63 protein-coding genes, 1 tRNA gene and 2 pseudogenes (1 of these 66 only partly in view) are annotated in these 56,160 nt (G+C 46.2%); 25 read left to right on the plus strand and 41 right to left on the minus strand.

Annotated features, from left to right (window positions below; translation table 11 throughout):
• Positions 1–182: 182 nt before the first annotated feature.
• The 4 genes from Q0537_RS03475 to Q0537_RS03490 all read right to left on the minus strand — a co-directional run bounded on the left by Q0537_RS03475 (position 183) and on the right by Q0537_RS03490 (position 1,653).
• Positions 183–425: a hypothetical protein gene (locus Q0537_RS03475; protein WP_299225131.1), complete on the minus strand. Its 243-nt coding sequence runs from the start codon at positions 423–425 to the stop codon at positions 183–185.
• A gap of 109 nt (positions 426–534) precedes the next feature.
• Complete coding sequence (locus tag Q0537_RS03480) at positions 535–729, minus strand: hypothetical protein (protein WP_008799735.1); 195 nt, start codon at positions 727–729, stop codon at positions 535–537.
• 197 nt (positions 730–926) lie between these two features.
• Entirely contained in the window at positions 927–1,379 is a 453-nt protein-coding gene (locus Q0537_RS03485; RefSeq protein WP_098998588.1) for a hypothetical protein, read from the minus strand.
• 31 nt (positions 1,380–1,410) lie between these two features.
• Positions 1,411–1,653, minus strand: coding sequence for a hypothetical protein (locus tag Q0537_RS03490; protein ID WP_060496280.1), 243 nt, complete (start codon positions 1,651–1,653; stop codon positions 1,411–1,413).
• A 689-nt stretch (positions 1,654–2,342) separates the two neighbouring features.
• Here Q0537_RS03490 and Q0537_RS03495 point away from each other — a divergent pair.
• The 4 genes from Q0537_RS03495 to Q0537_RS03510 all read left to right on the plus strand — a co-directional run bounded on the left by Q0537_RS03495 (position 2,343) and on the right by Q0537_RS03510 (position 6,760).
• Positions 2,343–2,927, plus strand: a complete 585-nt coding sequence (locus tag Q0537_RS03495) for an ABC transporter substrate-binding protein (RefSeq protein ID WP_299225142.1) — start codon at positions 2,343–2,345, stop codon at positions 2,925–2,927.
• Positions 2,928–2,950: 23 nt separating this feature from the next.
• Positions 2,951–5,713 (plus strand): MMPL family transporter, encoded by a 2,763-nt coding sequence (locus tag Q0537_RS03500; RefSeq protein WP_299225144.1) that lies wholly within the window; start codon positions 2,951–2,953, stop codon positions 5,711–5,713.
• 28 nt (positions 5,714–5,741) lie between these two features.
• A tRNA-Sec gene (locus tag Q0537_RS03505) sits at positions 5,742–5,839 on the plus strand.
• Between the two features lie 141 nt (positions 5,840–5,980).
• Positions 5,981–6,760: a hypothetical protein gene (locus Q0537_RS03510; RefSeq protein WP_299225146.1), complete on the plus strand. Its 780-nt coding sequence runs from the start codon at positions 5,981–5,983 to the stop codon at positions 6,758–6,760.
• A gap of 220 nt (positions 6,761–6,980) precedes the next feature.
• Here the strand turns inward: Q0537_RS03510 and trxB are convergent, their stop codons facing one another.
• From trxB to mqnP, 19 genes and pseudogenes are all read right to left on the minus strand, one after another.
• Complete coding sequence (gene trxB / locus Q0537_RS03515; protein ID WP_299225148.1) at positions 6,981–7,925, minus strand: thioredoxin-disulfide reductase; 945 nt, start codon at positions 7,923–7,925, stop codon at positions 6,981–6,983.
• Between the two features lie 110 nt (positions 7,926–8,035).
• A complete protein-coding gene (gene trxA, locus Q0537_RS03520) occupies positions 8,036–8,350 on the minus strand; it encodes a thioredoxin (RefSeq protein ID WP_297881795.1) in 315 nt (104 codons plus the stop codon).
• A 70-nt stretch (positions 8,351–8,420) separates the two neighbouring features.
• Entirely contained in the window at positions 8,421–8,759 is a 339-nt protein-coding gene (locus Q0537_RS03525) for a YraN family protein (protein ID WP_299225150.1), read from the minus strand.
• A gap of 1 nt (position 8,760) precedes the next feature.
• A complete protein-coding gene (locus Q0537_RS03530; RefSeq protein WP_299225152.1) occupies positions 8,761–10,029 on the minus strand; it encodes a homoserine dehydrogenase in 1,269 nt (422 codons plus the stop codon).
• Positions 10,029–11,234, minus strand: coding sequence for an LL-diaminopimelate aminotransferase (locus Q0537_RS03535; protein ID WP_299225155.1), 1,206 nt, complete (start codon positions 11,232–11,234; stop codon positions 10,029–10,031). Before Q0537_RS03535 ends, Q0537_RS03530 begins: the two co-directional genes overlap by 1 nt.
• Before the next feature lie 239 nt (positions 11,235–11,473).
• The gene (locus tag Q0537_RS03540; protein WP_297998116.1) at positions 11,474–11,626 is read right to left on the minus strand and encodes a hypothetical protein; all 153 of its coding nucleotides are present in this window, start codon (positions 11,624–11,626) and stop codon (positions 11,474–11,476) included.
• A gap of 136 nt (positions 11,627–11,762) precedes the next feature.
• Positions 11,763–12,782: a hypothetical protein gene (locus Q0537_RS03545; protein ID WP_299225157.1), complete on the minus strand. Its 1,020-nt coding sequence runs from the start codon at positions 12,780–12,782 to the stop codon at positions 11,763–11,765.
• On the minus strand, positions 12,754–13,455 hold the full coding sequence (gene rlmB, locus Q0537_RS03550; protein WP_299225159.1) for a 23S rRNA (guanosine(2251)-2'-O)-methyltransferase RlmB: 702 nt from the start codon (positions 13,453–13,455) through the stop codon (positions 12,754–12,756). Before rlmB ends, Q0537_RS03545 begins: the two co-directional genes overlap by 29 nt.
• Before the next feature lie 35 nt (positions 13,456–13,490).
• Positions 13,491–14,306: a 16S rRNA (cytidine(1402)-2'-O)-methyltransferase gene (rsmI, locus tag Q0537_RS03555; RefSeq protein ID WP_299225161.1), complete on the minus strand. Its 816-nt coding sequence runs from the start codon at positions 14,304–14,306 to the stop codon at positions 13,491–13,493.
• A complete protein-coding gene (gene rpmE, locus Q0537_RS03560; protein ID WP_177387662.1) occupies positions 14,307–14,507 on the minus strand; it encodes a 50S ribosomal protein L31 in 201 nt (66 codons plus the stop codon).
• A gap of 331 nt (positions 14,508–14,838) precedes the next feature.
• Entirely contained in the window at positions 14,839–15,495 is a 657-nt protein-coding gene (locus Q0537_RS03565; RefSeq protein ID WP_299225243.1) for a 16S rRNA (uracil(1498)-N(3))-methyltransferase, read from the minus strand.
• Complete coding sequence (locus tag Q0537_RS03570) at positions 15,495–15,977, minus strand: hypothetical protein (protein ID WP_299225163.1); 483 nt, start codon at positions 15,975–15,977, stop codon at positions 15,495–15,497. Before Q0537_RS03570 ends, Q0537_RS03565 begins: the two co-directional genes overlap by 1 nt.
• 377 nt (positions 15,978–16,354) lie before the next feature.
• Entirely contained in the window at positions 16,355–16,576 is a 222-nt protein-coding gene (locus tag Q0537_RS03575; RefSeq protein ID WP_298783105.1) for a hypothetical protein, read from the minus strand.
• On the minus strand, positions 16,576–17,157 hold the full coding sequence (locus Q0537_RS03580) for a 6-carboxytetrahydropterin synthase (RefSeq protein WP_299225166.1): 582 nt from the start codon (positions 17,155–17,157) through the stop codon (positions 16,576–16,578). The genes Q0537_RS03575 and Q0537_RS03580 overlap by 1 nt, the downstream gene beginning before the upstream one ends.
• Positions 17,154–17,843, minus strand: coding sequence for a 4Fe-4S cluster-binding domain-containing protein (locus tag Q0537_RS03585; RefSeq protein WP_299225245.1), 690 nt, complete (start codon positions 17,841–17,843; stop codon positions 17,154–17,156). Before Q0537_RS03585 ends, Q0537_RS03580 begins: the two co-directional genes overlap by 4 nt.
• Before the next feature lie 33 nt (positions 17,844–17,876).
• Positions 17,877–18,119, minus strand: a pseudogene (locus Q0537_RS03590) (7-carboxy-7-deazaguanine synthase QueE); the annotation flags it as partial.
• On the minus strand, positions 18,116–19,081 hold the full coding sequence (moaA, locus tag Q0537_RS03595; RefSeq protein ID WP_299225168.1) for a GTP 3',8-cyclase MoaA: 966 nt from the start codon (positions 19,079–19,081) through the stop codon (positions 18,116–18,118). The pseudogene Q0537_RS03590 and the gene moaA, both read right to left, overlap by 4 nt.
• Positions 19,082–19,161: 80 nt before the next feature.
• Positions 19,162–19,521 (minus strand): hypothetical protein, encoded by a 360-nt coding sequence (locus tag Q0537_RS03600; protein ID WP_005869739.1) that lies wholly within the window; start codon positions 19,519–19,521, stop codon positions 19,162–19,164.
• Positions 19,522–19,530: 9 nt separating this feature from the next.
• Positions 19,531–20,400 (minus strand): menaquinone biosynthesis prenyltransferase MqnP, encoded by an 870-nt coding sequence (gene mqnP / locus Q0537_RS03605; protein ID WP_299225170.1) that lies wholly within the window; start codon positions 20,398–20,400, stop codon positions 19,531–19,533.
• A gap of 96 nt (positions 20,401–20,496) precedes the next feature.
• On the opposite strand from mqnP, the gene miaA reads away from it, so the two are divergent.
• Complete coding sequence (miaA, locus tag Q0537_RS03610) at positions 20,497–21,402, plus strand: tRNA (adenosine(37)-N6)-dimethylallyltransferase MiaA (protein ID WP_299225172.1); 906 nt, start codon at positions 20,497–20,499, stop codon at positions 21,400–21,402.
• Positions 21,403–21,606: 204 nt separating this feature from the next.
• Here the strand turns inward: miaA and Q0537_RS03615 are convergent, their stop codons facing one another.
• From Q0537_RS03615 to Q0537_RS03690, 16 genes and pseudogenes are all read right to left on the minus strand, one after another.
• Entirely contained in the window at positions 21,607–21,939 is a 333-nt protein-coding gene (locus Q0537_RS03615) for a hypothetical protein (protein ID WP_299225174.1), read from the minus strand.
• A complete protein-coding gene (locus Q0537_RS03620; RefSeq protein WP_299225176.1) occupies positions 21,900–22,151 on the minus strand; it encodes a hypothetical protein in 252 nt (83 codons plus the stop codon). Before Q0537_RS03620 ends, Q0537_RS03615 begins: the two co-directional genes overlap by 40 nt.
• Before the next feature lie 54 nt (positions 22,152–22,205).
• Entirely contained in the window at positions 22,206–23,981 is a 1,776-nt protein-coding gene (locus tag Q0537_RS03625; RefSeq protein WP_299225178.1) for an NADH-quinone oxidoreductase subunit N, read from the minus strand.
• A complete protein-coding gene (locus tag Q0537_RS03630) occupies positions 23,971–25,500 on the minus strand; it encodes an NADH-quinone oxidoreductase subunit M (protein ID WP_299225179.1) in 1,530 nt (509 codons plus the stop codon). Before Q0537_RS03630 ends, Q0537_RS03625 begins: the two co-directional genes overlap by 11 nt.
• 7 nt (positions 25,501–25,507) lie before the next feature.
• Entirely contained in the window at positions 25,508–27,355 is a 1,848-nt protein-coding gene (gene nuoL, locus Q0537_RS03635; protein ID WP_299225180.1) for an NADH-quinone oxidoreductase subunit L, read from the minus strand.
• Positions 27,348–27,671 (minus strand): NADH-quinone oxidoreductase subunit NuoK, encoded by a 324-nt coding sequence (gene nuoK, locus Q0537_RS03640; RefSeq protein ID WP_299225181.1) that lies wholly within the window; start codon positions 27,669–27,671, stop codon positions 27,348–27,350. Before nuoK ends, nuoL begins: the two co-directional genes overlap by 8 nt.
• Position 27,672: 1 nt before the next feature.
• Positions 27,673–28,200, minus strand: a complete 528-nt coding sequence (locus tag Q0537_RS03645) for an NADH-quinone oxidoreductase subunit J (protein WP_299225182.1) — start codon at positions 28,198–28,200, stop codon at positions 27,673–27,675.
• Positions 28,201–28,856: 656 nt separating this feature from the next.
• Positions 28,857–29,441: pseudogene (gene nuoI, locus Q0537_RS03650) on the minus strand (NADH-quinone oxidoreductase subunit NuoI); the annotation flags it as partial.
• Between the two features lie 10 nt (positions 29,442–29,451).
• Positions 29,452–30,447 (minus strand): NADH-quinone oxidoreductase subunit NuoH, encoded by a 996-nt coding sequence (gene nuoH / locus Q0537_RS03655; protein WP_299225183.1) that lies wholly within the window; start codon positions 30,445–30,447, stop codon positions 29,452–29,454.
• A complete protein-coding gene (locus Q0537_RS03660; protein ID WP_299225184.1) occupies positions 30,444–33,152 on the minus strand; it encodes an NADH-quinone oxidoreductase subunit G in 2,709 nt (902 codons plus the stop codon). Before Q0537_RS03660 ends, nuoH begins: the two co-directional genes overlap by 4 nt.
• 1 nt (position 33,153) lies before the next feature.
• A complete protein-coding gene (locus Q0537_RS03665) occupies positions 33,154–33,861 on the minus strand; it encodes a hypothetical protein (RefSeq protein WP_299225185.1) in 708 nt (235 codons plus the stop codon).
• Positions 33,858–34,088: an NADH-ubiquinone oxidoreductase subunit E family protein gene (locus Q0537_RS03670; RefSeq protein WP_297989307.1), complete on the minus strand. Its 231-nt coding sequence runs from the start codon at positions 34,086–34,088 to the stop codon at positions 33,858–33,860. The genes Q0537_RS03665 and Q0537_RS03670 overlap by 4 nt, the downstream gene beginning before the upstream one ends.
• The gene (gene nuoD, locus Q0537_RS03675; protein WP_299225186.1) at positions 34,085–35,311 is read right to left on the minus strand and encodes an NADH dehydrogenase (quinone) subunit D; all 1,227 of its coding nucleotides are present in this window, start codon (positions 35,309–35,311) and stop codon (positions 34,085–34,087) included. The genes Q0537_RS03670 and nuoD overlap by 4 nt, the downstream gene beginning before the upstream one ends.
• The gene (locus Q0537_RS03680) at positions 35,311–36,099 is read right to left on the minus strand and encodes an NADH-quinone oxidoreductase subunit C (protein WP_299225188.1); all 789 of its coding nucleotides are present in this window, start codon (positions 36,097–36,099) and stop codon (positions 35,311–35,313) included. The genes nuoD and Q0537_RS03680 overlap by 1 nt, the downstream gene beginning before the upstream one ends.
• Positions 36,099–36,608, minus strand: a complete 510-nt coding sequence (locus Q0537_RS03685) for an NADH-quinone oxidoreductase subunit B family protein (RefSeq protein ID WP_297893620.1) — start codon at positions 36,606–36,608, stop codon at positions 36,099–36,101. The genes Q0537_RS03680 and Q0537_RS03685 overlap by 1 nt, the downstream gene beginning before the upstream one ends.
• Positions 36,590–36,979 carry an NAD(P)H-quinone oxidoreductase subunit 3 gene (locus Q0537_RS03690; protein ID WP_005869774.1) on the minus strand — a complete coding sequence of 130 codons (390 nt, stop codon included), beginning with the start codon at positions 36,977–36,979 and terminating at the stop codon, positions 36,590–36,592. The genes Q0537_RS03685 and Q0537_RS03690 overlap by 19 nt, the downstream gene beginning before the upstream one ends.
• A 174-nt stretch (positions 36,980–37,153) precedes the next feature.
• Between Q0537_RS03690 and Q0537_RS03695 the strand changes: the two genes are divergently transcribed.
• The 20 genes from Q0537_RS03695 (at position 37,154) to Q0537_RS03790 (ending at position 53,758) form a co-directional block, all read left to right on the plus strand.
• Positions 37,154–38,716 carry an inorganic phosphate transporter gene (locus Q0537_RS03695; protein WP_005869776.1) on the plus strand — a complete coding sequence of 521 codons (1,563 nt, stop codon included), beginning with the start codon at positions 37,154–37,156 and terminating at the stop codon, positions 38,714–38,716.
• A 223-nt stretch (positions 38,717–38,939) separates the two neighbouring features.
• Entirely contained in the window at positions 38,940–39,698 is a 759-nt protein-coding gene (locus Q0537_RS03700; RefSeq protein ID WP_299225190.1) for an AzlC family ABC transporter permease, read from the plus strand.
• Complete coding sequence (locus Q0537_RS03705; RefSeq protein WP_299225192.1) at positions 39,698–40,045, plus strand: AzlD domain-containing protein; 348 nt, start codon at positions 39,698–39,700, stop codon at positions 40,043–40,045. The genes Q0537_RS03700 and Q0537_RS03705 overlap by 1 nt, the downstream gene beginning before the upstream one ends.
• A gap of 69 nt (positions 40,046–40,114) precedes the next feature.
• A complete protein-coding gene (locus Q0537_RS03710; protein ID WP_299225194.1) occupies positions 40,115–41,467 on the plus strand; it encodes a coproporphyrinogen III oxidase family protein in 1,353 nt (450 codons plus the stop codon).
• 117 nt (positions 41,468–41,584) lie between these two features.
• Positions 41,585–41,938: a hypothetical protein gene (locus tag Q0537_RS03715; protein ID WP_299225195.1), complete on the plus strand. Its 354-nt coding sequence runs from the start codon at positions 41,585–41,587 to the stop codon at positions 41,936–41,938.
• A 91-nt stretch (positions 41,939–42,029) separates the two neighbouring features.
• Positions 42,030–42,305 (plus strand): Imm53 family immunity protein, encoded by a 276-nt coding sequence (locus Q0537_RS03720; RefSeq protein WP_299225197.1) that lies wholly within the window; start codon positions 42,030–42,032, stop codon positions 42,303–42,305.
• Between the two features lie 29 nt (positions 42,306–42,334).
• Entirely contained in the window at positions 42,335–42,946 is a 612-nt protein-coding gene (locus Q0537_RS03725) for a hypothetical protein (RefSeq protein ID WP_299225199.1), read from the plus strand.
• On the plus strand, positions 42,936–43,568 hold the full coding sequence (locus tag Q0537_RS03730; RefSeq protein ID WP_299225201.1) for a hypothetical protein: 633 nt from the start codon (positions 42,936–42,938) through the stop codon (positions 43,566–43,568). Before Q0537_RS03725 ends, Q0537_RS03730 begins: the two co-directional genes overlap by 11 nt.
• A 68-nt stretch (positions 43,569–43,636) precedes the next feature.
• The gene (gene imm45, locus Q0537_RS03735; RefSeq protein WP_299225202.1) at positions 43,637–44,422 is read left to right on the plus strand and encodes an Imm45 family immunity protein; all 786 of its coding nucleotides are present in this window, start codon (positions 43,637–43,639) and stop codon (positions 44,420–44,422) included.
• A 48-nt stretch (positions 44,423–44,470) separates the two neighbouring features.
• Positions 44,471–44,947 carry a hypothetical protein gene (locus Q0537_RS03740; protein ID WP_299225204.1) on the plus strand — a complete coding sequence of 159 codons (477 nt, stop codon included), beginning with the start codon at positions 44,471–44,473 and terminating at the stop codon, positions 44,945–44,947.
• Between the two features lie 34 nt (positions 44,948–44,981).
• A complete protein-coding gene (locus Q0537_RS03745) occupies positions 44,982–45,161 on the plus strand; it encodes a hypothetical protein (RefSeq protein WP_297894741.1) in 180 nt (59 codons plus the stop codon).
• Positions 45,162–45,170: 9 nt separating this feature from the next.
• The gene (locus tag Q0537_RS03750) at positions 45,171–45,458 is read left to right on the plus strand and encodes a hypothetical protein (protein ID WP_299225206.1); all 288 of its coding nucleotides are present in this window, start codon (positions 45,171–45,173) and stop codon (positions 45,456–45,458) included.
• Between the two features lie 377 nt (positions 45,459–45,835).
• Complete coding sequence (locus Q0537_RS03755) at positions 45,836–46,132, plus strand: hypothetical protein (protein WP_299225208.1); 297 nt, start codon at positions 45,836–45,838, stop codon at positions 46,130–46,132.
• Between the two features lie 19 nt (positions 46,133–46,151).
• Positions 46,152–46,373, plus strand: a complete 222-nt coding sequence (locus tag Q0537_RS03760; protein WP_299225210.1) for a hypothetical protein — start codon at positions 46,152–46,154, stop codon at positions 46,371–46,373.
• Positions 46,374–46,472: 99 nt separating this feature from the next.
• The gene (locus tag Q0537_RS03765; protein ID WP_297915602.1) at positions 46,473–47,387 is read left to right on the plus strand and encodes a DUF3137 domain-containing protein; all 915 of its coding nucleotides are present in this window, start codon (positions 46,473–46,475) and stop codon (positions 47,385–47,387) included.
• A 91-nt stretch (positions 47,388–47,478) separates the two neighbouring features.
• Complete coding sequence (locus Q0537_RS03770; RefSeq protein WP_299225212.1) at positions 47,479–48,177, plus strand: response regulator; 699 nt, start codon at positions 47,479–47,481, stop codon at positions 48,175–48,177.
• Positions 48,168–49,340: a PAS domain-containing sensor histidine kinase gene (locus Q0537_RS03775; RefSeq protein WP_299225214.1), complete on the plus strand. Its 1,173-nt coding sequence runs from the start codon at positions 48,168–48,170 to the stop codon at positions 49,338–49,340. Before Q0537_RS03770 ends, Q0537_RS03775 begins: the two co-directional genes overlap by 10 nt.
• 105 nt (positions 49,341–49,445) lie before the next feature.
• On the plus strand, positions 49,446–50,837 hold the full coding sequence (locus tag Q0537_RS03780; protein WP_299225216.1) for a hypothetical protein: 1,392 nt from the start codon (positions 49,446–49,448) through the stop codon (positions 50,835–50,837).
• Between the two features lie 10 nt (positions 50,838–50,847).
• On the plus strand, positions 50,848–51,999 hold the full coding sequence (locus Q0537_RS03785) for an MBL fold metallo-hydrolase (protein WP_299225218.1): 1,152 nt from the start codon (positions 50,848–50,850) through the stop codon (positions 51,997–51,999).
• Complete coding sequence (locus tag Q0537_RS03790) at positions 51,992–53,758, plus strand: CobW family GTP-binding protein (protein WP_299225220.1); 1,767 nt, start codon at positions 51,992–51,994, stop codon at positions 53,756–53,758. Before Q0537_RS03785 ends, Q0537_RS03790 begins: the two co-directional genes overlap by 8 nt.
• Positions 53,759–53,977: 219 nt before the next feature.
• Here Q0537_RS03790 and Q0537_RS03795 read toward each other — a convergent pair whose 3' ends face one another.
• Together Q0537_RS03795 and Q0537_RS03800 are read right to left on the minus strand one after the other, a co-directional pair.
• Positions 53,978–54,814: a TIGR01777 family oxidoreductase gene (locus Q0537_RS03795; protein WP_299225222.1), complete on the minus strand. Its 837-nt coding sequence runs from the start codon at positions 54,812–54,814 to the stop codon at positions 53,978–53,980.
• 227 nt (positions 54,815–55,041) lie between these two features.
• Positions 55,042–56,160 carry the end of a ribonucleoside-diphosphate reductase subunit alpha gene (locus Q0537_RS03800; protein WP_299225224.1) on the minus strand. The gene runs 1,254 nt beyond the window's last position, so only the last 1,119 of its 2,373 coding nucleotides appear in the window; its start codon lies off the right edge, out of view; the stop codon is at positions 55,042–55,044.

Genomic DNA, 56,160 nt, shown 5'->3' on the forward strand with positions numbered 1-56,160 from the left:
AACATCTTTTGATTCTCCCAAAATTATAACTACCTTTGAATCATATTCTTCTGGCAATTCTAAAATTTCTTCAAAAATTTTTATTTCATTTATATTTTCTCTACATGGGTCACAACAGATATAAATTGTAAATTTTTTTGAATAATCTATCTTATTAATATCTTCTATTATGGTATTTCTATCTATAAAATAGATATTACTATATTTTTTCCTATATTTATTCTATTACTAATAAATATAGGAAAAAATATAGTAATATCAATAGAATAAATCTCTTTATTAAAGTCTAAAATAACAAAATTTGTTTCATTATTTTCTAAAATAGCAGGAACCATTATTGAACTTGTAACTCCTGTTCTAGTTTTTGCAGTTATTAGCATATTTTTACTTCTCAAATTAAAATCCTTAAATAATATGTTATCCATATTTCCTCCTAGTTTTATAATTACTTTTTTATTAAATACCTTATTTCTTTATTTTACAATTATTTCTATAAAAAATCAACCGTTAAAAACGGTTGATTTTGGTAAAATTTTAATCTTTTTTTTCATCTAAACTGGTAACTTCTAAAAATTCATTTAAAATGCTTTCTATTAACATAGACAATGTAACTTTATTAACTTTAGATAATTCATCTAGTTTAGCTTTTAAATCATATGATACTGTTGCAGAAATATGTGCTTTCTTTTTACTTTTTTGAGCATTATTTAATATTTTTTCTAAATTCATTTTTCCTCCTCTAATTTTTCATTTACTACATTTTTCTTTTTTTATATTTATACTAATAAAAATATTCCTGCTAAAAGTATTAATATCATAATAGCTATAATTAAATTATTAATTTTTATATAATTTGATATATATAAATAAAAAAATACAGGAACAATAAGTAATGCAGATATACTAAATACTTTATTAATCACAATCTATCCTCCTTTTAAATCATTCTTATTTTCTATTCTGATATTATCAAAACCATCGTAATGAAATTCCATTATGCCAGGAAATTTATATTTTTTAATACTATCTTTATAAATAATTAAATTATTATTTTCTCTTTTTATATCAGCTATTATATAGTCATTTTTTATTATTTGAAGAACTACATATTCTTTATTATCAATCACAGTTATAATATATTTGCTATAAAGATTAGGATAGTTAAGCCTTATATATTTTTCTATGCTACCACTATAATTACCTATTATTAAAATAAATAAATAAAGAACAATAATTATAATATTGTTTCTTTTATATTTTTTATTTCTCTCTTTTTTCTTCAGTAAGTAGATCATATTAGCAATAGCAAATATCATAACTATAAAAGGAAAAAAATAAAAGAATAATTCAATATAAATATTATCTAATTTAAAATTCATATATCCTCCAATTTTTTATAATACATTTTTCTTAATAGAAATATACAAAATTTGTCATCAGAACAAAAAATCCTAAAACAATTAACACCCATGTAAAATTTTCAAAAAGAAGATTTTCTTCACTTTCATTTTTATTGTTTCTAATTTTATTCTTTTTTATAAAAATTATTGCTAAAGATATAAGAGGTGCTATAATAATCAAAAAAATAAGTATAAGAAACATTAGTTTGTTAAATTTTTCAGCTTCTATTAAAAATTCATTAAATTCAGTCATAAAAATTTTCCTCCAATATAATTTTATGGTATAATATTCTAATAAAATACTCTGTTAAAACAGAAAAGGCTATGTTCTCTCCCCTCAACTATTCTAAAAGGCTTAGCCTTTTTTGTTGTATAATACTTTTCTTCTCTAAATTCTTGTAGTTAATAAATAACTACATAATACTATATTATTTTTAAAATTCTTATAAATATAATTAAAACAAGACTTCCTTTGACTATTAATTTAGTTTCAATATTATTTCTAAAAAAATAATCCCCTAGAATAAAGAATGTAATCCATATTAGAGTAAAATATTTTTCTTTGTCCATTAAATTTTCTCCATTTTCTAACTTCTTTAAATTTTTATTTTATATTTTCTCTCTTTTATAAAATTTAAAAATAAATTCCATAATGGCAAGAAATATAAATAGAAAGCAAAAAATCCAGACATAATTCCAACATCTAATATTTTTAATGGAACATCCATTGCAATATTCCAAGGTATGAGTCCTACCAATAGTATAACTGTATTTTCCAAAATTATAGCCATCTTTTGTTTTTCTACAAGCTCTCCACATAATTCATTAGTTAAAATTGTTCCTAAACTCTGGTTACAAGCAATAGCCCCTGAAATAATAGAACTTAAAAATATAACAAAATAACTTGAAGTTTTTTTTAGAAAAATATTTTAAAAAATAACAATGAAAATTTTAAAAGTTCTAGCGCTTTGCGGAGCGCTTTTGATTTCGGCGCACGCTATTAGCGATGCGGATATCGAGCCTGTGATGAGCCAAAAGGTCGCCGAGGCCGTAGGCATTATGCGAAGCAGCACCCCGAAAGACGCAAAGCCAGCGAAAATCTTTGCACTTTTTGACGACTATTTTGATTATAAAATGATGGCAAAGCTTTCACTTGCTAAACATTACGCAAGCCTTAGCCCCGCGCAGATCGCGGAATTTAACAAGGCCTTCGAGGCGCATCTAAAGCGCTCCTTTATCGAAAAGCTTTCGCTTTATACCGATCAGGATATGAAGGTGCTGAGCAAACAAAGCCCGAGCGATAAGCGCCGCGTGCTAAAAACGCAGGTCATCGGCGAGCAGAAAAACTACGACATCGATTTTAAATTTTATCCTACCGGCTCTGATTGGCGCATCTACGACGTCGATATCGTGGGCGTCAGCCTAATTCAAACCTACCGCTCGCAGCTAGGCGACGTAACGCAAAGCTTGGGCTTTGACGAGCTTATAAAGCGGCTAAATTCCACCGTCATCAATAGCGGCGAATAGCGACGCACTCAAAAGAGCGGTATTTGAAAAAAATTTTTCGCCTAATCGTCGCGTTTCCGAAAATCACGCTCGCGCTGTTTACGGCGCTGGCGCTCTTTTTCGGATATTACTCCACAAAGCTAGAGATCGACGCTTCGAGCCAGACACTTCTGCTAGATAATGACAAAGACCTTCAAATTTGGCGCGAAGTATCCAAGCGCTACGAAACGCCGAATTTCTTGGTGCTTGCATACACTCCCGCGGGCGATCTTTTAGCGCCCGAGACGATCCGCAAAATAGAGCAGATGGATGCGGCTTTTTCCAAGCTTGATTTCGTCGCTAGCGTCACGGACATCACGAATGTACCGCTTTTGCTAAACAAAGGTGGCGGTATGAGCGAGCTGCTTAAGCACATACCCACCCTTACCGATGCAGACGTAAATTTAACCGCGGCTAGGCGCGAGTTTGCCACAAGTCCCTTTTACGCGTCAAATTTAGTAAGCGCCGATTTTCGCACTACTGCAATTTTAATAAATTTAAAGCCGCAGACCCGCTACGAGGAGCTTTTGCGCCTAAGAGACGGAGCCAAAAACGCTCTAGAGCAAGCGGAGCACGAGAGCAACCGCTCGGGGGCTCAAATTTCACAGCTTAAAGACGCGCTTAAAGTTGCGGAGCAAAATTTTAAATCTTACCGCGACGAACTACGCGAAAAGGATCATCGCGATATCATGGCTTTGCGCGCGCTGATCGTGGGCTTTGAGAAGGAATTTACGGGCGACCACCGATTGTTTCTAGGCGGACTGAATATGATCGCAGACGATATGGTGGGCTACGTCCGCTCGGATCTGGCGACTTACGGACTCGGCGCCTTGGTGCTGCTTTTGGCGTGCTTTTGGCTCTTTTTTAGACAGGCGAAATTTATCCTGCTGCCGCTTATCATCTGCGCGTACTCGGTCGTGCTCGCAGCGGGATTATTCGGCTTTTTGAGCTTTGAGGTCACGGTGATTAGCTCAAATTTCATAGCGCTTCAGCTCATCATCACGGTTTCGGTCTGTATCCACCTAATCGTCGCATACCGCGAGTTTAGCGCGCGCTTTCACGCCTTTTCGCAGCGTCAGCTCGTTTATGCGGTGCTACGCGAGCGCGCAATGCCCTGCTTTTTCGCAATCTTTACGACCGTTATCGGCTTTATGTCGCTAATTTTTTGCGATATAAAACCCGTAATTTCTCTGGGAATTATGATGAGCGTAGGCATCAGTATCTCGCTAGTTACGGCATTTGGAGTATTCGGCGCGGTTATGTCGCTTCTGCCGCGCACGCACAATAACCGCAGCTTCGAGCAGCACTTTAAATTTACGCTTTGGTGCGCCGAAACGGCGCTACGCAGCAGAGGCGCGGTCTATGGCGTGTGTGCTGCAGCGGTGATCTTTGGGCTATACGGTATCTCGCAGCTGCGCGTCGAAAACAGCTTCATCGGCTACTTCAAAAAAAGCACCGACATCCGCGCAGGTATGGAGGTCATAGACACAAATCTCGGAGGAACGATCCCGCTTGATATCGTAGTTAAATTTAAAAGCGTAGGCAGTGCAGATCCCGCCGCAAGCGAGAGCGAAAATTCCGCAAGCGATAGCGCAAATTCTAAGAGCGGCGAAAATTCCAATCCCGCAGGGCAAAATTTTATCGCGCAGAATTCCGCCGCACAGAATTCTACCGCCACAGCGCAAAATTTAAATGATCAAAATTTTACCGAGCAAAGCTCCGTCGCGACATCGCAGCCAAGCGGCGCCGTAAATTTAGATCAGACCCATGCCGCAAATTTAGAGCAAAATTCCACCGCGAGCGACGATTTTGGCGATTTTGAAGCCGAATACGCCGCCAACGAAAACAAGCCGCAGTATTGGTTCACATCCGAAAAGATGCGTATCATCGGCAAAATAGACGATTTTTTGAAGGACAAAAACGTCACGGGGCACGAGTTTATCGGCAACGTAAGCTCGCTAGCATCGCTTTTGAAGCTAGGCAAGCAGATTAATCAGGGGCGCGATCTGGACGATCTGAGCCTTGCTCTAATCTACTCTGAAATGCCGGCAAACTACCGCGAGATGGTGCTTTCGCCCTTTGTGAATATCGAAGCGAATGAGGCGCACTTTAGCATCCGCACGATAGATAGCGATCCGAATCTCCGCAGAGCGCAATTCCTAGCCGATCTTAAGCGCGATCTGGACTCCCTACTCGCTAAGGATAACGTCACGGTGAAGATCAGCGGTATAATGGTGCTTTACAACAATATGCTTCAAAGCCTGATGAGCTCACAGATAGGCACTTTGGGTATCACCGTGCTCGTGCTTTTCGTGCTTTTCGTGATCATCTTTCGCTCGTTTTCATACGCGCTTATCGCGATCGTCGTAAATTTAATCCCGCTTTGCGCCTGCTTCGGCATCATGGGCGTTGCGGGCATTCCACTAGATATTATGAGCATCACGATAGCGGCGATTAGCATCGGTATCGGCGTTGACGACGTCATCCACTACATCTACCGCTATAAGCGGGAATTTGCGCGCAGCGGCGACGAGGCTGCGGCGATCCGCGCGAGCCACGCAAGTATCGGATACGCGATGTATTATACGTCGTTTGCGATCATTTTGGGATTCAGCGTGATGATGATGAGTAATTTCTGGCCTACGATCTACTTTGGGATGTTAATATGTCTGGTGATGAGCCTGCTTCTTTTGGGTGCGCTCATAATCCTGCCGTCGTTAATAATGAGCCAAAAAGGCTTAAAATTTAGCCTCTTTAAAGCTAAATAAATTTTATCTCGCTATAATTCCCGCATTTGGAGAGGATGGCGACCTGGTGGCGTCTGCGGACTTCAAATCCGATAGGAGGGCGGTTGACCGTTTTCCGGGGGGTTCGATTCCCTCCCTCTCTCGCCAAATTCTTTCATTAAATTTCACCTTTGCATTCTTGATCTCTAGCGCTTTGCGAATTTATTTCAAATTTCGGCTTTAAATTTATACATGTTTAAGCAGGGAGGAGGTAGCATTATTTTTAAAATTTATCTCAAAGGAGCGAAGATGAAATATGTACTAAACGCTGCGCTAGCGGCGTTGATTTTAACAGGATGCGGCGAGGATGAGGTAGGGCTCGTGAAAAATTATACTCTTCCCGATTTTAAGTCGATGAGTATCGGCGCGGCGATCGAGGGCTCGAAAATCTGCAAAAATATTACCTGGAGCAAAGAGGAAAACGGCGGATTAAAGACGGTTAAGATGGTTTGCGACGTGGATATGGAGAAAGTAAAGGTCGATGTAGATGCCTTTAACAAAAAATATAAAGAGGCTACGCTAAACACGTCTTTAAGAGGTGCCGTGCTTTTCTATAAAGATAAATCTGATGATAAACAACAGCGTTTACTTAAATTGGCAAATGAACATTGCAAAATAAATGAGACGAAATTTCAAGAGGAGCTCAAAGACAGAGGCAAAATAGATTACTCATTTCAAAAAAAGCCAGTTGATTGCGACGATAAATTAAAAGATGAAATACTAAAGGATGGTGAACCAAAAACTTCTGCGATTTATATGAGTAATATTATTGATTCATTAGAAGACGTCGCTTATTATTCGCAGCTAACGCCTAGCCAAATAAGGCTACAGCTTGGAAGGGCAGCAGAGCTGCCGCCACAGGCTGCGATCGAATTAAATTTTATCGTGAATGCCGATAAGAGCGTAAGTTTATCGGATAAATTTATAGTGACTAAAGATATAATTGATGATGTTATTAAGATAAGATCGGCATTTAATAATAGAAAAACGGCGGAAGACGCCCTTGCAACTTTCTACGAAAGACAATAAAATTTTATCTGAATTTTTAAAAGACGTTTCGGCTCGGAAGCGTTTCCGCAAAAGACGATAGCATTATTTTGCGGCTCAATTTGACGAAATTTTAAATTTGAGCCGCCTTGCGTCAAAATTTCATTATTTCATTCAAATTTGACGCGGGCTTTTAAATTTAAAAAGCGCGACGGAAGCAGCTTCGCCCGCCGCACCGTGGAATTTTCCGCCGAATACAAGCTTATTTATCGTGTCCTTGCAGATACGCGATCGCGCTAAGTGCGGCAACCGCGCCGTCGCCTGCCGCGCAGACGACCTGTTTAGGCGCATCCTGCCTCATATCGCCCGCCGCAAATAGCCCGTGTACGCTTGTTTGCATCTTTAAATTTACCGCGACCTGCCCGCCGGGCGTGACATCGCAGATGAACTTGCCGCTTTCGTCTTTTAACACCTCGTTTCGCACGTCAAGCCCCACGAATACGAAGATCCCCGGCAGCTGCAGCTCGCGCGCGGCGCCGCTGGTTTTATCCTTGACGACGACGCCCGTTACGCCGCTTGCATCGCCCTTGATCTGCTCTACAAGCGTGTTTGTGATGAGCTCGATATTCTCACTTTCGCGCACCCTTTGCACGGTTGAAGGCGCGGCGCGAAACTCATCCCTGCGGTGGATTAGGTATACTTTAGAGCAAATTTTAGCTAGATACAGCGCCTCCTCTAGCGCCGTATCGCCGCCGCCGAGGACGGCAACCTCTTTGCCCTTGTAAAAAAACCCATCGCAGGTCGCGCAGGTACTGACGCCGCGACCGAAAAACTCATCCTCGCCCTCAATCCCCGCGCGGCGCGGAGTAGAGCCCGTAGCGACGATAACGGCACGTGCGCGACGTGTTTGATCGCCCTCGAGATAGATCGTAAAATTTCCATCGCCGTCTTTTGAGACGCGCAGCACGCGCACCATCTCATGCTTCAGCCCGAAGCGGAAGCACTGCTCCTGCCAAGGCGCCATAAAGCTCATCCCATCAGTCACCGCAGCAACGCCCGGGTAGTTTTCCATCTCGGAGCTTGAGGTGATCTGCCCGCCGGGCATACCCATCTCAAACATCACGACGTCCTTTAAACCGCCTCTTGTAGCATAAAGCCCCGCCGCTAGCCCCGCAGGACCGCCGCCGATAATTGCTAAATCTAACATTTTTTTCTCCTTAATTATTTTATTAAGTAAAGCCGCGGGCGTTAAATTTACGAATTTAATTAATAAAACGGGAGGCGAAGAGAGGAAGGGCGAAGCCGCCCTTTTAAAATTTACAGAAGCGAGTTTAGTTTGTCGGCTATGATCTGCTTAGATTGCGCGCCAATGAGCTGAGCTTTTAGCTCGCCGTCTTTGAAAAATAGAATCGTAGGGATCGAGCGAACGCCAAACTGCACCGCGAGATCCTGCGCTTCGTCGGTATTTACTTTGCAAATTTTAGCCTTGCCCTCGTAATCGTTCGCAAGCTCCTCGATGATCGGGGCGATCATACGGCACGGCCCGCACCAAGGTGCCCAAAAATCGACTAGCGCGACACCCTCTTTAATAACGTCGAAATTCTCCGAAGTAAGCTCTATATACTTTCCCATAATGTTCTCCTTGTGTTAAAATTCCGCGAATTATAGTTTATTATCTTAAATAAATAATAAAAATTCTAATTTAAAAAGATATGTTGGCGATAAATTTTATCTGCTTTGGATAAACTTCCACGACGTCGATCTGCCACGGCTCGTCCGTATCACAGCTCATCAGATAAAATTCCGCCGCCTTTAAAATTTTAGCCATCTTACCGCCCGTCACGCGCTCTGCGGCGTCATAATCGCCGCTCGTAGCCTTCACCTCTATAAAGTGCAAAATACCGTCTTTACGCGCGACGATGTCGATCTCGCCGAAGCGGCAGCGGAAATTTCGTTTTAAAATTTCAAATCCTTCGCCGCGTAAAAATTCCGCCGCACGGTCCTCGCAGGCAAAGCCGAAAAGATATTCTTTTAAGCTCAACTTAACTTTCGATCCTGATCATAAAAGGCTTTTGCGTGATGAAATTTTCGCCGCCGATCACGCTTATTGCGCGCTTGATATCCTTCTCACAGCACGTATGCGTCGTGAAAAACAGCGTTACCTCCTCGTCCGTTTTAAGCTTTGGCTTTTGCAAAAAGCTGTCGATCGAAAGATCGTTTAAGCTCATAATGTTCGTGAGCTTCGCCAGCACGCCCTTCTCATCGCGCACGCGCAGCCTGAAATAATACTTCGTGCGGATCTGTTCGCTTGGCAGAATTTGCATAAAATTTTCGCTCGGCAAAATTTTATATCCGAGCATCGGGTTTTTGTTATCGCGCGCGATGTCGATAAGATCGCTTATAACCGCACTTGCCGTAGCGCTTCCGCCCGCGCCAGGGCCGTAATACATACTCTCGCCGACGCAGTCTCCATAGATACTCACGCCGTTCATCACGCCGTCTACTTTTGAAAGCATTTGATCCTTCGAAATGAGCGCAGGATGGACGCGCAGCTCGACTTTGTTATCGCACGCGCGCTTAGCTACCGCAAGCAGCTTGATTATAAAATCAAATTCGCGCGCAAAATATATATCCTCCTGCGTAATCTCCTCGATCCCCTCGATTAGGATATCTTCAGGATCTCCGTGCACGCCGTATGCGATGCTGGCTAAGATCAAGAGCTTATGCGCCGCGTCGAATCCGCCGATGTCGAAGCTAGGATCGGCTTCGGCGTATCCGAGATCTTGAGCTTGCTTTAGCGCATCCTCAAATTTCTCGTTTTTTTGCATCATATTCGTAAGGATGAAGTTGCTCGTGCCGTTTACGATGCCGATTATCTTTTCGATACGATTGGCGCTTAGCCCTTCGCGCAGAGTTTTGATGATCGGAATTCCGCCCGCCACGCTCGCTTCGAAGCCAAAAGGCGTATCACCCGCAAGTGCCTGAAGCTTGTAGCGATGATAAGCCAAAAGCGCCTTATTTGCGGTAACGACCGCCTTTTTACGCTTTAAAATTTCGCTTACGATCTCATAGGGCTTTTCTACCCCGCCCATAAGCTCTACAAAAACATCGATATCGTCGCGCTCAATAATGCTTTTTGCGTCGCTGCTAAGCGGAATTTGCACGTCACGTTTTTTATTCGTATCGCGCACGAGCCCGATTACGGGCTCTATACTAACGCCCGCGCGGGCAAGGATGATATCTTTGTTTTTTATCAAAATATTTGCAACTTCGCTACCTACGGTGCCGACGCCTAAAATCGCTACTTTCATCAGATCTCTTTCAAATATTTTTTTATATTTCTAGCGGCCTGGCGGGTTCTATTTTCGTTTTCGATAAAAGCGATCCGCACATAATCGTCTCCCGCCGCGCCAAAGCCCACGCCAGGGCTTACGGCGACGCGCGCCTTGGTAAGAAGCTGTTTGGAAAACTCCATACTCCTTAGATGAGCCGCCGCTGGCGGTAATTTCGCCCACGCAAACATCGACGCGCTAGGTTTAGCGATCTGCCAGCCCGCGTCCGCAAAAGTGTCTATCAAAAAATTCCTACGCTTCTCATAGCTCGCGCGGATCTGCTCTACGCACTCCTGCGGCCCGTCCAGTGCGATCGTGGCGGCTACTTGGATCGGCGTAAACATGCCGTAATCAAACCAAGATTTGATCTTTTTAAGCGCGGCTACGAGCTTTTTGTTGCCGCTTACAAAACCCACGCGCCAGCCCGCCATATTGTAGGTTTTAGAAAGCGTGTATGCCTCGACTGCGACGTCCTTTGCGCCCTGGACCTCAAAGATCGACGGCGTTTTGTAACCCTCAAAAGCGATCTCTGCGTAAGCGATGTCGCTGATGATATAAAACCGCTCCTGCCGCGCCATCGCCACGAGCCGCTCGTAGAAGCTTTTTTGCACGACGACGGTGGTGGGGTTGTGCGGGAAATTTACGACGACGTATTTTGGGCGCGGAATGCTCTCGTCGAAAGTTTTTTGCAGATCGATGAAAAATTTGTTCTCATTAAAATTTAAATTTTCATCATAGGCAAGCGGGATTTTAACGACATTACCGCCCGCGATGATGAAGGCTTGAGTGTGGATCGGATAGGCAGGATCGGGCACCACCGCGACGTCGCCCGGATTTACGATCGCGCTTGTTAGATGCACGAAGCCCTCTTTGGAGCCCATCACGGCGACGATCTCGCTTTCTGGGTCCAAGATCACGCCGTATTTGCGCTTGTACCAATTCGCGCACGCAAGTCGCAGCTTGTAGATGCCCTGACTTACGGAGTAGCCGTGCGTCTTGTCCTTTTGCGCGCTTTCGCAAAGCTTGTCGATTATATGCTGCGGCGTCCTGCCGTCGGGATTGCCCATCGAAAAATCGATTATATCCTCGCCAGCTCTGCGCGCCGCCATTTTTATGGCATTGACCTCGGCAAAAACGTAATTGGGCAAACGCTCGATTTTTGAAAAACGAATTTCGTCAAACATCTCAAACCTCTTATCTTAAAGTAATTTTCAAGCTTTATTTAAAATTTTGCGCCTTAAGCGCCGCGATCTGCTCGCGCCGCACGGAGGCAAAATTGCAAGCCTTAGCGGCGATGCGGCGGCGCTCTTTATATTGCTCGAGCAATTTAAACTTTTACCTCGCTAAAATTTTAAAACCGCGGAGGCATTGATTGTTTAAATTTAGAGCATCACGACCCTTTGCGGCGACATTTAAATTTACGTCAGATCAAAACAATAACGATCAAAGCTGCCGTTTTTACGCCGCGTCCTCGAACGATGCCCTTTAAATTTACCACGCTACAGCAAGCGCCCGCAACGCTTGAAATTTTATCCGCACCGTTAATTTTACCTATGCCGTTTAAAATTTTATCCAAGGCGGCGCAGTTCAAACCTTTAAATTTACGCTCGCGGGTTTAAATTTAAACTGCGCACATAGCGAGCTAAAATTTTACCCTCTGTCCTCTGCGGCAAAATTCTACGAGCAAAAAACCTCGTACGAGAACGGAGGCTTTACCACTTTTTGCCCTTGTTTAGGCGCAGAAACTCATCGGCTGAAATTTTAGTGATATTGCCATCTTTAACGTGAAATTTTTGAGTGTTTCTTTCGCTGAAAGTTACGTTGCCATCGGCTTTGCCGAGCTCAAACATCCCGTGACCGGTAGAGATTAGCAGCTCCTCATCTCCTTGCGAAGCGACGACGTAAGGGGAATTTATGACCATCTCGCGCTTCTTGCCGCTTTTTAGATCGATGATACCGATCCACATTTTGCCGCGCGGATTAAGCACGATATCTTTGCTGGGTGCAGGTACGCTTTGCGTGGCGTTTTCGTCGGTGGAATTTTCCTCCGTTTTGGCACTCGCGCGCTCGATCCTGATAGAGCGGTCCAGCGCATTGAGCGAGCTTAAATTTTCATCCGCAACAGCGGCTGCATTGGCATCTGACTTTAGTGCGAATTTTTCATCTGTAGCGTTGTGCGAAACGACGTCGATACCGATGTTTTCAAGCTTTTTTTGAGTATTGTTTACAATCGGAGCGTCAGAATAGGTGGTTTTGTTTTGCTCCCATAAAAGCGAGCCCAAAAATTCGCCGAAGCTTTTATAAAGTCCAAAATAAAAGATCGCGCCTATGATTAGTACCATCGCAAGCAGCCACAAAAGCCAGCCGCTGCTGCTTTTGTTAGGGCTGACCCTTTGACCATAGACCTGCTCGACTTTGGCCTTTTTAACGGGCGCAAAGCTCGCTTTGGCGCTCTCAAACTCGCTAAGCCAGTCCGATAGATCCAGCCCGAACTCGCGCTCTAAAATTTTAATGTAGCCCTTCACATTAAAATTTGCTAGCTTCTCGAAGTCTTTGTTTATGATATATTCTAAATTTTGCGCGTCGATGCGCGTCGTGCGCGCAATCTCGATGAGATCCATAGATTTTAATTTATCTAGATCGCTGCTTTTTGGCTGCTGTGTTTGCTCCGGCTTCTCGGTTTGTTCCGCCTGCTCGTCCGTATTATTTAGCTTCTCTTTTATTTCTTCCATTTAAAATTCCATCGCATAGTATCGCAAATGCCGCGCTTACGTTAAGCGAGTCCCAGCCTTCGCGCATCTTTATCGATACCGCGCAGTCGCATTTTTTAAGCGCCCTAGCAGGTATCCCCTCTTCTTCGTTCCCCATTACGAGTGCATTTTTCGCGCCGAGCTCTAACTCCTTAAAGCTCGTCCCGTCCGCACTCGCGGCGTAAATTTCAAAGCCGCTTTGTTTAAGCTCATTTAGCACGCTAAGTCCGTCTGCGGCCTTAACGACATTTAGCTCATATGCCGCGCCCGAGCTTGCGCGCACTACGCCCGCCATATTTAGATTATTTGCGACGACGATCACGCTATTTGCACCCAAAGCATAGGCGCTGCGCATTATCGCGCCGACGTTTCCGACGTCGGTAAGCCGATAAAGGATTGGCACAAATTTATCGTCTTTGACGCTAGCAAGATCGCCGAAGCCAAACTCCTCCACCTCAGCCAAGAAGCCTTGATGGTTGCCGCCGCGAGCGAGGGCTTGAGCTTTTTTCGCATCGGCGCGCTCAATCTTTACGCCGGTCGCGGCGATCTTTTTAAAAATTTCTTTCTCGCACTCCTTTGCAAGGATGATGCGGATAAATTTCTGCGGATGCCGGTTTAAAAGGTGCAAAAACAGCTGCTTGCCGTAAATAATCATTTTGGGATTTTAGCGAAAAACGGTTAAAATATGACTTAGCGTATCAAATTTTTATATATTTCTTTGGCGGGTTCGCCGCTGATTTTTGAGAGCAGTTTCGCTTTTATTTTCGGGGCGATCTCAAGCGAGAGAATATCTTCCTGCGTGATTTTTTCAAAGCTTTTCTCGCCTGCGCCGTCAATCACGACGCACCATTCGCCGTTTAAATTTGCGCCGTTTAGGCCGGATAGAACCTCTGCGGCGCTACCGAAAAATTTGGTTTCAAATTTTTTCGTGGCTTCTTTGATCGCAAAAATTTTGCGTTGCGCGTCGATCCCCGCGATCTGCTCTATTAGCTTTACCACGCGCTTGGGAGATTCGTAGAGTATGCACGGATAGGGGCTTTGCATTAAATTTAGGATCTGAGCTTTGCGCTGCGCGCCGTCATTATTCAAAAAACCCAAAAAGCTAAATTCTTTCTCCACCAGCCCGCTTGCGGCGGCTGCGAGCAGCAGAGCGTTTGCGCCGCTAAGCACCTCGTAAGCTACGCCGCTTCGCTGCGCAAATTTAACGAGCGCAATTCCAGGATCGCTGATGCAGGGCATACCTGCGTCGCTTACGTATGCGCAAGCTTTTTCGCGCAGAAGCGTCGCGTTAAAGCTCGCGAAAAACTCCGCTTCATTGTGCGTGTGCAGCGAGTAAAACTGTGAAATTTTAAATGAAATTTGAAATTTATCGGATAATAAGTTTAGAAGTTTTTTTGAAACCCTCGTATCCTCGCAGATTAGGATTTCGCAGCTTTGCAATACCTCAAGCGCGCGGCTCGAGATATCGCTTAGATTTCCTATCGGCGTAGGAATGAGATATAGCAACTATTTCATTCCGTATTTTTGCTTAAATTTCTCGACGCGGCCCGCGCTATCTACGATCTTCTCGCTGCCGGTGAAAAACGGATGGCAATTGGAGCAGATATCGACGCGGATCTCAGGCTTGTTCGAGCGCGTTTTAAAAGTATTGCCGCAAGCGCAGGTAACGGTCGTTTCGACAAAGTTTGGATGGATATCTTTTTTCATTTTTGATCCTTTTTGATGATTTTAAAAGGCAGCGATTATACAACTTTTTTATCTAAAAAGCAAATTTAAAGGGTTTTAAAAATCTCTCGGCGAAGCGGCGGTTTTCTTTTCGAGCATGTTTGTTGAACGCGAAAATTTTAAAATTTAGCCCGCTTGCGAGTAAAATTTTATTTCACCGCGACCTACTGCGGCGTGCAAAATACAGCGCACGAATATAAGCCTCGGCAAATACGCGCAATGCATCAAGCCGCAGATAAACATAGCGGATCGCGCAGAGCAAATTTTAAATTCTAAAATTTAAAGCGCGCGACTTTTTAAATTTGCCGAGCGCTTAAAACATCAATTTTGCGCAAGTTGCGATCAACGCGGTGTTTGAGCGCAAAATATAGGGGCTATTAAGCGCATAGGCGTTTTTAAATTTCTCCCTTTCGCGCGGAGAAAACCCGCCCTCCGGGCCGATGAAAGCGATCTCGTCGCCGCCGAAAATGTCGATGTTCTTGCCGCCAAAATCGATTAGGCTTACGTTTTCATACCTTTGTGCAAGCTCGTCCGAGCCGCCCAAAACCTCGATCTGCATGATGGAATTTCGCCCGCATTGCTGCGACGAGTTGATCAAAATCCGCTCCATCCTCTGCAGATCGAGCCGCACGTTTTTCTGCGACAGATCGGCATAGACCAAAACAAGCCGCCCGACGCCCATCTCGTTTAGCGCAGGCAGGCTCTTTTCGATCACGGCGCTCTCGACGACCGCCCAAGCGACGCAAAAATCGTGGCTCGGCGTAAAAACCGAGCTTTTAAAAACTAAATTCAAAGCCGCGCCTTTGCGCGAAATTTCGACGATCTCATATAGATAACTCGCCCCGTCCTCAAGATTGCGCATGTCTATGCGCTCGCCCGCCCTTGCTCTCCTGGCCTTTAGGTGCAAAAACTGATCGTTCTGCAAAATTAGGCTCTGTTCGCCTGCAAGCTTATCGTAAAAATATACCATCAAATAACACTCGCTATCAAAATTATCGCTAAGCTTAGCCCCAAAATCACCCGCATTTTGCGCTGATACGGCGCAAAGTTTTGGCTCAGATACGCGATTTTTAGCCGCTTGTAAGACGCCGCGCTAAGTATGATCATCGCTAGCGCTGCGGCTGCCATAAAGTAAATTCTAAAGCTCAGATCAAAGCGCAGCACCGCTAGCATCACGCTTCCGCTGATAATCAGCGCCGCGATGCACGAATAATAGATCGGCAAAAAGAGCCTGATGCGCCTAAGAAATCTAAGCCCCGATCTGCTTTTTTGCTTTAAATTTTCAGCTTGCGGCGCGGAAGCGGCGGGATTTAAAGCCTTGCCGCGAGGACGAAATTCCGCCGCCGCGTCTATTTTAAGCTGGGTAAAAATCAGATAAATTATTGTTAAAATCGCCGTAGCTAGCGCGAAAAACTTATGAAAACCTAAGGCGCTTTGATACAGATAATCCATCACTTCCGCCAGGGAGTTAAATTTGCAGGATAAAATTTTGCGCGGCTAGAGCCGAAACGACCGAATTTCAACGCAAATTTTTCCGGCGCGAGATCAAACAGACCTGCTCCGCACCTTTGAAATTTTAAAAACTCTTCAAAGCGGCCGCGGATATTTGTTGCGTCAAAATTTACCGCGCGCGCTCTCAACTCCGGTTTCGAGCCGTATATCTCGCGCCAAGAATAAAATTTCGCAATTAGAGCTTTATAAAATTTAAAATTTCTCTGCGCAGATCGCATAGGCAAAAAAGACACCGAAATCGCGCTCGCACGCCGCATACAAACTACGCAAATTTTAAAAATTTTCAAATTTAGGCGCAGATTCTTCAATGCTCCGCCCTATTCGGTCACCGGAAGCGGCGGCATATCGGCGTTTATATCGACTTTGGGCTCGCTAGGCGCGATAGGCACGTCCTTTGGCACCTCGCTATCCACCGGCGGCTTTTGCAAGGTGTCCTTTTTCTCATCGTCGCAACCACCCAAAGCAAGCGCGCAGACAAAGATCGCGCACGTGGCAAAAACGCGCATAAGCCCCGCGCCAAATTTAAAGAAATTTCTCATCAGCAGTCCTTTGGATAGATGATTTTTTCGCCGCGCAGCAGCTTTTGCCAAAGCTCGGGCTGCCTCCACTCCTCGCGCACGGCGGGCGAGAATTCTATCTCATCCAGCGCGATCTCGCCCATCTGCGGATTGTAGGCGTCCTCGCGGAAGCACTGCGCGTAGCCGGTGGCAGTTTCGTGCACGATGACGCTGTGAAGCTTTACTTCGCGCTCGCCGTTTTGCATCTGAGTCAGGCTCAAAAGTCGGTCCACAAGGACGAAAAAAATTCTACAAAACTGCTCCGCGCTTGGATTTAGCGGTATCTGTACCCAGCGCGCGCTGTGTTTTTTAAGATCCGCGATATAGCCCGCATCATCGTGCGCGTAGATCGTCGTAGCGTGATCGAAACTATCGATAAGCTCGCGGATACCGAGCTTCATGTAGCCGAAGTCATAAACCATCCCCGCTTCATCCAAAAAATTTGAGCTAAGCAAAATTTCGCATCTGTAGGAGTGGCCGTGGATGCTCGTGCGACACCGCTTCGAACCGCACAGGCGCACGATATGAGCGTTTTCGAATTCGTATAATTTCCTAATTATCATACCCCGTCCTTCTCGCCCCAAATTCTAATGTGCAGGCGATCGGAGTAATTATAGCCGTTTTTTAGGCAAAAATCCACGCAAAATTGCGCGGCGCTTTCCAGCTCGCGACGATCTGCGCCGCACGGCATGCAATAAACCTCGCCGCCGCATGCCGCTAAAATTTCAGCGATCTCAGGCTGCGCGTCAAACTCGGGCGAGATCACGAACTTGTAAAAGCTATCCTTTGCGTTTTGTTTTAAGCTTCGTAGCGCGGCGAAGCTCAGCCTGCGTTCGCGCGGCTCGGCGGAGTTTGAGAGCTTGGGCGAGACTGCAAAGACGCAGTTTTTGTAGGCGGGAAAATTTTCAAAATCCACGAAAATCGTGCCGTTGGTTTCGAAGTGCACCGCATGTCCGCGCGCTAGCAGCTCGCAGACGAACTCGTAAAATAGCGCTTCTTTATGGTGCAGTAGCGGCTCGCCGCCGGTGATAACGATGATAGGCTTTTGATAAAGCTTAGCGCTCTGCGGTGAAACGGAGCTTTGCGGATTTAAATTTGAAGAATTCTGCGCCGCGGAATTTAAAGAATTTTCGCTCGTTAAATTTAAAGATTTTTCTGCGCTACCGTTTTGGCGGGGAAGTCTTTGCGCGGCGGCGGAATTTAAAGTATCGCTTTCAGAAAAAGGCTCGGCGGCGCAAAAGCCCGGCATAGAGCGTGCAGGTGCAGAACAGGATGAAGCGGATAAATTTGGAATTTTATTCAAAAGCTGCGCTAAATTTAAAATTTCTTCATGCTCGAAGTGGTTCGTAAAGACTGCATGGATCGTATCGCAACCGCGCAAGATCTCGCCGGTCTTTGGCGAAATGCACTCGCCGCCGAAGCCCTCGCAGCGCAGATTACAGCCCGCAAAGCGAAAGAAAAACGCGAGCCTGCCTGCGTATTTGCCCTCGCCTTGGATACTTAAAAAGCTCTCAACAAGCCTCATCCGCCCGTCTCGTAAAATGCGCGGCTTGAAATTTCATTCGCCTCGTCCGCTTCCCAGCGATTTTTTTCAGGCTTATTCGCTAAAATTTTAGCCAAAATTTCCGCGGCTGCGGCAATGTCGCCCTCTTTGACCGCCTTTTTGATACTTAGCGCGTCCTCGAAGTAAAGACACGGGATCAAAAGCCCCTCGGCGCTTAGTCTGATGCGGTTGCAGCTCTCGCAAAAATCGTGCTTGTGCGGATCGATTATGCCGAAGGTGTAGCCGTCTGCTAGCGCGTAAAGCGACGCGGGCGAGCTTTGCGATTTCGGCAGAGCGGTAAAGATAAATTTACGCCTTAAAATATCTAAAATTTCGTTTGATTTTAAGCCTGTAAGATCGCCGGCATGGGTGTTTTCCATAAATTCTATGAAGCGAATCTGACAATCCTTCTCGCGGGCAAATTCCAGCAAATAGATCAGCTCATCGTCGTTGATCCCCTTTAGCACGACGGTGTTTAGCTTGACTTTTAGTCCCGCTTCAAGCGCGGCGTCAAGGCCTTCTAAGACGTTATAAAGCACGCCGCGCTGAGCTATAAATTTAGCCCGCTCCGGACGCAGCGAGTCAAGCGACATATTGATGCGTTTTAGCCCCGCGTTTTTCAAGGCGCGCGCGTAGTTTTTGAGATAATACCCGTTGGTGGTAAGCGCGAGATCGATACCCGGAGCGTAATCCGCGATCATCTTTATAAAATCTTCGATCCCCCTGCGCACCAGCGGTTCGCCGCCGGTGATGCGGATCTTTTTCACGCCGCCGTCGATCGCAACCTTGACGAATAAAAACATCTCCTCAAAGCTTAAAATATTCTCTCGCGGCACCCAATTAAACGGCGTAGTAGGCATGCAATATCTGCATCTGAAATTACACCGCTGCGTAACCGAAATGCGCAAATAATCGATCGTTCGTCCAAATTTATCAATTAGCATATTTTGCCTTAATATCAATTTGCGGCGATTATATAAAAAACAAAGCGATTTTGCAAAATTTTATTTTTATATTGCTCCGGCTATTTTCTTACCGAGCCGATGAGCTCTTTAAGCTGATCTAGTAGCGGTCTAATCTGCTTTTCTACCCGCTCGTCGATCATCGTAGGCACTACATCTAGCCTCTGCTCTATCGTCTCGTCGATCACATCTGCGATCGCGTTTATATCGATATTGGGAGCTACTTTACCGCCCGAATCGATCATCTCTTTTAGCTCCTCGACCTTCTTTTTAAGCAGATAATTTTCCTGCATAGCGTCGGTCAGAACCTGATCGAAGCGCTCGAATTTTTTATCCGCTTGCTTATCCTTAAAATATATGACGAAAAACATCAAAAATATAACGACGCAAAGTCCTAAAATGATGATAGTGTTAAGATCCATAGGGGTTCCTTAAAATAAATTTACAAAAACAAAGGCAAAAAAAGCGATGCCCAAGTAGCCATTGAGCGTGAAAAACGCGCGATCAATCTTGCTAAAATCACTACGTACGATCCTATGCTCGAAGTACAAAATCATCGCGCACGCAGCCACGCCCAGATAGGCAAAAAAGCCTAAATTTGCCGCCGCGCAAAACAGCAGCCAAAAAAGCACTGCTACGGCGTGAAAAATTTTGGAGATAAACATCGAGGCTTCCTTGCCGTAAAGCGCAGGGATGCTGTAAAGCCCCGCCGTTCGGTCAAATTCTATATCTTGAAGCGAATACAACACGTCAAAGCCGCCTACCCAAAATACTACTCCAAAACACAGCAGCACCGACCATAGCGGAATTACGCCGCTAACGGCGATCGCTCCCGCAATCGGCGCAAGCCCTAAGCAAAAGCCGAGCATTAAATGCGCGGTCTCGCTAAAGCGTTTAAAATATGAATACCCGCCCAATGCCGCTAAAATCGGCACCGAAAGCTTAAGCGCCAAAGGATTTATAAGCGCCGAAACCGCTATGAAAACCACTGCGTTTGCGATGATGAAAAGCAGTAAATTCCCGCGTCCGATCCGTCCGTCCACGCTAGGGCGCGAAGCACAACGCGGATTGGCGCGGTCGATATCCTCGTCCAGGTAGCGATTTAGAGCCATCGCGAAGCTTCTCGCGCTCACCGCGCATAAAATTCCTAAAAAAAGTAGCTTCCAGCCGAACCATACCGAGCCGCTTTGCAGTTTGCTCGCGGTAATCATCGCCGTAAAGATAAACGGCAGCGCGAAAACCGAGTGTTTAAAAACTATTAATTCGTTGATATCGGATAAAATTTCTTTAAATTTAGCCATTTTGCCCCTTATTTTGGGCACCATTGTATCAAAAAAAAGTAAGAATAGCTCTAAATTTGATATAATTTGAACGAAAAATTTACGAAAGGAAACGCCTTGAACCAAAATCAAAACTCGCACGCAAGCCCGCAGATCGCGATCATCGGCACCACCGCAAGCGGCAAAAGCGATCTTGCACTAAGTATCGCGCGCGAAATGGACGCCGTGATTTTGAGCCTCGATTCGCTCTGCATTTATCGGCAGATCAACATCGCAAGCGCCAAGCCAAGCGAGGAGCAGCTGCGCGAGATCAGGCACTTCGGCGTAAATTTAATCTATCCAAACGAATACTTTAGTGTCGGCGAGTTTATCAAAGAATACGCAGCCGCGCGGGCTTTTGCAGATCGTAGCGGCGCGCCTTTGATAATCACGGGCGGCAGCGGGTTTTATCTAAAGGCGATGCTAAGCGGGCTGGCGCCGAAGGTTCCCGATTTTAAAAGTGAAATTTCAAACGATGAAATTTACGCTCTAGCCCAGCAGATCGATCCGGAATTTGCCGCAAAGCTTAGCGCGGCGGACGGCTTTCGGTTAAAAAAATGGCTAAGCATCTATAAATTTTGCAGCGAAGCGCCGAGTAAATTTCTGCGCGAAAAGACTGCTCCGCCCGTAATTTCGGATATTAAAATTTTTGAGATCGACGCGCCTAAGCAGTGGCTTGCGCAGCGTATCGAGGCGCGCACGAAAGCGATGTTTGAGCGCGGGCTTTTGGGGGAAGCGGAGTTTTTATTCGCCCGCTACGGCGCAGAGTGCAGGGCGCTAGGCTGCATCGGGCTAAAGGAGTGCGGGCAGCTTTTGCGCGGACAGATCTCGCGGGCGCAGTGCGAGCAGCTCGTGAGCCTGCACACGGTACAGCTCGCAAAGCGCCAACGCACTTTCAACCGCTCGCAGTTCGCAGATAAAATTTCGGCGTCGCCGCAAGAGCTGGAGCGTGAAATTTTAAAGCTCCTCCGCCGCGAGATTTAAAATCAAAATTTATCAAAATTTGTGCGCTTGCTAGAAAAAAGTGAGACAAGGAAGTAAAATTTAGATTTAAATTTACCGCGCCGGTCGTATCTTTAAAATTTTGCGGGGCGCGCCGAGGCCTTGCGTGACGCAGAATTTCGGTCAAATTTAATCGCCTTCGCAAATATCAAAGCTAAATTTATCGTTATCAAGCCTATCAAAATTTTAATTTTCCGCGCTTGCATTGCGCTTGAAAATAAAGACGTAACCGTATTTCTCGGGGTGCTGCGAGCTGTTTTTTAGCCCAACGACGCAAAGCTCGTAAGTGCCGCTTTGCAAGCCGAGCTTGAGCGTGGAATTAAATTTTCGTATCTTGCCCGCAGCGCCGCTTTGGCACTCATAGCCTAGCTCGAGTTCGCCGCTTTTTAGCTTATCGAAACGATATTGCAAAGCATCGAAGCTCGCTAGGATCGCGGAGCCGCTTTGCGGGGCGAAATACAGCTTATCGCGCTTGAAAGCTACTTCGTAGCCCGCAGGCAGCGCAAACTCCTCGTCCATGCAAACGAAGATCTCATAGCTGCGCACCGTAAGCGGGTAGAAGGGTAAAGCTTTAGGCCCTTTACGGCGTCATAAAACAGCTGCTTATGCGCGTCCCAGTAGCTTAGAAGCTTTTTTACTCTGCATTTTCGCTCCTTTAAAAACTCACTCAAATCGCGCACATCAAGCAGCGCAAAACCGTAGCCGTCAGCACTTAGCTCGCCCAAAAACATATCTCTCCTTGTTGGCAAAGCGCGATGGGTTCAATTCGCGCTTAAAATTTTAGCTCAATGCCCGCTTAAAAAGACGAAATTATTTACCGCGCCAGTTAGGAATTTCACCAAAAACGGCGCCAGCACGCACGCCACGCTAGCTAGCACGACGGCAAATTTTATCTGCACCGAGACCGCGCTCAGCGAGCCGTCAAGCTCCGCGTCCTCTCGCGGCTCGTGCAAAAACATACGCACGATGAGGCGCAGATAGTAATACAGGGCGAGCGCGCTATTTACCGCCATGATGACGGCGAGGGCGAAGTAGCCAGAATTGACCGCGGCGCTTAGCAGATACATCTTGCCCCAAAACACGCTAAACGGCGGAATGCCTGCAAGCGAGAGCATAAAAATCGCCGCACATAGCGCAAAGAGCGGATGGGTGCGGATCAGCCCGTCAAATTTCTCAAACGGATGCTCGAAGCGAACCGCGAACTTGGAGCTTTGCGCGCAAATTTCGGCGCCTGGCTCGCAAGTTTCAGTGCCGAAAAGGCTCGCTTCCGCGCCGGGCTCGATCGCTTTCAAATTTGGCCCGCTTGCTTTAGAATTTTGCTCGCTCGCTTTAACGCTCCACTCGGCGCAGGCTGAAATTTGTCCGTTCGCGCCTAAATTTAACTTGCCGGCAAAGCTCGGCTCGCGATTTTGCGAAAAAGTGGGCCTTGCATTTGAGATAGAGCTCTCGCCGTTTGCGTTTAAATTTAAAGCGGAGTTTTGGGTTTTAAATTTTAAATTTAACGAGCGTGCGCGCCTTTGCCGCACGCACCAGATGAACGCAAACGCACCGAGGTTCGCCACGGCATATAGGATCCAGTAGGTAAAAAGTGCGGCGTTTGCCTGCGTCGAGCCGATCACGATCGCGCAGAGCACGAAGCCCGCGTGCGAAACGGAGCTGAAAGCAAGCATCCGCTTGATGTCGCGCTGCACGAGAGCCATGAGGTTTGCTAGGCTCATCGTAGCCACCGCTACGGCATAGAGCACGATGTTTAGCCACTGCACGCCGATACTTCCCAGCGCTTCAAACAGCCTGATCGCTACGACAAAGCCCGCGATCTTGGGCACGACGGACAAAAAGCCCGCCATAGCCGAGCTCGCACCCTCGTAAACGTCGGGCGTCCAGGTGTGAAACGGGATCAGCGAGAGCTTAAATCCTATCGAGACGATCATAAATGAGCAAGCGGCGAAAAGCAGGACGTTGGTTTGTAAATTTGAACTCTTAGCGATCTGCGCGATATTTGAAATTTCCATAGAGCCGGTCGATAGAAAAAACATCGCCGCGCCGAATGCGAAAAAGCCCGATCCCAGCGCGCCCATTATGAAGTATTTTAGCGCCGCTTCGACCGATCTGGCGCGGTTGTGAAGCGCGATTAGCGTATAAAGCGCCAACGAGCCCGTCTCAAGCCCAACGAGGATCATCATTAAGCTTTCGCTCGCGACCATAAACTCATAGCCCACGAGCACGAATAAAAACAGCACGAAAAACTCCGCCGTGTGGTACTCGTGCGCGCTTCTTGCGCCCAAAGACAGAAAGATGAAAAATATCGAGCCTGCGAGCATGATAAGCATCGATAGCGTCGCGATTCCGTCCACCAGCATCACGTCGAAAAGCCCGCGTATGCCGCTGTTGTATCCAAAAACGAGCCCGAAGCCCAAAGCTAGCGCCAGTATCGTGATGACGGCGTAAAATTTATACGATAGCATGCGCGCAAAAAGCGAAACCGCAAGCATCAGCAGGGCAAATCCTCCGAGTATCGCCATAGGCGCGATCGAGGCTAAATTTAAAAGATTATTTTGCATCGCTTCTTACCTTAAAATTTGCTTTTTCCATATAGGCGCGAGTCGCGGTCTGAGAGGCTTTGTTAAACATCAGCTCAAGGCTTTGCGTCACACTAGGCTCGATGCTTTTTAGCATCAAATTCGGCGCTACGCCAAGCACCACTACCAGCACGCAGATCGGGATGATAGAGCAAAGCTCGGTTCTGTTTAGATCGCTTAACTTTTTATTCTCCTCATGTACGAGCGCGCCGAAGAAGGTCTTTTTATAAAGATTCATCGAATAGATCGCACCCATTATGATGCCGAGTCCACCCAAGAGCGCGTAGCTAAAGCTTATTTTAAAAATCCCCGCAAGGCTTAGGAATTCTCCCACGAAGCCGATCGTAAGCGGAAGACCTATCGAGCCTAACAGCACGACGCAAAAACAAAACGCATAAAGCGGCATTACCCGCGCAAGCCCGCCGAACTCGCTAAAAAGCTTCGTGTGCCTGCGGTCGTATAAAAAGCCTACGAGCATAAAGAGCCCGCCGCTTACGATGCCGTGGCTGATCATCAAAAATACCGCACCGCTCATTCCTTCGCGGCTCATTGAAAAAATTCCTAGCATTATGACGCCCATATGCGCGATCGAGCTATACGCGATTACCTGTTTGATGTCCTTTTGCGCAAAGGCGATGAAGCTTGCATAGATGATCATAACGATCGCTATGGCGCACATCATCCCGCTAAAATGCACGCTCGCGTCGGGAAATAGCGGCAGCGAAAATCGCACAAAGCCGTAGGTACCCATCTTAAGAAGCACCGCGGCAAGCAGAACCGAGCCTATCGTAGGGGCCTGCCCGTGCGCGTACGGAAGCCAGGTATGAAAAGGAAAGCAAGGCGTCTTGATCGCAAAAGCGACCGAAAATGCCAGAAATAGAGGAATTTGCGTGCTAAGCGGTAGCGACAAGCTCTGCCAGTTTAGGATATTAAAGCTATACTCCCCCGTAGCCTCGTGGTAGAAATAGCTCATCGCTACGAGTCCTACGAGTAGAAACATCGAACCCAGGAAGGTGTAGATGAAAAATTTCACCGCGGCGTAAATTCTCTTGCCGCTGCCCCATGCGCCGATTATGTAGAGCATCGGAATAAGCGAAAGCTCCCAAAAGATGTAAAACAAAATCGCATCCAGCGCCACAAAAACGCCCACCATCGTCATCTCTAAAAACAGAATGCAGATGATTAAATTTTTGGCGCGCTCTTTAATGCTTAGGCTAAGCAGCGCCAAAAAGGTAACCAGCGTGCTTAGGATCACTAAAAACAGCGAAATTCCGTCCACGCCGATGAAGTAGTTGATGCCGTATTCGCTTATGAAAGGGTGCAGCACGCTAAACGCGATACCGTCCACCGGCTCGTAGAGTATCCACAAAACGAGCGAAAGCACGAACTCTATAAAGCTCATCGTAACGGCGTAGGTCTTAATGCTCGCTTCGTCGATCAAAAAGCCCAAAACCGCAGCTACCGCAGGAAAAAATATAACCAAACTTAAAAAGTATTCCATGCCCACCTCACAGCGCAAACGCCAAAATCAGCAAAATGAAAGATCCCAAAACCATCCACCTTAAATTTGCGCTCAAATCTCCGCTATTGCTTGCGCGATCCGCACCTTCGCCGCTTTTTACCGCGGTGCGAGCGATCAGATCGACGCTGGCGTCTATGATCGCGCCGTCGCATTTAGCGCAGATCTCGCTAAGCTTAGCGTATACGCGCACGATCACGCGCTCGTAAATTTGCGGGATAAAATACTGCGCGATCAAAATTTTATAAAATTTGCAACTCTTTAAATTTTGGCTAAATTTGCCCTTGCCATATGTCCAAATCGTGCCGATCGCCACCGCGCTTATCATCGCTAGCGTTAGGGCGATCAAAATTACCTCCACGCCGTGCGGGATCGAAATTTTAAATCCCGGAAGTATGCTAAGCACGAACTCAGCAAAATCGTGCTCGAAAAAGCCTGCGATCACCGCAGGCACGGCTAGCACGCCCATCGCGATGAGGGCAAAGCCTTTCGCCTCGTGCGGATGGTGGGTAAAATTTTGCTTGCCGAAAAACACGAGCATTATCAGACGCACGCTGTAAAACGTCGTCATCGCAGCGCCCGCAAACAGCAGCGCCCAGATAAAATACGCGTCCGCGCTCCACGCCGCTTCTAAAATTTTATCTTTTGAGAAAAAGCCCGCGAACGGATAAAATCCGCAAAGCGCGAGCGAGCCTATGCACATTAAAATCGCCGTCGGTCGCATAAACTTATATAATCCGCCCATATTTTGGATATTTAGATCGTCTTTCATCGCGTGCATTACGTTGCCCGCGCCCAAAAATAGAAGTGCCTTGAAAAACGCATGCGTCGCCAGATGAAACAGCGCGATCCAATACGCCCCGAGCCCCGCAGCTACGAACATATAGCCAAGCTGCGAAAGCGTGGAATAGGCGATGATCTTTTTAAGATCGTTATGAACCAGCGCCATCGACGCCGCAAAGACCGCCACGAAAGCGCCCAAGCAGACGATGAAGCCGCTTACTTCTGGCGCGAGCGCGAAAATCGCGTTTGCGCGGATTACCAGATAAACGCCCGCCGTAACCATCGTCGCTGCGTGAATGAGCGCGGACACGGGCGTAGGACCCGCCATCGCATCAGCCAGCCAGGTATGGAACGGAAACTGCGCGCTTTTGCCCATCGCGCCGATAAATAAAAGCGCTGCGATCAGGGTTAAAATTTCAGGCTCCAAGCTCGCTGCGTTCGCAAATACCACCTCGTAGCGCAACGAGCCGAAATTTAAATAGATCAGAAAAATTCCAAGCAACATCCCAAGATCTGCGATGCGGTTCATTATGAAAGCTTCGTTGGCGCACCAGCTGTAGTTGCTCCTATCGTACCAAAAGCCTATTAACAGCCACGAGCAGAGTCCGACCCCCTCCCAGCCGATGAAAAGTCCTAAAAAATTATCGCTTGTTACCAAAACTAGCATCGAAAAAACGAAAAGCCCCAGGAAGCTGAAAAATTTAGCGAAGTTTTCATCATCCCACATATAGTAGATCGAATACACGTGCACTACGCTGGAAACGATGCCTACGACCACCATCATCACCGCACTTACGCTATCTATGAGAAAGCTAAATTTTGCATCCAAAAATCCCGTGCTTATGAAATCGGCTAAATTTACGCTGATTAGGCGGTTATCGGAGACGAGCTCCATCAAAGCAAGCGACGCGATAGTGCTTAAAACCACCAGCGCCGAGCAGATTACGCCAATAAACATCTTATCTTTGGCGCGAATGAAAACGCCTGCGAAGATCGCCGAGGCAAGCGGTGCGAAAAGAGCGATTAAGAGCCATACAAAAACGGTATCAAGCATCCGGCCCGTCCTTAGAAGGATTTTTAAAATTTACGAAGCTGTCAAGTTCGATGCTGCCCGTTTTCTTATACCACAAGATGAGCAGTCCAAGCCCCACGGCCATCTCGCTCGCGGCTATCGCTACGATGAAAAGCGCAAAAATTTCGCCGTTTATGTTGTCGTAAAATTTCGCCACGGCAACGAGGGCTAAATTTGCGGCGTTTAATAAAATTTCGCTCGAAAAAAAGAGCATTATCAAATTTCTTCGCTTCATCATACCCGCAAGCCCGAGCCCAAACATCATCGCAGCGACGATCAGATAGTGATTTAGAGCCATTTTACCCCTCGCTCTCTTCGTAGCTTAGGCTCGCGTCCATCTGCTTATGCGCAAGCACGATAGCGCAGATCATCGCCACGAGCAGCATCACGGCGGCAAGCTCGAAAATCGCCAGATATTTCGTAAAAATAATCATCCCAAGCGCCTCGGTATCGTCGGTGTTTAAAATTTTAAGCGTTTCTACGTTGTTTGCGACCACCGCGCCGAGCACGATAATCACGAGCAAAAATACGATCACGCCGCTAAGTGCGAAAAATAGCCTTGCACCCTTTTTCGGCTCGCTTACGTTTTTATCTGCGCCCAAAAACATCAGCGCGAAGCCGTAAAGCACGATCACGGCGCCAGCGTAGACTATGATCTGCACTACGCCCAAAAACTCCGCATCCAGCAAAAAGAAAAATCCGCTCATAAAGACCATGCCGCCGGCCAGCGCGCTAAGGGCGTAAAGGACGTTTTTGCTAAAAACGCTGATGCCGAAAAGTGCCAGGCAAACCGCGCTGAAAAAATAAAATGCAAGCGTTTGTATCATTGCTCCTCCCCCTGCGCGGCGGAATCTTCTGCGCATTGCGAGGCAGAATTTTCTTTGGAATTTCGCGCCGAATCAAGCATAGAATTTTCAGCGTCCGCGGCGGAATTCTTTTTGAAATTTGCCTTAGATTTTTTACCTCGCATCGCAGAATTCCCCGCGTCTTGCGGAACGAAATTTTCTTTAGAATTCTCCGAAGAATCGTCGTTCGTAGCAAGACCGCCCGTGGAATTCTCGACGTGCGGCGCAACCGAATTCTCTTTAAAATTTTTACTTTGAGCGGCGGAATCTTCGGCGCTCTGCGGAGCAAAATTTTCTTTAGAATTCTCCGCCAAATTTATACTATCCGTAGCGGAATCGCCGGTGCTTTGCGAGGTAGAATTTCCTTTAGAATTTCGCTGCGAATCAGGCGCGGAATTTTGAGCGTCCGTAACGGAATTTTCTTTAGAATTTTCGGCGTCCGCGGCGGAGTTTTCCTTTAAGCTTGCCCGCCCGACGTCTTGCCGCTCGGCTAAAATTTCGCCGCTTAAGCCCGCGCCTGAAAATAGAATTTTATCGCTAGCGGCGCCTTCTTTTTTGGAGCTTTCCACGGCGCTGCTTTTTAAATTTGAACCCGCGCTCTTTAAGCTTGGCTCGTCGCTTGCGGCGTCGCTTTTTATATAGGCATTCGGCGTCATCTTGATCCGCGCGCCCGCGTTTTCATCCAGGCTGCCATAGCCCGCAAACTCCTGCGCCGCGCCGTTTAGGCATAAATTTTCGCCGCGAATTAAAAGATCCTCTTTAAATCCGTAATACGCGCGCTGTTCGCTCGCAAGCTCATATTCGCAGCCGTGCACGATAGCGATCTCGGGGCAGACGTCCGCGCAAAGCCCGCAATAGACGCAGCGCCCTAAATTTATCGAGTAGTTATCTACCTTTTTGCGGCCATCGCTGCCGAGGCTGGTCTCCATCGCGATGCAGTTTGCAACGCAGATCTTCTCGCACAAGCCGCATCCGATGCAGCGCTCACTGCCGCTTTCAAGCAGGCGCATAAGCTTGTGCACGCCGCGATATCTAGGCGGCATGACAAATTTTTCCATAGGATATCGAAGCGTATGCGAGCCGCCGCGCTTAAACATATTTCGCAAAACGACCCACAGTCCCACGAAAAGCTCGCCGCGAAAGGTGCGGGTTAGAAATCTACGAAACTTATCGCCGCCTGAGTTAATAGGGGCTCGTTTATCGATCTGGGCGTATCTTGCCATCGTACCCTCCTTAAACGATCGCTAGCGCGGTAATTAGCACGCAAGCAAGAGCTAACGGCATGCAGACTTTCCAGCAAAGCCCCATCAGCTGATCGGGGCGCAGGTGCGGCCACGCCGCGCGCGCCCATAAGAAGCAGAAAAACACGAGGCTTGATTTTAATACCATCATGACGCCGCCAGGGATAAACCAAAACGCGTTAAATCCGCCCAAAAACAGTAGCGTCGTAACGACTGAGTAGGTTATGATATTGGCGTATTCGCCGATAAAAAACATACCCCAGCGCATGCCCGAATACGCCGTACCCGCGCCCGCTACGATCTCGGTTTCGTTTTCGGTGAGGCATAGCGGCGTGCGGTTGCACTCTACAAAGGCGGCGATAAGAAAGAGCGCGAAGCAGACGGGCTCTTTCCAGATAAACCACTTATCTATGCCGCCGCTTTGCGCGCTTACGATGTCTATAAGCGAGAGCGAGCCCGTGATCATCACGATAGGGATCAGGCTAAGGCCGTTGATCACCTCAAAGCAGGTGATCTGCAAAAACGCACGAAATGCGCCTATCGTGCCCCATTTATTGTAGCTCGCAAGCCCTCCAATCAGCAGTCCATAAACGCAGGTACCGCTAGCTCCGAGCAAAAATAAAATTCCCACATTTATATCGCTTAAAATCGGCTGGATGGTTCGCCCGCCGATCGTAAACTCCGGCAGCAGCGGCACTACCGAAAGCGCCACGAAAGCGCCCGTAGCCGATATTATTGGCGCGATTTTAAAAAGAAGCTTATTCGCCCGCGTAGGTATCGCGTCCTCTTTGGTAAAAAGCTTTATCATATCCGCACCCACTTGCAAAAGCCCAACAGGTCCGACCATAGAAGGCCCGATCCTGCGCTGCATAAAGGCAAGCACTTTGCGCTCGGCGTAGGTCGCAAGCCCCGAGAGCAGCGCGATGACGGCTAAAATCACGAGCGCCTTTAAGACGGTGGCTACGAAATAAAATACACTATCGCTCATCTGCCCTCTCCTTTGGAATTTGAAATTTTCTCGATTTTCGCCCTTGCGTAGCGCGAGGTTTTGAAAAATATCTCGCCGCGCAGTTTCTCATCAAAATACGGCAGATAGGCCCCGCTAAAGCCTGGATCGATCTTTACGCTAGCGACGATTTCGCGCTTTAAGCTTACGAGCCCCTCTGCGCCGCTTTCGCTATTTTCATTACCGGCGGCATCGGCTTTATGAGTACCGCTTGCACGATCCGCTTTTTTTGCATGGCTAGCGCCGTCCTTGTCGCTTTCTTTATCAGTAGCGCTAGCTTTACGTACATCGCTAGTTTTTTCATTATGCCCCGCATCGTCTGCTTGGTAAATTTTAACGACGTCACCTGCGCTTAAGCCCAGAGCTTCGGCGATGCCGGGGCTTAGATACAGTGCGCCCGCTTCGCCCAGAGCGCTGCTTGCGCCGCTAAATTTATTGAATTGATGCAGCGGATTTGCCTCATAGATTAAAATTTCGCCCTCGCCTGCTCTAAGCGGCGCGGAAGGCGAAATTTCAAACTCCTCCTCGCTAGCGGCGAACTTCTCATTTCGCAGCTCATATCCGCGGTGGTTTGCGCCGCCGTTGTCATAAAAATTTTCTAAATCGTCAAATTTAACCTGCTCAAAATCTGCGCCCAAGTTTGACGTATAGCTGATCGCGTGTTCCGCGCAAACTCCCAGCGCACAGGCGATGTCGTTTAGCTCATATCCGCCATAATCAAGCGCCGCATTCGTAGGCACTACGCGCTTGTCGTAGTTCGTGAATGTGCCCTCCTGCTGCACCAAGCTAGGCGCGTCCAGATCGGCTTCCAGCACGCCGAAGCTAATATCGCCCGCTTCGTTGTAGCCTAATGTCTCGCCCGCGCTCATTTGCGCGCTAAGTTCACAGATGAGCGCGACGCCAAGGCTATTCGTGCGCGGCGGCACCACTAGTACTTTAAATGGCGTGTAGCGCTGCACCAAGCCCGCTAGACGCGCAAGCATGGCGCTATTTGGCGTGCGGATAAAATCCTCGCCGATGATAAGCGAAAAACGCTCCTTTTTAGCCAAAAGCTCATCTACTTTCTGCTCATCCAGCCCGAGCGCGCGGGCAAAATTTGAAATTTTACTTTCCGCAGGATTTTCGGAATTCTGCGCGGAATTTTTTGCGGAATTTTTTGCGTTGCCGTCCGCGCTTGCGGAATTTTCGGCACCGCTCACACTCGCAACATTCCCAGAGCCATTTGCCTCCGCAGAATTCTCAGGATTTTGCGAATCTGCGGGTTTATCGTCTAAATTTTCCTTCGTCGCGGCGCGCGAAATTTCAAATTCCGCCGCGAGTTTCGCATCCAGCCACTCAGGCAGATCGCGCCCGAACTTTTGCAAGATCCAAAGCAGGATCTGTGCTTCCAAGCCCGCGGCGTGCGGCTGATGGATGAAATTTTTGCCAAAACCTTTAATGCCCTCGTCGCAAAACGGATGAAAATAGATCCCGCTTGCCTTATTTATCTTACAGGCACTATTTACCGCATAGCCCAGATTTGGAGCGTCACTGCGCAAAAATGTGCCGCAAACTACGATGAAATCGCTATTTTTAATAGTCTGCGAATCCGCATTATAAAATTTCGTGCCGCTAAGCTTTGAAAATTCGCGCAGGAATTTTTGATAGGCAAGCGCTTCGTCGTTGATCAGAGCGAGTTTAAATTTTTGCCGCAAAAGCTCTAAAATCCGGGCTTCTTCATTGGTGATGAAACTATTAAATTTAATATTTTTGATCTCGCCGTCCTCGATGCCGCGCACGATACGGCTAAAAACCGCTTCGTTTTTGCTCGCCCGCTCGTTTGAGAAATCCCAGCCGAAGCGCGCTCCTGCATGCAGAACGCTAAAATTTATGTCGCTGCTAACGCGATAAATTTTTTCACGCGGCTCGCCTATGCCGCGGCGCTTCACCTCGTAATAAAGCAGTTCGCAGTCGCTGCTGTGCGGATTGGAAGCGGGGATTTGGCGCAGCTCCCAGGCGTTTGAAACGTATTTAAACGCGCGCTCTACCAGAGCTCCAGTCGGGCAGACCGCCGCGCTCTCGCCATAGTTTACGCAATCGTCATTTTCATTTACCCGCGCGATTAGGCTTTTTTGCAGCTTATTCCACACGGCGTAGGCGTCTTTTGGCATCGCGTCCTTTTGCTCCTTACTCGGCGCGTCTCCGCCGCGCGGAACGAGCTTAAACGCATCTATGCCCAGGCGGTCTTTCGCGGCGGTGATACAGCGCTCGCAAACGATGCAAAGACTAGGATCATAGCTCAAATAACCCCAATCCTGCACCTCGCGCGCCGTATCGCGGATAGCGTAGCTTTGAGCATTTGTGCGCATCAGATGGGCTAAATTTTGAAGCTCGCACTCGCCGCTTTGATCGCAAACCCCGCACGCCATCGGATGGTTGATGCAATAAACCTGCGTGATCGCCTCGCGCTCGGCGTCGATCTCGGGGCTGCGGCTGTAAACGACCATGCCGTCCTTGGCCTTGGCGTTGCAGCTATAGACGCGCTTGCCGTCCGCTTCGACCATACAAAGCCTGCATGCGAGCGTCGGCGTACCGCCGCTTAGATAACAAAGCGCGGGGATAAAAACGCCGCAGCGACGCGCGACCTGCAAGATATACTCGCCCTCGTCGCACTCGCAAACTTTACCGTCGATCGTGATCTTTGCCATTTTAAACCTTAGAAATTTCGGCTAGTTCGAAATTATAGCCGCTAAAGCCCCGTCCGCCCGAGCCTAGAAGCGCGATCGCGCCATTTATCCACCCCTCTTGGATAAATTCTTTTTCCAAATTTAAATGCGGCGTTTTGATGCGGACGCGATCGCCGTATTTGATCTTTGCGACCATACTAAAATACACTCCGCCGACGAGCCGATCATCCGCATCGTGTTTGAAAACCACGGCGCCGTCGAAGTTCATAGGCTCTTTAAGCGGGCTTAAATTTACCGCATGCGGTGCGGCCAGCTCCACTTGCTCGCCGCGTAAGCTTAAAATTTTAACTCCGAATTCTGCCGCTATGAGAGACAGAAAAGCTTTGATATTTTCGGCATCGGGATGAGTTTTAATAAGCGCATCGTCGATCAAAAGCGCGTCGCAGCCTCCCCGTAAAAACTCCGCGATTTGTTCGATCTCCTCCTCGTCCACGTTGCTTTCGCCGTTTAGATACTCCAGATCCAGCTCCGCGAAATATGGCTCGTCGCAAAAGCTCGCGCAGATTAGCGCCAGCACGAAGTTTTGCGCGCCGATCTCGCATTTAATCAGCTCACTTTCTAAATACGGATCTCGCAACGGCGATACGCTTAAAATTTTAGCGTGTTTAAAACCTTCCGTAAGCCCCGGACTTTGCAGTCTAAGTAGCGGCGCAAAATTTAAAATTTTCATATTCTCCCCTTTTTTGCGACGATCATCCAATCGACCTGATTGTATCTGATAGAATTTAATAGCGTGGAATTTAGCCCCTCCACCAGATCTGCGCTTTTTTGAACCGCGCTGAAATCGCCCATCTCAAACATAAAGATCATCGTCTCGCCGTGAGCGGAATTTTTTAAAATTTCGCCCATACGGTTTAAAAATTTATCGCCCAGATGCCTCAAATCATAGCGCTTCATCGATCCACCTCGCCTAAGATAATATTAGTGCTGCCGATGATCGCCGCGGCGTCGGCAAGATACTGCCCCGGTAAAATTTCCTCATAGACCGCGCAATGCCAAAAGCTCGGCGTGCGGATCTTAAGGCGGTACGGGCGGCTTTCGCCCATCGAGCGGATATAAAATCCAAGCTCGCCCTTAGGACTCTCGCTCGCGGCGTAAATTTCGCCCACGGGCGGGCGCAAACCCTGCGTAACCAGCACGAAATGCTGCATCAGCGAGTAGTTTTGCGTCATGATCTGCTCTTTGCTAGGATTTACGTAGGCGGGATCAATCGCTAAAATTTGCGGATCGCTTAGCGGATAGTGCTTCGCACACTGGCGCAAAATTTTAAGGCTCTCGCGCATCTCTGCCATATAACACTTATAGCGCGCGTAGCAATCGCCCTCGCTCGCATACGGCACGTCAAAATCAAGCTCGTTGTAGATGAGATATGGCTCTTCTTTTCGGATATCCCACGCATGCCCGCTAGCGCGCAAGCTCACGCCGCTACAGCCGCAGCTAAGGGCATCTTCGTACGAGATCACGCCCACGCCCTCGGTTCGCATCAGCCAAATTCTATTCGTATCGAGCATATCTTCAAATTCTTTAATGTCGCTTGGGAATTCGTCGCAAAATTTCAACATCTCTTCTAACCAGCCGTTAGGCAAATCCAAAAAGACGCCGCCGATTTTGATATTATTGTGCGTAAGGCGCGCGCCGCAGTATTTTTCTATGAGATCAAGTATGTATTCGCGCGAGCGAAAGCAATAAAGAAATACCGTCATCGCGCCGATATCAAGCGCGTGCGTACCCAAAAATAGAAGGTGCGAGCTAATGCGATTAAGCTCCAGTAGGATCGTGCGGATGATCTGCGCGCGGCGCGGCACTTCGATGCCGCAGAGCTTCTCAACCGCGGCGCAAAAGCCGTAGTTGTTCGAGCCCGATGCGATGTAATCGATGCGGTCGGTTACAGGAACGAATTCCGCGTAGATCATATTTTCTGCCATCTTTTCGATGCCTCGGTGCATATAGCCTACGCCGGGGCGGGCTCGCACGATTCGCTCGCCGTCAAGCTCCAGCACGAGCTTTAGCTGGCCGTGCGCGCTTGGATGCTGCGGACCGAAATTTAAGATCATATTCGCGCCCTCGCGCTCGTACTCGATGTTTTCGAAAAACGGTCTTAGCTTGCTTGGATTTTGCATTATTTTCTCTTTGTGATGATCTTGTAAATTCCGCGTTTAGCGCGTTTTACGAAGCGCACGCCGCCCTCTTCTTGATATTCTTGTAAAATTTTTTCTTGCGGCCTAGGCTCGCCGTAACCGCTCTCATGGTAGAGGCGCGCGAAGTTAAAGGTATCTTTTTCATCTACGAATGCGGAATTTCGGTTCTCTTCGCCGATCCGTTCGCGTGCGCCAACCCCAAAAATTTTATCCACCTCGTACCACTTGGCAAAATCGTCTCCTTGCAGCGGATAGGACTTTAAAAGAGGGTGTCCGAACCAATCATCGGGCATTATTAGGCGCGCTAAATTTGGATGATTCTCAATCCAAACGCCCATCATATCGTATAGCTCGCGCTCCGCCCAGTTCGCGCTTTTGTAAATACCCGCAGCGCTTTGCAAAAAGCTCTCATTCGGTACGAAGCACTTTAGCCGCGCGCGGCGCGCTCTTTTGATATCCAAAAGCTGATAAAAAACCTCGATGCCGCCGCGAGTCTCGGTAAAATCTACTCCGCTTAGCTCGCATAAAATTTCATATCCCGCACCCTTAAGCGCACGCAGCGCCGCTAAATTTTGCGCAGGCTCCACGTAGAGCACGAGAGTGTTAAATTCCACGTACGAGTTTAAAATTTGGACGCCTTCAAGCGCGTCCAGATCGTCTTTGAAATCGCTCTCGTTTGCGCTGGATTTAGGCGTTTCCTCGGGAATGAAAAATCTGTCTTTGTAGTAATTTTTTTTACTCTGATCGCCTTTGGGATTAAATTTTCTCATCAGATCAGCCTTTTTGCCTTTTGCGCGCGGCGCGGAGTTTGGGTGCGGATCTTTTTTTGCAGCACCATCAGCGCAAACTGCAGCGTCTCGGGGCGCGGCGCGCATCCAGGCAGATAGATATCAACTGGCACTATGCGGTCGCAGCCCTGTACCGTCGCGTAGGTATTAAACATCCCCCCGGTATTGGCGCAGCTGCCCATGCTGATGACCCATTTGGGCTCGGGCATCGCGTCATATAGGCGGCGCGTAAACTCGGCGTGCTTTTTGCTAAGCGTGCCTGCGATTATCATCACATCCGATTGCTTGGCGCTTGCGCGAAATATCGTGCCGAAGCGGTCAAAGTCAAATCTGCCCGCACCCGCCGCCATCATCTCGATCGCACAGCAAGCAAGCCCGTACGTCATCGCCCACAAGGAGTTACTCCTGCCCCACGCGATCAGCTTATCGACGGTGGTGAGAACTATGGGAAGTCCGTTTTCGCGCGCGTAGTTTATCTTATGCTCTGCCAATTTAGCGCTCCTTTTTTCCAGGCGTAGATGAAACCGATGCCTAATAATACGATGAAAAACGCCATCTCCACGAGCCCGAACACGCCTAAAATTTTAAAATTTACCGCCCACGGAAACATAAAGATAATCTCGACGTCAAAAAGTATGAAAAGCACGGCTATCAAAAAAAAGTGGGAGTTCATTCGGTTAGGCTGTTTGACGGCCTCGGGTCCGCTTTCGTAAATTTCGCCCTTTAGCCGCTCATCGCGCCTGTCTGCTAAACGCGAGCCTACCAAAGAGGATAGTTTAACGATGAGCGAAAAGACGCAAAAAGCTAGGATTAGCATTACGAATATTCCGAAATACGGGCTTTGCAGCGGAATTCTAGACATTTTTCGCCTCGGTTTTAAAATTTAATGCGGATTGTAACGAAGTATTGATTTAATAAAGCTTAGCGCGCGCCACTAAATTCGCTTTTAAAAGTAAAATTTAATATACCTCTCTCGTGCGATTTAGTGGGGATTAAGGCGCGTGTGGTAAAATTTCGCGGATTTTAAGGGAGAGCTATGAAATCTAGCAAGATAAGTCTCATTTTCTACGGCATATTCTGCGGCGTAACAATTTATTTTCTTATCTGGGGATTCGGTTTTATAGGAAGCGGCGATAAAATGCTATTTTTAGTTTCGGTATTTTTAGGCATCTTTATGGCCTTTAATATCGGCGGAAACGACGTGGCAAATTCCTTTGGCACCAGCGTCGGAAGCGGCACCCTTAGTATCGCGCAAGCCCTTTGTATCGCGGCGGTATTTGAAGCAAGCGGCGCGGTAATCGCAGGCGGCGAAGTAACTTCGACGATCCGCAGCGGCATAATCGATCTTAGCAAAATGGACGTGCATCCTAGGGATTTTATCTACGTAATGATGAGCGCGCTTTTTGCGGCGGGGGCATGGTTGCTTTTTGCCAGCAGAAAGGGTTTGCCCGTATCCACTACTCATGCGATCATCGGCGGTATCGTAGGCTCGGGACTTACGCTAGGCGCTCTACTTAATACCGCAGAGACTTCCGCATTGTGGCTCGTGCAATGGGATAAGATCGGCAAAATAGCGATCTCTTGGGTGCTCTCGCCAATTTTGGGCGGAGTGATCTCCTTTGGAATTTTCTGGCTCATCAAACATTATATTTTGGATTATAACCGCTACGCTCAAATAAAGATCGACCGCATAAAGCGCGAAAAAAAATCTCTCCGCAAGCTTCACAAAAAGACCTTCGAGACCCTGGACGACATCCAAAAGATCGCCTATGCAGAGGCGCTAAATCACGATATTTACGCGATGCGCGATCCAGATTTTGATCCAAGTGAGCTGGATAGCGAGTATTATAAAAAGGTGATCGAGCTTGACGCTAAAAAAGAGAAGCTCAAATCCCACAAGGCCCTAGAGTACGGAATCCCTGCCGTAGCCGGTATCGGAGCCTTCGTAATCTCGGCGATGCTGATATTTAAGGGGCTGCATAATCTAAATTTCGGGCTTACAAATTTTTACAACTACCTCATCATCGGTATGTCGACGCTAATTACCTGGCTTTTGATGTTTATTTTCGCTAAAACCCTGCGCCGCTCAAATTTAAACAAATCCGCGTTTTTGATGTTTAGCTGGCTGCAGGTACTCACTGCTAGCGGCTTTGCCTTTTCGCACGGCAGCAACGACATCGCAAACGCCGTGGGTCCGTTTGCCGCCATCATCGATACGATGGCTACGAATAGTATCAATCCCTCCACTCCCGTACCGCAGCAGATTATGATAATGTTCGCAGTAGCCCTCATAGCGGGGCTTTGGTTCATCGGCAAAGAGGTAATCGCCACCGTAGGCACCAATCTTACGAAAATCCACCCCGCCTCGGGCTTTAGCGCCGAGCTCGCAAGCGCCGTCGTCGTCATGGCGGCATCGGTGCTGGGGCTGCCAATCTCCTCGACCCACGTGCTAATCGGCGCGATTTTAGGAATCGGCCTGGTAAATCACAGCACAAACTGGTCGCTGATGAAGCCGATTGGGCTAGCGTGGATCATCACTCTGCCGGTCTCGGCGCTGCTTTCGGCGTTTGCATTCGTGCTTTTGCGCCACGTATTTTAGGCTAAATTTAAAAATCCGCTCCCCGGAATTTTAAAATTTCGCAAAATTCTACGCAGGCTAAATTTTAAAATTTTGCGGCGGCGAACCGAGTAAATTTTACAGCTCCTCTTGCGACGCGCTACAGCGCAAAACCGGCTCGCAGCGGCGCAGATCCCGCCTGCGCGCCCCGTAAAAAATTTAATAAAATTTTAGCTACAATCACCCTTTTAAATTTAGGAAAGCTATGAGTAAATTTGAAATTTTCAGATCGACCCTTGCCGTGATGATGGGCTACGTACCGCTGGGGCTGGCGTTTGGTATCTACGGCATCAGCCAAGACCTGCCCGTATGGGCACTGGCGCTAACCTCGCTGCTGATCTACGCAGGCAGCGTGGAGTTCGTGCTGATCGCGTTCATCGCAACCCACGCCTCGCTCGTAGATACCTTCGTCGTGGCGTTTTTGCTAAATTTTCGCCATTTTTTCTACACGATGTCGCTACTGGACGAGCTGCGCTTCGTGCGTCATAAAATTTACGCCGTATATGCTCTTACCGACGAAACCTTTGCGCTGCTAAAAGCGCGCGCGTTTTTGCGCCCCGAGGAGCTTAGCGGCGAACAGCCCGTAACGCCGCAGAGACTAAAAGAGCTTGATCTGCTCTATAATCTAACCGCGGTCTTAAATCACTCCTACTGGGTCGCGGGCGTCGTTGCAGGGGCTGTTTTGGGAGCAAGCTTAAAGCTCGATTTTAGCGGAGTCGAGTTTAGTCTGACGGCGCTTTTTGCGATGCTAACCTATGAGGTTTTTAAAGCAAACCCGCAATACAAAGTGCTATTTCTGGGCTTTGCCTGCGCATTTGCGGGGCTTTTTATCTTTCCTGCAAAATACTTTTTATTCGGCACCCTGATTTTCGGCACTGCGGTACTGCTACTCTTTCGTAAATACTTCGAGCGACCTTCGCACGCGGGACGCAGGCTGCGAAAATTCCCAAAAAGGAGTAAGTAGTGGAAATTTTGCCCTATATCTTTCTGGCCTCGCTCGCTACGATTTTGACGCGATTTTTGCCGCTGCTGCTTTTTAAGAAAAAGACCGCAAGTCCAAATCTGGCGTATTTGCAGAAAAACTCGGGGCTTTTGATAATGGTCGTTTTGACGATCTATGCGCTTAAGACGATGCTGCCTAGCTTTTCAGGCGAGCGGGCTTTTAGCGCGGACGCGCTGCAAACGGCGGTGCTGCTATTTTGCCTGATTATGGCGTTTGTCGTGCATGCTAAATTTCGCAATTCCCTCGTTACGATAGCGCTTCCTACGCTAAGTTATATGGCGGCGCTACGCTTTTTATTAAATTATTGATAAATTTATAAGTTAGTTTTCGATAAACTTCAAAAATTAATTTTTAAGTTTAAAAAAGGTTAAAGTTTTATGAATTTTATCAGTCAAATGGTGCATAGCTTCGCCAAAAAATACGCCGCCGAAACTATGCAAAAATCTCTATACAACTCCCTTAGAATCGACATCACACAGGAAAATATCGCTAAAATTCCAAACCCCGATAAAAAATATATGCTCTACATGCATGTGCCCTTTTGTCACACGTTTTGCCCGTACTGCTCCTTTCACAAATACGCCTACGATCGCGGTGCGTGCAAGGCGTATTTCAGCGCGCTGCGCACCGAGATGCAGCGCACGAAGGACGCAGGCTACGACTTTGAGACGCTTTATGTAGGCGGCGGCACGACGCTTATCGATGAGGATGAGCTAGCGCGCACGCTGGAGCTTGCAAAGTCACTTTTTAGCATTAAAGAGGTTTCGTGTGAGAGCGATCCCAACCACATCGAGCCTGAGAGCTTGCTGCGATTTCGTGGGCTAATAGATCGCCTAAGCGTGGGAGTTCAGAGCTTTGATGACGATATTTTACGTAAAGCTTCGCGTTACGATAAATTTGGCTCAGGCGAAATTTTACAAGAAAAGCTATCCCGAGCGGTCGGAATTTTGCCGATTTTAAGCCTGGATCTGATCTTTAATTTTCCGTTTCAAACGCGCAAAATTTTACTTCGCGACATCGAAGCGGCAAAGGCGGTGAAACCCGAACAGATCACGCTGTATCCGCTGATGAAATCGCCTTTGATGCGCGATCAAATAGCACGTAGCCTCGGCGTTAGCAACATAGACCGCGAAGAGGAGTTTTACTTCATCATCTGCAAGGAATTTTCTAGCTGGCACCGCAGCAACGCATGGGCCTTTGCTCGCGAAAAATCAAATATGAGCGACGAGTACGTAGGCACGAATCACGAATACGTGGGCATCGGAAGCGGTGCGTTTAGTTTCTTAGGCGGCAGGCTGCTCGTAAATGCGTTCAACCTCGAAGACTACGCAAGCAGAGTGCATAAAAACGAAAGCACCGTCATCGCCACTTGCGATTTTAGCAGATCCGAGCGCGCGAAATACCTCTTTTTGACCGAGCTTTTCAACGGCGAGATCGATATCGCTAAATTTAACGCCGCAAACGATCTAAATTTGCGCCGCGAACTGGGCAGAGAACTTAGCCTGCTAAGGCTTGCAGGAGCCGTGCGCATCGAGGGCGAGATCATCCGTACGACGGAATTTGGCGCGTATTTGTGCCTTGTTTTGATGAAGGAATTTTACACCGGTATGGACAAGGTGCGCGCAGCTTTTCGCGACGATGCCAAGATTAAGCGCGTAAAACAGCTCATCATTATGGATGAAAGCGAATCCGCCGCAGCTAGCGCGGCAAAAAGCGAGATAGCCTCGTAAATTTTACGCCCGGCCGCTACGACTAGCGCTTGGACGCACCCGCGACTTAAGCGCAAATATCGTCTGGCATTTAAAACACAAACGAATTTTTTATTTCAAAATTTAGGAAACGCCGCAATGAAACGCAGAATGATCAAGCTATTCATTTTATTTCTGTTTTTTGTCCTTGTATTTGAGCTCGTCGGCAATCTTTTTAATTTCGGCCGCTTCCCGTTTCATAAGAGCTGCGAGCCGTTTATGATGATAAACCGATATGGTAGCGGCGATTCAAACGATAGGTGCATAATGCAACTTATGGATGAAAATCGAACGGCCGATCTTTTCTTATATTACTTTAAAACCAAATATAATCACGAGGAGCCATTGTCAGAGCTGGACGAAAAAGCTATAAAATTTTTAAATATTCCAAACTCAAAGATAATCACCGTAAATAAAGACGGCATGGAAAAGAAATTTTTAATAAGCGATTAAATTTAAATAGCAAAGAAGCCCTGCTTCAATTGCAATATCAAAGCCTAACAAATCGAGAATTTTAAAAATTTATAAAATTAAAGGAGGAGCAATGAGTAATCTAAAACTCATACAAAACTGGTACGCTTCCAAATGCGATGGAGAATGGGAGCATCAATACGGCCTTACGCTGGAGACGGTCGATAACCCGGGCTGGTGGATCGAAATCGATGGTGAGAGCGGGAAAAAGCCTATAAAAATAAATGTCGATAGAGATGACGAGGATTGGTTTTTCATCAATGCCACGGAAAACGAACTCAAAGGAAGTTGCGGAGCCGAAAATTTAGAGGAATTATTGGAGCATGTAGTAAAATGGCTAACGGATTAAAATTTAGCAAGACAAATAAAGGAGCCTAGATGATCGAAGTCGAGATAAAAAACGAATCTTGCAAAAAGACCGAAATTACGCTTGCAAATATCGAAATTGTTAAGGACGCCGTAAAGGAATTTGCCTATAAAAGCTTTAAGGGCAGCTATCTGTTTTTTGATATTTACGGCGAGATAGATATGGATTTTCGCGCGCTTGGAGCAATTGGCGAAGGAGATGAAAACAATATCCGAAAAATAGATCTTAAAAAATATGAAAAAAGCTCCGTAGGCGCCACCGACATATCGCAAGATATGGAGGGCGTGGAATTCTGCACCTATTTTAAGCTGGATCAAAGTGAAATTTTAAAGCAAATATTATATTATATAGCCTATGAAAGATTTGAAGGCGGCTATTACGCAAAGGGTAAATTTATAGGCAAAAACAGAGACGATCTTATTTTTATCGGTATCTGCGGCGATGTAAAAAATTGCGCCGAAATAAAGAGCGTCGATTTAGATGAAATAATAAAAAGTATGCCCAAGCTCTCGGAATCAAATAATTTTTATATTAACGAGTTTATGAGATCGACCAAACGGATCGATGAGGTAAATTCTATCGGCAACCGATTAAATTTAAAAAGGAGATACTATGAAATTTAAAATTTTGAAACCGAATGAACTATACGGCTGGGTTTTTAACAAAGATGAAGAACTTTATAAGGCTTTAGGATTTGATTGTTGGATGGATTCGTTTGTTCGCATATTAGCTAAAATTCCGGGTACCAGGAAAAAAGATATTTTGGATTACCTTGAATATGAAATTTTTGATTGGTACGAATGGTTTGAACTATATGGGATTATCCAAAGCGACTATAAGCTGGCGGACGAAGATAATCCTGAAATTTCAGCCTATCCGACATACGCGGGAGAGTATTTCGGAGTAATGGGCCAACTATTTTTAGGGGGTATGATAGACTTCGGCATAGAGGGCGAAAATTTAAGAAAGAAATGGGCTGACTTCGATACGAATTTATCCAAGATCGATCTGGGTATGTCGCTTTATGAGAAGTGGATCTATTTTAGAGATAATTTCTTTTTTGGGTATAAATTTTTAGAGGAGGAGAACATAACTCCCAAAGCAGAGATAACTTGGAAGAATCCCGATACCTGGAGTAGATTTAGCCACTGGATGTGTATGACTAATGCGGGCAAAGAGTATCGTGATAAAATTTTAAAGCCGAGGCTTTATGAAAAGTATAAAGATGTGAGTATAGAGGTGTAATTTAGCGATTACAAATAACGAAAATTTATTATGAACATGTTTAATCTAGCAAGCAAAAAGGACTTTAAATGACTATCTTACCAATATCAACCTTCGACAATGACTTACAAAGAGGTGATATTATAAAATTTAACGACGATGAGCTTATGGTCTGCGATGAGCGCTGTTTCTGGACAGAAAATCCTTGCCTTTTAAATTTAAAAGATACCAAATATTTTGAGCTGCCTAGCGAGATGCTATCAAGCAAAGCGGGATTTGTCGTGGACAAGGAGCAATTGATTCGTAATTTAGCAAATTTCGGCATCAATGCGAGCCCCCAGGAGGTATTTATATGCTCCGATAATTACCTTAGTAGCAATGAACTAGAAGATTGCGACGAAACAATCCCTGGTTTCAGACTGATAAAACCTAGGGATAAATTCGGACGCAATAGACGCATAAAGACAAATTTGATAGAAAAGCTTAGTATTCCTCTCTTGAAATTCCTCGGAAAGATCAAGGTCGGAGATATTATCGAATGTAGAAAATCCTGCTATCCATACGAGAAAAATGTAAGCTTTATCGTAGTAAAAGCAAAAGACGATGATGGAGTAAATTTTATAAAATTGATCGTAATTAGCGGCTACAAAGCGGGTTTATGGGTTTTGCCGTTTTTATTTAAAACGGATAAAAACACAATAGAAGCAGACTGGCTAATTAAAAATTGGAAATATATTTTTTATAAATGCTGCGATATAAGGCACACTTATGTAAATTTACAAAATCGAAAAGAGGTTTTAAATTTTACCGATAAGCAACTGGAAAATTTTATAAAAATGAAGCGAAAGAGATTTAAATTTAAATGGAAAAAGTAGATGGGGATTTTAAATCACGCAACAAAAGGTTTTTAAAAGGCGGCGGCGATGATAAAAGACGTTATAAATCCAAGTAATTTTGACGTAGAATTCAGGAAAATAAGCAGAAATAAAAGAGGCGTAGCCAGATCGAGAATAGATTTTGAAAATATCGATGTAGAGGCTAAAATAAGGCTAGTTATGTTTTTAATTTCAAAAGCAAGCCACTTAGATAGCGTAGTTTATAAAATTCTTTTTTGGGAAAGAGATGAGAAAATAGAAGAATATCTTCTTAAAAATATGAAGGGGCAATACACAAAAGCTAAGCCTTATAAAAACGGCGCCAGAGCGGGCGTTATTTTTATAAAAGAAAAGACGCTTGAGCCAAATTTTTTGAGATCCATACTGCTACGCCATTTTAATTTTGAGCTGGCAAAAGAACCCTCTTTGAACATTAGAGTTCAGTTAGCCGTAAACAATAAAGAGAAATTTTCGATTTTATTTGATATATACGATGACCGAGGCTGCTATGTGTATTACTTTTAAAATTTTATAATGAAAATATTTGAGGAAAGAGGATATGGCAATTTGGCAATGTGAGTTTTTTATTCTGCCTAAAAGCGATACCTACGATCTGCAATACGACCGGCAATATGGCAATATAAAGCTCTTTGAAGACGATAAGTATTGGAAAAAGGCAAAGATCAAAAAGAGATATTTTCTGAAATTTTCGCACCTATTAAAGCCCGAAAAATCTTAGTCTAACGAAATGGATCTATATGGAAGCGAAAACGGCAACCGCTTAGAGGTATTTTTTGATGCTAATAATATAATAGAGTCCGTTACGTTTCGTATCGATTTTAGATCCGAGTATGAAGCCGTATTAAGGGGCATAATATCATTGTGTGAGAAAAACGGTTTTTGCATTATAGACGGCAATTTAAAGAATTTAAAATTATCCTTTAATGCTATAAAAGAGGCAATCAACAAATCCAAAAACAAAGAATTTTTTACAGAACTTGTTAGAAATAGTATAATAGGCGATAAAGACGAGTAGCCCATCATAGAAGCCGTAGACGATTTCAAATTTAAGGATGATTAAAAATGATTGTAAAATGTATAAAAGAAGATAGGCATGAGCATCTGAGATTAAATAGAACCTATTTTGTTTATGGCATTCAATACATAAATGAGGAGATGCATTATTGTATATTACCGTATGAAGGAATTTGGTATTGGAGTCAATTTGGTGCTGAATATTTTCAAATAATAGATGAAACGATACCTACGAATTGGAAATTTGGGATGTACGGGGAATATTTTAGATGCTTTACCGCGTCTTACGAAGAGGCCGCAACCGATGAAGATCATTATGGAAAGCTTATTGATGGAGACCCAATAGAAGAGGAAATTTTTAGGAAGAGAAGAGCCGAGATGATCGATGATGTATATAATACGCATATCATCAAAGATTTTAACCGTTTCATATATGATCTAAGCTCCAACCTATCGGTGCAGATGAATATCGCAAATAAAGTACTGGATATAGAGATATCTGACACAAACACTGAGGTCAAACACCGCAAAATGAATATTTTAAAGGATGACGGATATAGCTGGTATTTGATAGAATCAGACGCGAGCACCTTTAAAGCCAACGCTACTAATGATTATTTAAGACCCGTATTAAAATATCTTAAATTGTGGCTAGGCAAAAAGAATTTTAGATAACCGGGCGGAAAGATTTAATATGGCGAGCGCGACCGATAAAGAAATTTTTATAAAAATTTTGAATGAAGATATTAATGTATGGCGCCCGGTAAAGGCTGCTCAAATCGCGCAATATATTTTTAAAATTACCGATACGACGAAATTTGAATCCGAACTGGATGAAATTTTAGAATTTAAATACGGAGATATCGTTAAGTGTAAGGAAAAAGATGGCGATTTCTATGCTTTTGAGCTATTATGAAAAAACCCGCCTTATAAATAGCAATGCGCTTATCATATGGCTTGATTTAATCCCATTTTTCGCTATAATGAGCGTCAAATTTCACTCACGGGGATAGCGATGAGCCTTGTTTCTTATGAATTAAAAAAGCAAAAACTAGATGGAGCGCGCAATGTGGCGCTTTGGAAGGCGCGTGGCGGCGTGGCGGCAGTAGTGCTGGCACTATTCATCGCTATGCGCAAGGATTTCGGAGATTTCTCGTTCCTGTTTTTATTGGTACTGCTAGCTCTTGCTTATCCTGCTTACAAATACCTAGCCGTGCGTATTTCGCGTAAATTTGAAGCGCTCAGCGAAGAGGCTTTTAAAAACGAATTTTTGCTTTGGATCGCAAAGGAGCTGCGTCTTACTTTTCAGCCTTTTGGCGCGTTTTTACTCGATGAAATTTACAAAAATCCGCTCCGTAAAGAAGCAAATCTATGCACTTGCAAGCACGCTATAGTGGGTAAGACGCCCGAATTTGGTATAAAAATCGGTGACATCTGCCTAAGTCGCGATTTTGATAAAAACAGAGAAAATCGGGTCTTTGAGCTGGATAAAATTTTGCATCTTAAAAAAAAGGATGATACGGCGATTTTCGACGGGCTTTTTGCAAAATTTGATTTTAGCGAGACCTTCGATAGTAAAATTTTAGTCGTACCGCGCGGAGAGTTCATCTTCGGCGCGTCGGATCTTAAGCTGCTTAAAGACAGCCCGCATTTAAGCGCATCGTTTGACGTCTATCTCAACAATCCCGCTGCCGCCGCATTTTTGCAAAACAAAAAAATTTTAGAAAACATGCAGACGATCACCGTAAATTTATTTGGTAAAACCGAGCTTTATCTGGGCGAAAATAGCCTTGTAATAGGCGTTGAAAATAGCGAAATTTTCAAATCCGCGCCGAGCTCGCAAAGCGCGAAGCTGCTCGAAAGCCTAAATAAAATGATCGAGATCGCTAAAATTTTTGCCTATCTCAAAAAGCTCGGGCAGGTGGAATAAAAACATTCGGTTTTGTAAATTTAAAACAGGGTTGCAGCGGGCGAAATAGAATTTACGATAAGGGATAAATTTAAAAAGGAGGGGCTGCGTTATGGATATAAACGAAATACAAGCTAAAACTCGCAGTATGCGCGCCCTATATGTCGAGGATGATAATGAGGTAAGGCGGCAGACCGCGAAAATTTTAAAACTATTCTTTCATCAAGTTATCGACTGCGGCGACGCGCGGGAAGGTATCGAGAAATTTAAAGCAAACAAAGCGGGTATTGTTTTTACCGATATCAATATGCCGGGCATTAACGGGCTTGAAATGATAGAGCAGATCAAACAGATTGATCCTTTGGTAAAAACGGTTATATTCTCGGCTCATGACGAGTCTAAATTTTTTACCAAAGCGATATCCATCGGCGTGAACGGCTATATTCTAAAGCCTTTTACGACCGAGGATCTACTAAGCGTGCTTGAAAAAATCACGCAAAGTATCGAAACCAAACCCGCAAAGTTTATTTATCTAAGCGGCGATTTCGTGTGGGACAAGCAGAGATTGAGCTTATCCAAGGCGGGCGAAATAATCAAACTAACCAAAAACGAAACTTCTTTGTTGCAGCTGCTTCTAAGCTCTAGCGGACGGATCGCAAGCGGCCTTGAGATAGAAAACGAGCTGTTTGAGGACTGCGACGAGTATAACGACAAACGGGTAAGAAATATCATATCCAGATTTCACCGAAAAATCGGCTATAAGCTGATAGAAAACATCTACTCGCAAGGATACAGAATAAAATGGCGATAGTAGACATCAAAAAAAACCATCAGAGATTTGAGACGATATTTTCAAATTCCGGCGTCGGCATCTTCATCGTGGATAAGAAAAGAAACATTATGGAGTGCAACGAGACCTTTTGCAAAATTTTCGGCTACAAATACGACGAGATCATCGGCAAATCCGCGCAAACCATACATTTAAGCGAAGAAAAATACTTGCACTTCGCAGACATCGCCTTTAATAAAGTAAGGAAAAATGAGGCTCTGCAGCTAAACTACGAGCTAAGGCACAAAAGCGGCAAAGGGCTGTGGATTAGAATTTCGGGCGATTCCATATCGGGAAACGACGAGGTGCTTTGGATAGTGGTGGATATCACCAAAAGAGTGATGGCGGAGAAGAAATTAAAACAAAGCAGGCTAAAGGTCAAACGGCTAAATTTAACGCTCAACCACGAGATCGAGGAGCAGTTAAAGCTCATAAGGCGCCAAGACGAGCAGCTGCAGTATCAATCAAGGCTCGCTCAGATGGGCGAAATTTTAAATATGATAGCGCATCAATGGAGGCAGCCGCTATCTGCTATCTCGGCTACGGCTTCGTATCTAAGCACTAGCTGCTTGATGGCGGATAAATTTGACAAAACCGCCCTTTTGGAGGAACTCGGCAAGATCGAGCAGTATTCCAAGCACCTATCCGAAACGATCGACGAGTTTAGAAATTTCTTTAAGCCCGCCAAGATCAAGGAAGTTACGAGCCTGGAGGAGCTTTGCAATATGGCGATAAATATCGCAAAAGCGATACTGCAAAACCAAAAGATTAAAATTTACGCGAAATACGGCTGCAACCAGACTCTGCTCACATATAAAAACGAGGTTTCGCAGGTTATTTTAAATATCATAAAAAACGCGCAGGACGCCTTTTTGGAAAGAAATATCGACGACGGCGTTATCGAAATTTCAACCTATATCGAAAAATCTTATCTTTGCTTAAGCGTAAAAGACAATGCAGGCGGCATCAAAAAGGAGATCGCGGATAAAATTTTCGATCTGTATTTTTCTACCAAAGCCAGCAAAAACGGCACCGGCATCGGGCTATATATGTCAAAGATCATCATCGAAGATCACTGCAAGGGCTCGCTCGTCGTAGAGAGCCTAAAGAACGGCTCAAATTTCATAATCAAACTTCCGAAATGAAGCTTTTCTGAGACAATTTAAAATTTAATTCAAATTTACGCTACAAATGGGCTGCACTCTTTTTATATAATTAACAAAGATTAAATTTTATGTAAGGAGGAAGCGATGAGCGAACCTGAAGACAAAATTTATCTGGAGGAGCGGAAGCTTGTTAGAAGATATTCTCCGCTCACATCGGTGCTTGTTAACACTCTGTTTTTGTTTGTGGTGTTTTACGCATCGTGGTGGATCTTTCAAGATCCTAGGGGACTGATGAGGATGTATACTCCATACGTGGGGTATATGTGGTGTAGATGGCTGCTCGTAGTCATCATCTGGATCGCGTATATTTTTAATTTTTGGCCATTCAAAAGAGAGTGGCTCTATACGGCGGGGCCCGCGAAAAAGGGCATTATCTTTACGGTGATGGTGTTTTTTACCTTCTTCGTATTCTTAAAGATATTCTTCGAATTTATTCTAGGCGAGCTTGCCATATCGTATTTTAGTCCGCGAAGGCTTGCAGAGCTTGGTATAACCGATTTTTACGCGCTTGAATACTCGGCACAGGCTATTTTGATGTTTGCCGCTATCGCGTCGTGGCTAAGTCCTTCTTGGGTGGTAGCTGCGGATAATTCGCCGTGGCAGAAGCTAAAGCAGCCCGTTAAAGGCTTTACAGTTTTTATCTGGACCTTTTTGCTAAGTATGATTGTGTATTTCGTATTTTTCCATTCGCAAATGGGAATTTTATTCGATCCGTGGCAAAAATACACATCCATTACTCCGCCTTGGTGGCATAATTTCGCCGATACCGTGCACGGAAATTTCAATATTGCATGGATTATGTGCTGTACCGTTATGGTCTGGGTATATGAAACTATCTGGGAGAGGTATCCTTTTAGCCTTATTAAGACGAATTGGCTTAGAAGGACGGCGTCGTTTTTCGGCATTATAGCGATGGCGTTTTGCTTTTCATTCTTCTTTTATTATCTGCAAGAGCTCATCTGGGGTGTGCATATTAGAGGCGATAGAAGGCTTTTTGCGCCCGATTGGAGATGGCTGCACGTAGGCGAGATAGCTATATTTTGGCTGGTGCCGGTGCTATTTATTAAATTTTACTGCAACAATGCGGTCAATAAATTTTCAAAGCCCGTCAATATCCTTCTTAGAACGATCATAAGCATGGTAGCGGCTATCGTCCTATACTACGTTTATTATCAGGTCTCTCACTTTTTGCTAGGCACTCAAAAGGGCTTTTCGCATCCGCAACAATTCCCGATGATCCCGATGATCTGGTTTATCAACGTTATGCTGATAAATTACTGGTTTATGGACGGTTGGCCGGGATGGAAACTTGCTGGTAAAAAAGAAGAAGCGGATGAAGTAGGCGAAGAAGACGATTTTAGAAATAAAAATTCCATCAAAGGCTTGGTTGTGGGCTTTATCATAGGCGTGATCATCTATCTCGCCGTAGTTTATCTAGCGCCTGTCGTGGGCAATATGCTTACAATTTTTAAATAAAGGATATGAGATGAATGAAGCTAGAAGAGATTTTATAAAAGGCGGCGCAGCGGGCATAGGACTCGGTGCGCTCGCATCGATGGGGGTATTTTCATACTCTCCTGCGAGGGAATTTTTTCTTCCGGATGAAGTGCGAAAGATGACCGATTTTGGCGCGATTAAAAGCGTCGAGGTTACTAATATCTCCGAAACGAGCTGGTTTGATAACTCGATGCTGATGGGAGATATTAAAGGCGCAGGCGGACTGCTCGTTAATCAATATCTATTTAACTGGCCGCCGTTTGGTAACGGCAAAGGGCTTGCCAAAGGAAGCTACGAAGAGGGAATTTCACAGATCAAACATCTCCTGCCGGATAAAATAGATGAGGCGTGGGAGGCAACCAAAAAACTCTCCGTAAATCCCGATAATGCGGGCGGCTACTCTGCTTTGATAGAGATAGAGCGGCTAAACGGCGAAAAGAAAAAATATCTGCTTGATTGCGGTTGGTCCTATAAATGGATGCACGAGTGCTTTAAGCGAGAGGGGATCGATAAGATGCTGCAAAGCGGCGAGATCGACACTCTCATAATGTCGCACGAGCACTACGATCACTTTTGGGCGCTACCCGTCGTTTTAAAGTATAAGCCCGACATCAGAATCATCATTCACGAAGGCTTTTACCCCGAGGGCAGACAATATATCAAAGATTCGGGTCACAAGGGCGAGCTTGTAGTGTTTAAAAAGGGCAGAAACGAGATCGAGCCCGGAATGTGCACGTTCTGCTATGATTGCCCTATCATTACGAGAGTTTTTGGCGAGCAGTCGATCTTCGTAAATGTCAAAGACAAAGGTCTTGTGAGCATTACGGGATGTTGTCATCAGGGTATTATTACATTCTCTGATTCCGCATACAAAGAGCTAAAATATGACAACGACCAGCTCTATGGGCTTTACGGCGGACTTCATATCTCGCCGTTTGATGACTGGGATCCTAAATACGACGATCTGGTTATTGGACTGAAAAGATGGAACTACCAAGTCATGGCGTGCAACCACTGCACGGGCCTGCTGACCGTGCAAAAATTCGTCCGCGAGGGCTATCCGATCGTAAAAGGCACGGCTAGATTTAGAACCAAAACGTCCGATTATCTCGGCAACGGCGATAAGGTTAAATTTGGATAGAAGCATGGAATTCCAAGATATTTTCCCTTTGAAATTTAAATACTCATTTGAGGATTACAGGTCGCTTATGAGATGTATATTGATGAAGTCTCTTTACGATAGCGACGTAAAATCCTCAAGCAGGTATCAGGGGATGTATAAGGGGAACTATTTTAACGAATGCTGGAGCATAAAATTCGGCTTTTACGGCGGAATTTACGGTATCGTTTTGCGGGAGGTGAAAGAGGATACGGGCGTATTTGAGCTTTATTATTTCCCCTCCGCAAATGACGAGCTGCTAGACAACGTCTCGCTTTTTGAAGCCGTTTTAACCGGAGGGCCGGAGTTTTTAACAAAAGTGCGAAATTTCTCCGCGCACGAGGAGCTTTTAAATAACTTCTGCGTCGCTACGATCTACTTAAAACCGCAAGAGCGGGACATAGCGCTATCTTTTAAAACAAAGCTCAGAGATAGGTCGTACGCAAAGGACGGCGTCTGCGTAGAGGGCAAGCAGATCATCGCAAAAGAGGGGCTCGATAAAAATTTCCCCTGCTTTAGGATATCGCTTGCGTTTATGAACTTTTTGCATATCGCGCTTTGTAAAATTTACGAGCCGCGCTACGAGAGCTTTGAAATTTACAAAAAAGCGGCTCGCGCCGTGATCTATGACAAAGATCGTAATTTAGAAAGCAAAGCAGATCCGCTCTGCGGCGAAATTTTTGTAAATTTAATCTACGGCGAGGACGCGGGCGACGGGCGCTTTAAATTTAACGATAAAACCTTTAAAAAGCTACCCGGCTCGGCGCCTTTGTTTAAATTTTTGCTGCGCTTAGCCAAAGAGGATAAAAAGCAAATTTTTATGCAAGGCGGCGAGCGGCCGAATTTCTTCATCGTCACCGGCTATCTGGGCTCTGGCAAGACGAAATTTATCCAAAATTTCATCGAGCACGAAACGGCGCAAAATAGATTTACCGGCATCATCCAAAACGAGATCGGCAAGATCGGTCTCGACGGCGCGCTGCTGGACGCCAAATACGCGCTCGTAGAGATAGATGAGGGGTGCGTTTGCTGCTCTATGGCGGGGCAGATCAAGCTTGCGATTTCGCAGCTTAAGCCCAAAAAGCCCGACAGCATCGTGCTTGAAACCACGGGCGTCGCCAATCCTTTCAATATCTTAAGCGAGCTAAACGAGATAAAAGATGCGGTCAATCTATGCGCCATCGTCACAGTCGTCGATGGGGCGAATTTTTTAAAAGAGCGGGGCAGATCAAAAATAATGCTTGAGCAGATCAAGGCCGCCGACGTCATAGTGCTCAATAAAATCGATCTGATCTCGCCCGAGCAAAAGGAGCGGATACGACAAGCTTTGATCCAAAACAACCGCTGCGCCGAGATATTCGAGACGGTTGGCGCCGAGCTCAATCCAAACTATCTGCTCTACCGCCAGAGCGATACTTCCTATATGGCGTCCGTCCTGCTCGAGGGCAAAATGCATGCTACGCACGAAGACGAGGGGATAGTCTCGTTTAAAAAGGATCTACCTGAGGGCATCGATAGGCAAAATTTCATCAAATTTATGAGCAATATGCCGGAAAATTTTTACCGCATAAAAGGGCTTGCGAGCTTTAAAGATGATGAAGCGCAATACGTCGTGCAGTTCGTAAACGGTAAATTTGAGATAACGCCTTTTAGCGACCGCAAACGCTGCGATAATTTTTTGGTCTTTATTGGGCGAGGGATAGAGCAGGCGCCTTTTCGACCGATCTTTTTTAGGGCTTAGAGGTCAAATTGTTTTGATCCGTAGGGCAAATTTGTGCGTTTTTGGACGGCGATGCGGCACGACTTTATAAAAACGATAGAATGCCGCCGCCAAACATTAAATCTAAATACAGTTTGGCTTGATCTTTTGCGGTAAATTTCCCGAATCAATCGCGGAATTTTATGTAGTGCACTGCTTGCCCTTGAAAGTCCTTCAGGTCGTTTGTTCTACTTTAAAACTTTACCCCAAAATATCCTCAAGCGCGGTTTTTAGATCGCTAAATTTAAAGCTAAAACCGCTTTCTATCAAAGCTCTTGGATAGACTTTCGCACCCTCAAGCAGTACACTTGACCCCTCGCCCAGCATCAAATTTAACGCAAATTTAGGCACTTTAAAAAAAGTCGGTCGCCCTAAAACCTCGCCTAAAATTTTAGTAAATTCGCCGTTTGTGCTAGGGTTTGGCGAAACGAGATTAAAAACGCCGCTTTGACGGTTTTGCAAGGTAAATTTAAATGCCTCTAGCAAATCAGCGATGTGAATCCAGCAAAATGCCTGCTCGCCGCTACCGATCTTGCCGCCAAGACCGAGCCTAAATGCGGGCAGCATCTTAGCTAGCGCACCGCCTCGACCTAGCACCACGCCTAGGCGAAATATCGCCGTTTGCGTCCGCGCCTTAGCAGCTTCGCTCTCCCACTCGCATGCTAGCTCGCCCAAAAATCCGCGGTCAAATTTGACCGAGCTCTCGTCCTGACCAAGGCCGTTTTCGTAGATACCCACAGCCGAAGCGCTGATGAAAAATGGCGGATTTTCTAGCTCGTTTATCGCGCCTACCAGCGTGCGCGTAGTCTCTATCCTGCTTGCGCGAAGACTCTTTTTATAGTCCTCGCTCCACCTTGCGGCGATAGAAGCGCCCGCTAAATTTATAACCGCGTCGCAGCCGCTGATGAGGTTTTTGAGTGTGTCTTTGTCGGCGTAGGCGGCCCTCGGTATAGCTACGACCTCATGACCTTCGGCTCTAAAAAAGCGGCAGAGCTCGCCGCCGATAAATCCGCTCGTGCCGTTTACGGCTATTTTCATATTTTGCCTTTTTGATAAATTTGCTTTGACGCGTGCGGTCAAATTTGATGCGGCACAGGGTTAAATTTGGCTCCAAATTTAACGCCCGAAGCCAAGCCGTTTCGCTCAAATTTGACGGCGAAACGAGGGCTTAAATTTGCCCGTCAAATTTACTTTCTAAAATACTCTTTCACGCTGTTTTCGCCATCTAGTTGCGAGCGTAAATTTTCTAACGCGGCGAATAAATTTTACTGACACCCTTCGCACTCGATAGAGCGATCTGCGACGTTGTTTAACTTCTCGCTATCGGGACTTTCGGAGCGTAGATAGTAGGTCGATTTTAGCCCGAGCTGCCACGCAAGCGTGTAAATTTCGCTCAGATAGCCGCCGCTAGCTTTGTCTAAGCTCATGAAAATATTTAAGCTCTGGCCTTGATCGATCCATTTTTGGCGGATGGCGCCCGCCTTTACGAGTAGGCGCTGATCGAGCTCGTATGCAGGTACGTACGCCTGCCACGTTTTCGGGCTTAAATTCGGCACGACGACCGGGATCATGCCGCTTAGGTTGTGCTCGAACCACTTTCGCTTATACACCGGCTCGATCGTCTGCGTGGTGCCTACGAGTATGCTGATACTCGATGTCGGCGCGATCGCCATCAGGTAGCCGTTTCGCATGCCGTCGCGCTTTACTTTCTCGCGCAGTCCGTCCCAGTCGCAGCTGCTCTGCTCAAAAAGCCCACCGCGCTTAACGAGCGCCTTAGCGTTTTCGTTCGCCAAATCGATCGGGAAAATTCCTTCGCTCCATTTTGAGCCCGCAAAATCAGGGTATTTGCCCTTTTCTACGGCTAAATTTGAGCTTGCTTTGATCGCGTTAAAACTCACGTTTTCCATTATCCTATCAATCAGCTCGAAGTGCTCGTAGCTACCCCACTTCACGCCGCGCTCGGCAAGCATCTGCGCCTCGCCCATTACGCCGAGCCCTATCGCGCGCGTTTTTAGATTGGTGTGCTTGACCTTGGCGTGCGGGTAAAAATTTAGATCGATGACGTTATCGAGCATCCGCACGGCGATCGGCATCACGCGAGCTATCTCCTCGCGGCTGTTGATTTTGCTTAAATTTACGCTTGCGAGGTTGCAAACCGCCGTCGCGCCCTCGCTGCAGCCCTTTTCTACGATAAAAATTTCTTTACCGCCCAGCGTATCTAGCGCGGTGATCTTTTTTGCCTTTTTTACGATGCCCGCGTCGGTTCTTACCTCTTCGTTTTCCTCAAACAGCCTCTCGCTGCCGTCAGCAAAAACGACTTTGATTTTGTAGTGGTTCGGCGCCGTGTTCTGAAAGATCTCGGTGCATAAATTTGAGCTCCTGAT

The sequence above is a fragment of the uncultured Campylobacter sp. genome, assembly GCF_938017775.1.
Taxonomy (GTDB): domain Bacteria; phylum Campylobacterota; class Campylobacteria; order Campylobacterales; family Campylobacteraceae; genus Campylobacter_B.

Coding starts and splice junctions, on each gene's coding strand:
- Q0537_RS03795 (WP_299225222.1), bottom strand. CDS start 54,814: ATGAAAATAGCCGTAAACGGCACGAGCGGATTTATCGGCGGCGAGCTC.
- Q0537_RS03535 (WP_299225155.1), bottom strand. CDS start 11,234: ATGTTTGACGAAATTCGTTTTTCAAAAATCGAGCGTTTGCCCAATTAC.
- Q0537_RS03700 (WP_299225190.1), top strand. CDS start 38,940: ATGAGTAAATTTGAAATTTTCAGATCGACCCTTGCCGTGATGATGGGC.
- trxA (WP_297881795.1), bottom strand. CDS start 8,350: ATGGGAAAGTATATAGAGCTTACTTCGGAGAATTTCGACGTTATTAAA.
- moaA (WP_299225168.1), bottom strand. CDS start 19,081: ATGCTAATTGATAAATTTGGACGAACGATCGATTATTTGCGCATTTCG.
- Q0537_RS03775 (WP_299225214.1), top strand. CDS start 48,168: ATGGCGATAGTAGACATCAAAAAAAACCATCAGAGATTTGAGACGATA.
- Q0537_RS03570 (WP_299225163.1), bottom strand. CDS start 15,977: ATGGATTATCTGTATCAAAGCGCCTTAGGTTTTCATAAGTTTTTCGCG.
- nuoK (WP_299225181.1), bottom strand. CDS start 27,671: ATGGCTCTAAATCACTATCTGATCGTCGCTGCGATGATGTTTGGGCTC.
- Q0537_RS03665 (WP_299225185.1), bottom strand. CDS start 33,861: ATGAAAATTTTAAATTTTGCGCCGCTACTTAGACTGCAAAGTCCGGGG.
- Q0537_RS03615 (WP_299225174.1), bottom strand. CDS start 21,939: ATGGACGAGGAGTTTGCGCTGCCTGCGGGCTACGAAGTAGCTTTCAAG.
- Q0537_RS03715 (WP_299225195.1), top strand. CDS start 41,585: ATGAAACGCAGAATGATCAAGCTATTCATTTTATTTCTGTTTTTTGTC.
- Q0537_RS03680 (WP_299225188.1), bottom strand. CDS start 36,099: ATGAGAAAATTTAATCCCAAAGGCGATCAGAGTAAAAAAAATTACTAC.
- Q0537_RS03765 (WP_297915602.1), top strand. CDS start 46,473: ATGAGCCTTGTTTCTTATGAATTAAAAAAGCAAAAACTAGATGGAGCG.
- mqnP (WP_299225170.1), bottom strand. CDS start 20,400: ATGGCTAAATTTAAAGAAATTTTATCCGATATCAACGAATTAATAGTT.
- Q0537_RS03625 (WP_299225178.1), bottom strand. CDS start 23,981: ATGCAAAATAATCTTTTAAATTTAGCCTCGATCGCGCCTATGGCGATA.
- Q0537_RS03475 (WP_299225131.1), bottom strand. CDS start 425: ATGGATAACATATTATTTAAGGATTTTAATTTGAGAAGTAAAAATATG.
- Q0537_RS03755 (WP_299225208.1), top strand. CDS start 45,836: ATGATCGATGATGTATATAATACGCATATCATCAAAGATTTTAACCGT.
- nuoL (WP_299225180.1), bottom strand. CDS start 27,355: ATGCTTGATACCGTTTTTGTATGGCTCTTAATCGCTCTTTTCGCACCG.
- Q0537_RS03695 (WP_005869776.1), top strand. CDS start 37,154: ATGAAATCTAGCAAGATAAGTCTCATTTTCTACGGCATATTCTGCGGC.
- Q0537_RS03510 (WP_299225146.1), top strand. CDS start 5,981: ATGAAATATGTACTAAACGCTGCGCTAGCGGCGTTGATTTTAACAGGA.
- Q0537_RS03770 (WP_299225212.1), top strand. CDS start 47,479: ATGGATATAAACGAAATACAAGCTAAAACTCGCAGTATGCGCGCCCTA.
- Q0537_RS03545 (WP_299225157.1), bottom strand. CDS start 12,782: ATGGAAGAAATAAAAGAGAAGCTAAATAATACGGACGAGCAGGCGGAA.
- Q0537_RS03660 (WP_299225184.1), bottom strand. CDS start 33,152: ATGGCAAAGATCACGATCGACGGTAAAGTTTGCGAGTGCGACGAGGGC.
- nuoH (WP_299225183.1), bottom strand. CDS start 30,447: ATGAGCGATAGTGTATTTTATTTCGTAGCCACCGTCTTAAAGGCGCTC.
- trxB (WP_299225148.1), bottom strand. CDS start 7,925: ATGTTAGATTTAGCAATTATCGGCGGCGGTCCTGCGGGGCTAGCGGCG.
- Q0537_RS03710 (WP_299225194.1), top strand. CDS start 40,115: ATGAATTTTATCAGTCAAATGGTGCATAGCTTCGCCAAAAAATACGCC.
- Q0537_RS03670 (WP_297989307.1), bottom strand. CDS start 34,088: ATGAAGCGCTATGATTTGAGGCATCTGGGCGATAAATTTTTAAACCGT.
- Q0537_RS03785 (WP_299225218.1), top strand. CDS start 50,848: ATGAATGAAGCTAGAAGAGATTTTATAAAAGGCGGCGCAGCGGGCATA.
- Q0537_RS03630 (WP_299225179.1), bottom strand. CDS start 25,500: ATGGAATACTTTTTAAGTTTGGTTATATTTTTTCCTGCGGTAGCTGCG.
- Q0537_RS03725 (WP_299225199.1), top strand. CDS start 42,335: ATGATCGAAGTCGAGATAAAAAACGAATCTTGCAAAAAGACCGAAATT.
- Q0537_RS03780 (WP_299225216.1), top strand. CDS start 49,446: ATGAGCGAACCTGAAGACAAAATTTATCTGGAGGAGCGGAAGCTTGTT.
- Q0537_RS03760 (WP_299225210.1), top strand. CDS start 46,152: ATGGCGAGCGCGACCGATAAAGAAATTTTTATAAAAATTTTGAATGAA.
- Q0537_RS03485 (WP_098998588.1), bottom strand. CDS start 1,379: ATGAATTTTAAATTAGATAATATTTATATTGAATTATTCTTTTATTTT.
- Q0537_RS03745 (WP_297894741.1), top strand. CDS start 44,982: ATGGCAATTTGGCAATGTGAGTTTTTTATTCTGCCTAAAAGCGATACC.
- Q0537_RS03490 (WP_060496280.1), bottom strand. CDS start 1,653: ATGACTGAATTTAATGAATTTTTAATAGAAGCTGAAAAATTTAACAAA.
- Q0537_RS03620 (WP_299225176.1), bottom strand. CDS start 22,151: ATGTTTTTGGGCGAGCTAAGTGCTGACGGCTACGGTTTTGCGCTGCTT.
- rpmE (WP_177387662.1), bottom strand. CDS start 14,507: ATGAAAAAAGATATCCATCCAAACTTTGTCGAAACGACCGTTACCTGC.
- Q0537_RS03580 (WP_299225166.1), bottom strand. CDS start 17,157: ATGATAATTAGGAAATTATACGAATTCGAAAACGCTCATATCGTGCGC.
- rlmB (WP_299225159.1), bottom strand. CDS start 13,455: ATGATTATTTACGGCAAGCAGCTGTTTTTGCACCTTTTAAACCGGCAT.
- Q0537_RS03645 (WP_299225182.1), bottom strand. CDS start 28,200: ATGATACAAACGCTTGCATTTTATTTTTTCAGCGCGGTTTGCCTGGCA.
- Q0537_RS03575 (WP_298783105.1), bottom strand. CDS start 16,576: ATGAGAAATTTCTTTAAATTTGGCGCGGGGCTTATGCGCGTTTTTGCC.
- Q0537_RS03565 (WP_299225243.1), bottom strand. CDS start 15,495: ATGGTATATTTTTACGATAAGCTTGCAGGCGAACAGAGCCTAATTTTG.
- Q0537_RS03600 (WP_005869739.1), bottom strand. CDS start 19,521: ATGGATCTTAACACTATCATCATTTTAGGACTTTGCGTCGTTATATTT.
- Q0537_RS03730 (WP_299225201.1), top strand. CDS start 42,936: ATGAAATTTAAAATTTTGAAACCGAATGAACTATACGGCTGGGTTTTT.
- Q0537_RS03585 (WP_299225245.1), bottom strand. CDS start 17,843: ATGCCGGGCTTTTGCGCCGCCGAGCCTTTTTCTGAAAGCGATACTTTA.
- Q0537_RS03495 (WP_299225142.1), top strand. CDS start 2,343: ATGAAAATTTTAAAAGTTCTAGCGCTTTGCGGAGCGCTTTTGATTTCG.
- Q0537_RS03690 (WP_005869774.1), bottom strand. CDS start 36,979: ATGTCTAGAATTCCGCTGCAAAGCCCGTATTTCGGAATATTCGTAATG.
- nuoD (WP_299225186.1), bottom strand. CDS start 35,311: ATGCAAAATCCAAGCAAGCTAAGACCGTTTTTCGAAAACATCGAGTAC.
- Q0537_RS03530 (WP_299225152.1), bottom strand. CDS start 10,029: ATGAAAGTAGCGATTTTAGGCGTCGGCACCGTAGGTAGCGAAGTTGCA.
- Q0537_RS03480 (WP_008799735.1), bottom strand. CDS start 729: ATGAATTTAGAAAAAATATTAAATAATGCTCAAAAAAGTAAAAAGAAA.
- Q0537_RS03720 (WP_299225197.1), top strand. CDS start 42,030: ATGAGTAATCTAAAACTCATACAAAACTGGTACGCTTCCAAATGCGAT.
- Q0537_RS03750 (WP_299225206.1), top strand. CDS start 45,171: ATGGATCTATATGGAAGCGAAAACGGCAACCGCTTAGAGGTATTTTTT.
- imm45 (WP_299225202.1), top strand. CDS start 43,637: ATGACTATCTTACCAATATCAACCTTCGACAATGACTTACAAAGAGGT.
- Q0537_RS03740 (WP_299225204.1), top strand. CDS start 44,471: ATGATAAAAGACGTTATAAATCCAAGTAATTTTGACGTAGAATTCAGG.